Origin of the sequence: Pleionea mediterranea (assembly GCF_003148745.1) — a bacterium.
GTDB classification, from domain to species: domain Bacteria; phylum Pseudomonadota; class Gammaproteobacteria; order Enterobacterales; family Kangiellaceae; genus Pleionea; species Pleionea mediterranea.
Genome location: NZ_QGGU01000004.1, coordinates 57,672 through 115,342, shown reverse-complemented (window position 1 = coordinate 115,342; position 57,671 = coordinate 57,672). Strand labels below are relative to the sequence as shown.

Genomic DNA, 57,671 nt, shown 5'->3' with positions numbered 1-57,671 from the left:
ACTGCTTTGTTTACCGCTGATGGTAGGAAAAAAGATCACATCTTTTAAATCATCACTGATGCCCGGACCATTATCTTCAACATCAATGCGCAACATCAGTCGGTATTGTTTTGGGCCTATGGAATGTTGATGCACCGCTCGTGTTCGAAGAATAATTTGCCCTTGCTGCTCCAGGGCTTCGTGCGCGTTATTCAATAAATTCAACAGCGCCTGATACACCTGCTCCTTCGCAATATTGATATCGGGCAGGCTGGGATCATAATCTCGAATGAGTTTTGTTCTGGAGTCCGACTGCAGCTCAAAAAACTCCATGGCGCGCTCGGTTAGCTGATGAATATTGATTGCCTGACGCTCTTCCACTTTGGCCGGAATTAACATCCTGTCCACCAGATTTTGCAACCTGTCGGCTTCACCCACTATCACATCGGTAAAGCGGCTTAAATCGTCTGGTACTTTACGCGATAGCAGTTGCGCTGCACCGCGCAGACCGCTCAGGGGATTTTTAATCTCATGGGCAAGGTTTCGCACCATCGACAAACTGACTTTGTTTTGATCGAGCAGCTGATACTCTTTACGGATCCCGAGCTGCTCGCGGGCACACATGATTTCAATAAGCACCACCGGTTGATGTTCATATTGCTGATAATTCAGCGAAATATGACAACCCTGCCATTCTTCCTGCACCGTCACCAGGGTAGCGTCTTCCAGTTGCCACTGACCCTTTTGTAAAAAACATTGCTGCAATAAAGACTCGTTTAAATCTCCGGCAATAAGCGATGAAAACAAAGGCTGTTTTTCCAGCCGGCGCATACTCTGAGCCAATAACGCCTCGGCGGCGTCATTCAGCCACAATACCGCCAGAGACTCATCAATAACGATGATGGCGGTTTGTAACAATTGGGTGATGTGATCAGAATTAAAAGGTTTCATTGCACCATTATAGTTCACTTAGCCGTCAAAGCGCACCATAAAAGTGCAATCGAACATTATTTAAAACTTAGTTATTGCCACGATTCGGTCGTTTGGCACTTTGCTTGTGTACATGGAATGTTGAACTGACTGAATCCAGCAGTCGATCGGTACGATCATAAATGTCCACTTTTAATGTATGCGTACCACGAATAACCTCGGTTAAATTAAACTTCGTCGATTTCTGCTTTTTAAATGCAGGTTCGCCATCAAGCGTAACTTTGAAATAATCTGTGCCTCTAAGCTCAGGATCTGTGGAAACTTCCACCTCTACAATTCCATCGTTCGACCAAAGAGCCTGATCATGCTGAGGCGTAACAATGCTGAAGTTTTTGTATTTATATTTTGGTGATCGCCCATCATCCGTCGACTGTTTTTTTGGCTTTAATAATTTAAGGCCAGCGGTTGGGATAGTTGAGTCAACTGACTGTACGTCCCTGATAACCATGGGTTCAGCGTCTTCTCGTGGTGTATCACTAAAGTGGACTTTGCCATTTTTATCGACCCATTTATAGACCGTTTTAGTTTGCTTGGCAGTATTACTTTTTTCATCAGCGCCCTCTTCGGCTGCAGAGATAACAAAAGAAAGAAAGACAGCTAATATCGATAGTAATATTTTCATCATATTGCTCTTTTAGTAATGTACATATTTATTAGAGTAACCAAAAAGCACAAAGTTTACGAAATTTAAGGCGAAAAAAAGCCCGGCAATTAAAACCGGGCTTTTATGAGCAGACTTATCAGCAATATTAAACGCTGTAATACATATCAAACTCGATTGGGTGCGTTGTCATTTGCAGACGCTGCACTTCTTCCATTTTCAGTTTGATGTAAGAGTCGATAAAGTCGTCACTGAATACGCCACCTTCGGTTAAGAAAGCACGGTCTGTATCCAGTGCGTGTAATGCCTCCTGCAATGAAGTCGCAACCGTTGGAATTTCGGCGGCTTCTTCAGCAGGCAAGTCATACAAATCTTTATCCATGGCATCGCCAGGGTGGATTTTGTTTTTAATACCGTCCAGGCCAGCCATCAACATGGCCGCAAAACACAAGTATGGGTTAGCCGTTGGATCACCAAAGCGAATTTCAATACGACGGGCTTTAGCCGATGTTACGTGAGGAATACGAATAGACGCAGAACGGTTACGCGCCGAATACGCCAGCATTACCGGGGCTTCAAAACCTGGTACCAAGCGCTTGTAGCTGTTGGTAGAGGCATTAGCAATGGCGTTAAGCGCTTTTGCATGCTTGATGATACCACCAATATAGAACAAGGCTTCTTCGGATAAACCGCCGTATTTGTTACCGGCAAATACGTTTTCGCCGTTTTTGCTGAACGACTGATGCACGTGCATACCGCTACCATTATCGCCAACCAGTGGTTTAGGCATAAAGGTCGCTGTTTTGCCGTAAGCGTGGGCAACATTGTGAACCACGTATTTGTACTGCTGGATTTCGTCGGCTTTCTTCACCAGTGTATTAAACTGGGTCGCAATTTCGTTTTGACCCGCAGTTGCAACTTCATGATGATGCGCTTCAATAACCTGACCCATCTCTTCCATAATGTTACACATTTGCGAGCGAATATCCTGAGACGAATCAACCGGTGGTACGGGGAAGTAACCGCCTTTTACGCGTGGCCGATGACCGGTATTACCGTCTTCGTAGCCTTTTCCTGAGTTCCAGGCCGCTTCCTCACAATCAATCTTAAAGAATGACCCCTGCATATCGGTATGGAAACGAACATCTTCGAATAAGAAAAACTCTGGCTCTGGACCAAAATAAGCTTCATCACCCAAACCGGTGGATTTTAAGTATTCTTCCGCACGACGGGCGATAGAACGAGGATCACGATCGTAACCCTGCATGGTTGAAGGTTCTAAAATATCACAAGTTAGATTTAAGGTAGCGTCTTCGCAGAAAGGATCCATTACGGCAGTGGAAGCATCGGGCATAAGCACCATGTCGGACTCATTAATACCTTTCCAACCTGCAATAGAAGACCCATCGAACATTTTACCTTCCGTCAGGAACTCTTCATTTACCTGACTCACAGGAATTGAAACGTGTTGCTCTTTACCTTTGGTATCCGTAAAACGTAAATCAACGTATTTAACGTCATTTTCCTTGATCAGGTTAAGGACATTTTCTGCAGACATGTTGGTCTCCGATAATTTCTGAATGAATGTATAAACAAAACTTGCACTGCTAAAAGCAAACCCTGTGCCAATCACTAATTTGGGGATTTATCCGGCGAAAGCCGCCAGAAATGCACTCTAGTATAGAAAATTGGCCTTAAAAAGCGAGTCATTTGCACCAATTGCGATCAGAATGCGCCAATCGTGGATAGCTTATGCACCAAAATAATGCACAGAACCGATTAACCATCGTCAATTAAGCGCCTGCTATGAATTTTCACTCGCACCTTAACAGCACTTGTTCCGATCCACCAAAGGTTTGGTACAATGCGGTCACTTGATTGTTTAACTGATTTTTATGAGGTTGTTATGCCATTAATTAAATACATCGATCATTCCGGTGGCGAATACGAAGCGGATGTGGATGTTGGTAAAACCGTTATGGACGGTGCCATGGACAATATGATCGACGGTATTTTAGCCGAGTGTGGCGGATGCTGTTCCTGCGCGACTTGTCATGTGTATGTGGATGAGAAATTTATTCCCGTTACTGGCACCGCAGACGGAATGGAAAAAGAAATGCTTACCGCCGTAAACGAACCAAAAGACAACAGTCGTTTAAGTTGCCAGATTTTTGTCACCGAAGAAATGGATGGCATGACGGTTCGCATACCCGAATCGCAATACTAAATTGGTTGTATTAGCACAAAGTTCTAGAACATCCGGGCCTTTTCAAGCAGCAACAGGGAAGGCTTAATTCATTCACCACACAACGACAATAGTTAAGGTAGACAATCATGTCATTTGAACTGGCCTGGCACGACTTACTTGGCGCAATAGGTTCACTGATGATCATTGCCGCCTTTTTCTTTTTGCAGGTTGAAAAACTGAAAAGTGATACTCTCAGCTACAGTTTGCTCAATGGTGTTGGCGCTTTGCTGGTGATCGTTTCATTGTTGTACTCATTTAATCTTGCGGCCTTTATCCTGGAAGTGTTCTGGTTGTTTATCAGCTTTATTGGCTTAAAACGGCAATGGCATAAACGCAAGCAATCCTCATCCTGACGGATGGACACTCTTAACTTACATCATTCACCTGACCGCCAACTTTAGAAACCTCATATGACTCAATCGACCTGCGTAATCATTGGAGCCAGTCACGCTGGCGCACATCTGGCCGCCTGTTTAAGGCAACAAAAGTGGGCCGGCAGAATCATTGTGATTGGTGATGATGATCGGCTGCCCTATCATCGTCCGCCTTTATCAAAAGCGTTACTCGCCGGAAAACAGTCCATTGATCAGTTATTGATTCGGCCGGAAAGCTTTTATCAAAAACAAAATATCGAGTTTATGTTGAACCGGAAGGTAGCCCGCATCAACCGCACAGACAAAACCCTGCAGCTGGCCGATGGCGAAACTCTAGCCTACGACAAACTGGCTTTATGCACGGGTGCAAGGGTCAGGCGGCTGGATATTTGCGGCGCCGAATTAAAGGGTGTTCATTATTTACGACATTACCGCGATGTTGAAAACATCAAAACCAACCTCGATGGTCAACGCAATATCGTGATTGTCGGCGGCGGTTACATTGGGCTTGAAACCGCAGCATCGTTGCGTCAACTGGGTCACAAGGTAACGGTTATCGAAGCCGCCTATCGGGTATTACAACGGGTAACCGCACCCGAAGTCTCAACGTTTTTTCAACGGGTGCATCAGGAACAAGGCATTCAGCTGGTGCTCGACAAACAGGTTGCCGAGTTTGTTGCCGCTAAGGATGATCCCACCCGAAGCGATCGGGTACTGTGTACCGATGGCAGCCTTTATCCGGCGGATCTGATCATTGTCGGTATTGGAGTACGACCCAATGTCGAGCTGGCAGAGCAAGCCGGGCTGAAAACCGCAAACGGTATCTGGGTCAACGAATTTGCGCAAACCGAGGATCCGGATATTGTTGCTGCCGGCGACTGCACCAATCATCCCAATGCCTTGTTAAACACCCGGTTGCGACTTGAGTCGGTGCCTAATGCTATGGAGCAGGCTAAATCGGCAGCGGCGAGCATTTGCGAACAGCCGATACAGTACGCGGCGCATCCGTGGTTTTGGTCCGATCAATGTGATATCAAATTACAGATTGCCGGGTTCAACAACGGTTACGACGAAGTGGTTTTACGCGGCGATCCCGGTGTCGGGAGAAGTTTTGTTGCCTGGTATCTTAAGCAGAATAAGCTGATTGCCGCTGACTGCATCAACCGGCCCAAAGAATTTATGATCACCAAGCAGCTTTTGGCAAAACAAATTACGCCAGAGAAACACTTACTGAGTGACGAGTCGGTGGATCCAAAACGTTTTCTGGAAAATTAAACGGACAAACATAGTTTGTCCGTTAGCGGTTTTAACGTATTAAAACTTTTTAGAAGGGACTCATTTAAGCTCAAGCATTCTCAAACTTACTCAATCCCTCCCAAGCATAAGTATTTGGTTTCCAGATACTCTTCAATACCATCGTGTGCGCCTTCGCGGCCAATTCCCGATTCCTTAACGCCACCAAAGGGCGCCATAGGATTTGAAATAACCCCTTCGTTAATGCCGACCATGCCAAATTCCAACGCTTCGGCAACGCGATAACAACGCCCAATATCACGGGAATAAAAATAAGCCGCTAAGCCATAGCGGGTATCATTGGCTATGTCGATGGCCTGCTGCTCGGACTCAAACTTAATCATGGGCGCCACCGGTCCAAAAATCTCCTCTTTCGCGAGTGACATATCGGTGGTGACATTCTTCAGTAACGCGGGTTGATAAAAATTAGAATGTTCATTCGGCGTTTGCGCCTCCGTCAATAACTCCGCGCCCTGTGAAATTGCATCGGTCACCAGTTGATGCACACCCAGCATGGCCTGATGATTGATCATGGGGCCGATGGCGGTATCGTCATCCCAGCCATTTCCGACTTTCAGTTGTTTCACTTTTTTCGCCAGTTTTTCAGCAAACGCATCGTAAATGGAGGCGTGAACCAGTAACCGATTAGCACAGACACAGGTTTGCCCACTGTTGCGGTACTTAGAAGCCAGCGCTCCTGCAACCGCATCATCCAGATCGGCATCATCAAATACAATAAATGGCGCGTTCCCGCCCAGCTCCAGCGACACTTTTTTAACCGTTGATGCGCACTGCTCCAATAATTTTTTTCCCACCGCGGTGGATCCGGTAAAAGAAAACTTGGCGACATCAGGATGACGCGTTAACACTTCGCCCATGGCTTTTGAATCTTTACCCACCACCACATTAAACACACCTTTGGGAATGCCTGCGCGCAAAGCCAACTCAGCCAGCGCTAACGCGGATAATGGCGTTTCGCTTGCTGGTCGCGACACCAGAGTGCAGCCAGCGGCCATTGCCGGTGCTGCTTTTCGGGTGATCATGGAACTGGGAAAATTCCACGGCGTAATCATACCCACCACACCAATGGGCTGTTTAATAACCGCAATGCGTCTGTCATTGGAGGGGGTTGGCAGCGTTTCACCCGCCACCCGTTTCGCTTCTTCGGCATACCATTGAATAAATTTGGCACCATAAATAATTTCACCGGTGGCTTCTTTAATGGTTTTACCCTGCTCCAGAGTCATAATTTTGGCCAGATCATCTTTATGCTCAATCACCTGCTGATACCAGGCCATTAATAAATCCGAACGCTCGATTGCGGTTTTCTTCGCCCATGTTTTTTGCGCCTGTTTGGCAGCACCGATCGCCTGCTCAACCTCCGCTGACGAGTCATTATTCACCTCGGCCACCACATTGTTATCCGCCGGATTGAAAACGGAAAATGTTTGCTTGTTGCTCAGCCACTCATTGTTAATAAACGACTGAGTTTTCATTAACGATGGATCATCAAGTTTTAACATAACAAGGCCTTTTTAGTGTGTTCTATCTATCTTAGGGCTTATGCATACGTAGTCAATGGCAAAACCGGCGGTATTCTATTGCTATATCAGTTCAGATCCGTATCTTACTGATTTATTCCAATCTGATTTTTTCAGTTAATCTTTTGAACGGAGCGCACTCTAATGTATACGGCTTTAATTCGGTGTCTTATTACTATTTCCGCTGCGATGGCATTGATAACCTTTGTGAGCGCCTGCGCCCCATCCAACAAAAGCTCAAATACTCAAGTCCCGAATACCAATAAACCGAAAAGCAGCGATCCATCAAAAAGCCTACAAAGCCAATTGCCCCATTATTTAGAACGCGACATTCGCGACGAAGTATTTTACTTTGTGTTACCGGATCGATTCGACAATGGCGATCCTTCAAACGACCAAGGCTCAAAATCTATTACGATTTCTTCCGGTGGCTTTGATCCTAAAAGCACCGGCCATTATCACGGTGGCGATATTCAAGGTTTAATCAATCGAATCCCTTATTTAAAACAGATGGGAGTAACCGCCATATGGCTCACACCCATCCTAAGAAATCAGGCAGTACAAGGTGACTCTGCTGGTTATCACGGTTACTGGCCGCTCGATTTTACAGAAATTGATCCTCACCTTGGCAACAATCAAACCCTAAAAGAATTTATCGATATTGCTCATCAACACAACATCAAAGTATTTTTTGACATCATTACCAATCATACCGCAGACGTTATTAAATACCGCGAGTGCCACACATCCGATAAACCATTGTTCAGTACCGAAAAACCTTTGTGTGAATATAAGTCACTGAAACAGGTGGCATCTGGTGATCGCTACACGCCATTTATTCCAAAAGGCAATGAAACATTAAAATCACCACACTGGTTAAATAATCCGGATGTTTATCACAATCAGGGCGACAGCACCTGGCAAGGTGAAAACTCACTCTACGGCGATTTTGTAGGGCTCGACGATATAGATACCGATAACCCAAGAGTCGTTAACGGTATGATCAATATTTTTTCGCAACTTATTTCTGAGTTTAAACCCGATGGTTTTCGCATCGATACTGTTAAACATGTCAATGTAGAATTTTGGCAACAGTTTACCCCGGCCATTATTCAGCATGCTCAGGAAATGGGCATTCCTAATTTTTTTGTTTTTGGTGAAGTGTATTCGGGCGATCCAAAAACCTTAAGCTATTACACCACCGTAGGTGATATCCCCTCGGTTCTGGATTTTGCTTTTCAATATAAAGTAAAAGACTTGCTGGTGTATAACAAACGCCCTGAACAATTTTCCAACCTGTTTTCACAAGATCACCTGTATCAGGATCACAACAGTTCAGCCGATACTTTAATGAACTTTATCAGCAACCATGATATTGGTCGCTTTGCCCATTTTTTATCGAAAGAACGGCCAAGCTTATCGGATAAAGAAAAATTACAGCGCGTTATTCTGGCACACGAGTTGATGTTTTTTTCCCGGGGTATTCCGGTCATCTATTACGGTGACGAACAAGGCTTTGTCGGTGACGGTGGTGATCGCGGTGCGCGTGAAGATATGATGCGCTCCATGACGGCCAGTTATAATGACAACGATTTAATTGGCACATCCAACACAACCGCTGATAATAACTTTGACCAGGCGCATCCGCTTTATCAAACGATTCAAAAGCTATCGAATGTTTACCTTAAGCATAAGGTTTTGCGATACGGCCAACAACGTATGATCAAAACGCCACAAGGTTCACCCTTGTTAATATTTAAACGGCACTATAACCATCAAACAGCTTTTATTATTGTTAACACATCGCCCCAACCATTTATGTTTGATAATGAATTAAAGTCACTGAATGCCGAAGCAGCGAACAATATTATTTACGGTGCGTCTTCGACACAGTTAACACCCGACAATCACCTGGAAAAAATCGATGGCTTATCAACCGTTATTATTGCGCTAGAAAAACCATCGAATTAAGGGTACACATTAACGTTACACAATAGAACCTTGTATAGCCTGGCCATAAATTATCAGGCTATACAACCAGCAAACCGAACAAGTTAAATGTATAACCAAGTCATTTATAAACCGCCACTGAATTAGTCTTATTCACATTTGCTGTTTTATTCTTTGCACTTAAACTCAATCTCATCTTTAGATAGATAAAAGTAAACAATGAAGCACAACTCTTTATCTCAAAAATTTGTGAATATTACCGCTATTTAAGTCATCAAACTGTCGCATTTCGTTTGATCATTTTCTGTTCAATTCTTAAGCTATTTTGAGCATCACAGGTGCACCTCGATGCGTTCAACACAAGCTATGTTTGAAACATTGCTTTCAGACAGCTGTTCTCTTTGTGATTATAAAATCGCGAATCTATGCCGTATCTGCGAATAAAAATATAAGGATACACTTATGACTACAAAACCTAAGTTTGCACTTAGCGCTCTCGCTGTTGGGTTATTCAGCACTACCGGCGCTCTGGCTGCAGATAAACAATTTCTTAACGATCAAAACACTCAATTAACGGCGCTATCAAAAAGTGGTGTCGGAATTGTTTCGTCTAACCCGGCCAAATTTATTGGCCTAAGTGACAACAGTTCTTTGACCGTTAAAAAAACTTACCGAAGTGCAGGACAAACAACCACACGTTATCAACAAATGTACAAAGGCATTCCGGTACTGGGTGATGACGTTGTGATCACTCGTAAATCCGACGGCTCTTTTAAGCATGCCCATGGCGCCATGTTAAATGGCATTGCCAATGACATTGCCAGCTTGAAAACTCGCATCACCGCTGACCAGGCCGTGCAAATTGCAAAGGGCCAATCCTTTGCCGCAAGTAAGCGAGCAGAGAGTTACGCGAATGAGTCGTCTCGTCTTGCTATTTGGCAAAACCAATCCGGTAAAGCGGTTCTGGTGTATGAAGTAAGCTATGTTCAACACGGTGACGAACCGACTCGTCCTTACGTTATCATTGATGCCAAAACAGGTAATATCCTGCATCAGTTTGATAATTTACAAACCGCTGATGCCACAGGCCCTGGTGGCAACCAAAAAACGGGGCAGTATCAATACGGCACCGACTTTGGTCCTCTCGATGTTAGCCAGTCTGGCAACACCTGTACCATGAGCAACAGTAATGTGCGAACCATCAACCTGAATCATGGAACCAGTGGTTCAACAGCGTTTAGCTTCACCTGTCCTGAAAACACAGTAAAGCAAATTAACGGTGCTTACTCGCCACTTAATGACGCACACTTCTTTGGTAATGTTGTGTTCAATATGTTCAGCGACTGGTTTAACACTGCTCCTCTGACTTTCCAGTTAAAAATGCGGGTTCATTATTCCAATAATTATGAAAATGCATTTTGGGATGGCAGTGCCATGACTTTTGGTGACGGTAGAAATACGTTTTACCCATTGGTTAGCCTCGATGTTTCTGCGCACGAAGTAAGCCATGGTTTTACCGAGCAAAACTCTGGCCTGATTTACTCGGGTAAATCCGGTGGCTTAAACGAAGCTTTCTCTGATATGTCGGGTGAAGCGGCTGAGTTTTATATGCACGGTACAAACGACTGGCTTGTTGGTGCCGATATCTTTAAAGGCAATGGCGCGCTGCGTTATATGAACAACCCTCCGCAAGATAATCGCTCGATAGATCATCAAAGCGATTACACCTCTGGCATGGATGTTCATTACAGTTCAGGTGTCTACAACAAAGCTTTTTATCTGTTAGCCACAACAGCTGGCTGGGATACCAAAAAAGCGTTTGAAGTGTATGTTCGAGCCAATCAAAATTATTGGACTTCCAGCGTTAACTGGAACCAGGCTGGTAACGGTGTACTGGATGCAACCTGTGATTTAGGTTACAGCATCGATGATGTTCAGGCGTCATTGACAGCGGTTGGTGTCTCTTCCAGCCCAAGCAACTCTGACTGTGACGGTGGTGGCGAACCTCCTGGTGACCTGGTACTTGAAAACGGCGTACCAGAAACCGGATTAGCTGCGAGTCGTGGTGACGATATAATGTACACCATGGATGTGCCTGCCGGTGCAACCGACATCAGCTTTAACATCAGTGGCGGTTCTGGCGATGCCGATCTTTACGTTAAGTTTGGATCAGCACCAACGGATTCCAGTTACGATTGTCGTCCTTACCGCAATGGTAATAACGAAACCTGTACCGGTAGTTCCAGCGGTGGCACCTACTATGTGCGCGTAAAAGCTTACAGCACATTCTCTGGTGTAACCCTTGAAGGCAACTACACCGAAGCAGGTCAGGGCAATCCGCCAATTAATGAGTCCATCGATAATATTGATTTAAATCAGGGTCAATGGTTCTACCACACGGTTGATCTGGCCAGTGGTTACAGCTCACTGGAAGTATCCATAACCGGTGGCAGTGGTGACGCAGATTTGTACGTTCGCCGTGGTTCACAACCGACCACCAGCAACTATGACTGCCGACCTTACCGTTGGGGTAATGAAGAAACCTGTAGCTTCAACTCTCCGGCGTCAGGAACCTGGCACATTGGTGTACGTGGTTATTCCACCAGCGCCAACGTAACCTTAAATATTACCGGCACACCTTAATTGTGCAATCAGAGGGGCTTTCGCCCCTCTTTTCCTTTCTCTTAGCTTTCTCTTTTAAATTTCAGGTGACCTATGAAACAGTTAACATCGACACCCTTTTCATCGATTTCCTTTTCATCGATGCTGATGTTAATTGTCTGCAGTTTTTTGACAATTAATGTCGACAGTAAATCCGGTGACAATATCCGTCTCGATTTAAATAGTAATTTAAACAACAATTTAAGCAGCAATATCAAAAGCGACACCAATAAAAATACTCAGCATTCGCATTCTTTTAAACAGGCACTGAATGACAGTGACAGTCATTCTGATCGCGTCTGGATCACCATTGGTGCTGACGTTGCCGAACAATCAAAACAATCCTTATTAAATCAGCTCGAATTAAATTTTTTACCACAAGACTCTTTGCCGCAGAACTCTTTGCAACAAAAAGTCAAACAGTCCAACGTACGAGTGGCCAGCATCAACAAACACAATATTGATAAACTCAGCCACACCATGCACGAAAAATTTAATCGCTGCGGTGGCTTCTTTTTTCATCAGTCTAAACAACAGGCCATCGACTTTTTAAATTCAACGGGTGATCCGGAATTATTAGCGGTGAATTACACCATTGATAATTCGGCGGGTGTAAACGCTTTGTTTAGTGAATTAAACATCAGTAATCTCGACTCAACGGTGAATACATTAAGCAACTATTACAATCGTTATTACACCAAACAGTCTGGCGTCGATGCATCAAACTGGATCAAACAGCAATGGGAATCCATCAGCAGTGGTCGCAGTGATATTTCGGTGGCTCTTTATAATCACAGTTGGGCACAACCGTCTGTCATTGCCACGGTAACCGGAACAACTAATCCCGATGAAATTATTGTCATTGGTGGCCATCTGGATTCCATTAATCAATCCAATCCAAGCAATGGTAGCGCGCCCGGCGCCGACGATAATGCCTCCGGCATAGCGGTATTAACCGAAACCCTGCGCGCCATGGTTGCCAGTGGTTATAAACCTGCCCGCACCATTAAATTTATGGGGTACGCCGCAGAAGAAGTAGGACTTCGAGGTTCCAATGCAATTGCTCAGGCTCATAAAAACGATGGCAGCGATGTGATCGGTGTTGCGCAATTTGATATGACCGGCAATCAGGGAACTGCCTCGCGAGATATTGTGTTTATGACCGACTACACCAACAGCGCACAAAATAACTTTATGATGCAGCTACTCGATACCTATATGCCAGGGGTTAACTACGGCACCAGCCGCTGCGGTTATGGCTGTTCCGATCATGCGTCTTGGCATAACCAAGGGTTCGCCGCATCCATCCCCTTTGAATCCAATATGAGCGATGCCAATTATCGCATTCATACGGCGAACGATACCGTTTTCGATTCAAGCCACGCCTATAACTTTGTCAAACTGTCATCGGCATTTGTTGCCGAGCTTGGCAAAGGTGGCACCGGTGATAATCCTCCACCACCACCGCCGCCACCAAACGACGATGTACTGGAAAATGGTGTGCCGGTTAATGGCTTAAATGCTTCGCAAGGCAGTGATGTGATCTACACCATGGAGGTTCCATCGGGCGCAACCGACATTAGTTTTGCCATCAGTGGCGGCAGCGGTGATGCGGATCTGTATGTGAAGTTTGGATCAGCCCCCACCGATTCCAGCTACGATTGTCGCCCTTACCGCAATGGCAATAACGAAACCTGTACCGGCAGTTCCAGCGGCGGCACTTACTACATTCGAGTAAAAGCCTATTCCACATTTTCCAATGTCTCGTTGGTTGGCAACTACACCGAAGCCGGCCAGGGCAACCCGCCGATCAATGAAACCGTTAATGATATTTCGGTTAATCAGGGTCAATGGTTTTATCACACCGTTGATCTCGCCAGTGGATACGCTTCACTGGAAGTCTCGATTTCTGGTGGCAGCGGTGATGGCGATCTCTATGTCAGACGTGGCGCACAACCCAGCACCAGCAATTATGACTGTCGTCCCTACAAATGGGGCAACGACGAATCTTGCAGCTTTAATTCACCGGCTGCAGGCACCTGGCACATTGGTGTGAGAGGCTACTCGAACAGTTCTTCCATCACACTGAATATTACAGGAACCCCTTAGCTCACATTCTTCTGGTTGGAATATAGAGCATTTCCTTATTTATAAGGAATTTTCACAGGGAGCCTCGCGCTCCCTTTTTTTGTTACAAGGCTACACACTTGTAAGCAACGGATTTGAAAGAGTGTTAAAACGTGACTCAGGATTTACAGACAGTAAAGCGGAATGAATACGTAATTGACATTGATGGAAGATTGCGCAAGTATCCAATAATTCGTAATATTTTTGGTAACTTATAAACAAATCTTTGAATTTAATTGTGATGTACTGAATGCAATCGACTTTATGTGCCTATGAATAAGAAAAAAGAATTAGATTTTTATTCTTTACCGATACCTGATCAAGAATGGTTTTTACAACAAACATGGTGTGAACATTGTAACGAAGCAGACCTTAGTATGAAAAATCCTGAGTTGTATATAGAAAGTGATGTGAAGAAGATTGCAGGTGTATGCATCGTTTGCAATACCAAGTGCATCTCAACAATAACTACAAATAGTGTAGATGGTTAGCAACGATATAATGACACTTAACAAGTACTGATTCGCTAATTTTTAGCCTGTGCTGAAGGCATTTCATGCGTAAAGGATATAAAGATCGAACATAAAAAAGAAATAGAAAGAATTATTCGAGTTGACCACGCTGGTGAGCTAGGCGCGATCAATATATATAAGTCCCAACTATTGATATCGAAATATCTTTATAAAGATATCGTACCAGAATTAAATGAAATGCTAACTCACGAAAAAGAGCATTTCGAAACATTTGATAACCTACTAAAAAAACGTTCAACTCGTACTTGTTATGCATTATGGTTCTGGGCCTTTGGCGGATTTCTTTTAGGGTTGCTTACTGCCTTAATGGGCCGCAATGCAATATGGGTATGCACTAACGCTATTGAAACAACTGTTTTACACCACCTAACGTGGCAGTTAAGTTATTTGAATGAACACGATAAAGAGGCATATGATGCCGTATACAGTATTAAGTCGGACGAAGAGGCTCATCAGAGCATAGGTGCTACACGTGGTAGCAATACTTTTATGTATAAACCAATTTTTTTTATTGTTAAAACCTCAACCAAAGTAGCAATTTGGTTATCGACCAAACTTTAGCAATTAAGAAAGCCTCAGATATTGACGTTCCTGAACTTCAGCTTATAGACGAAATGTACTGTTAGGTATAACTCTTAAATAAAAGTGATTAGATAAAGTTAGATGAATTCAAATATTCACCACTTTAAACTTCACTACATTCATTAAGGTTAAATTAAATGTTTGCCGTAATTTTTAGAGCCACTTTAAATACAAATATTAGCGAGCAATCTTATAACGATTACACAAGCACTGCTCAACGACTTCGGAAAAAAGCATTAGCCGACTACAATTGTGTGGACTTTACTTCAACCTTTGAAGACGGCCAAGAAATAGCCATATCCTATTGGCATACGGAAAGCGATATTCTCGCGTGGAAGCAAGACGACGATCATCGTATTGCACAGCAACAAGGCGTGGAAAGCTGGTACAGTGATTATCAGATAGAAGTTGTTGAAGTGGTGCGTCGTTATAGTAAAAAATAACCACAAGACATTAGTGACGTATAAATTTCTCATTTACAGCCTGATATCAAATTGGTACTGTCTCGAAAGGAACAATATCTCGATTGTTCCATAAAAAGATCCTTCTCGATCTTACAACAAACTAAAAAAAAGGAATAAATAATGAAATCTATAGGAATTTATCTAGTAATTGCCGGTATTGGATCAATTTTATTAAATCAGTTTGGGTATGAATTCAAACTATTAATGTGGATTGATAACTGGGGCGAAACCATTGGTTGGTTAATTCGAGGTAGTGCGATTGTTGTTGGTGCAGGTTTATTTTTTATCGGCAATAAACAAGCTTCAACAGAATCACAACCTGCAGAGTCTTAAAATTTAATAATCACCCTGCAAGTAATTCATAGTATTTTTTTGGGTTCTTGCAGGCTTTAAAAATAAGTTGTGCTCTATAAAAGGCGTACATTTATGTTAAAAAATATATTAGCCGTTGTTTTGGCGCTTGTACTTGGTGGCTCAGTGAATATGGGGCTGATAATGGTTAGCGGCAGTATAATCCCGCCACCGGAAGGAATTGATCCCACCAACATGGAAAGCTTAAAAGCCTCCATGCATTTATATGAAGCGAAGCATTTTATTTTTCCTTTTTTAGCTCATGCCTTAGGTACACTGGTGGGCGCTTTTATTGCAGCAAAAGTGGCAAGCTCGCGTAAAATGACACTCGCAATGGTTATCGGTGGATTTTTTATGTTGGGCGGTATTACCAATGCTTTTTTACTGCCTGCACCAATCTGGTTTATAGCCCTCGATATTGTGCTGGCTTATCTGCCAATGGCCTGGCTGGGTGGCAAACTGGGCACTAAGTAATCGCCATAGCATTCACTGGCCGGATATATTGGGCAAGCGTTTTTTTGAAATAGATTTTTTTATGGAAAGTATTTTTTGTGGGAATGAATGTCTTCTAGAAAAAGATCTTTTGGCAAAGTACTCTTCTTAAAAAGTCCGTTTTAATAATTAAGTTAAACTTTATTGAAAAACGGGCTTTTGCTGCATGATTACTTGTTCTTAACTATTTTTCAAATGTTCTCTTGTTAATAAGTATTATCGATTTTCTAAATATTATCTGGATAAATTATGACAAAATGGTTTATTACAGCACTGGTTTTATTATTAATCATCAGTAATGCCTTTTGGCTGCTGCTGATGATCGACACATCGGTCACCAAAACATATCAGCAACAATCGCAGTTTGAATTTAATCAAACGTTAAAAAGTTACCGTCAGCTTTGTCATCAGCTTATTGCTGGGCAGCAAAAATCGCAAGTGTTAAACCTTCTCACAAATATAGACAAAGACGCCAAACCTTTTGAAAAAGAAGGCTTCGTTCATTCAGACTGGCTATCAATTAAAATCGTCGATAACAAAGCCACCCATTGTAGTGACTCAGTTGAACGTCTAGACTTATCTAACAACCTGTGAACAATCTAATGATCTATAAGCAAGCTAACAACCTAGGTACGAACTATGAACCATTCGGTTTACTCACTTTATAAAATTCATGCCAAGTTATGATCCAGTTACCTTTTAGAGTTATTCCTTATAAAACCTGCAAGCGTTGCAAAAAAGTCCATCGACAATCGTTAGACGAATGCCCTCACTGTAGCCACATCACCTCCGAACATGAACTGCAACAATTCAAACAACACAACAAACAAAAGTTACAAGCGAATGTTACTCTGGGTCTGTTCTTTTTAGTTATTGCAGCCTTAATAACAATGGCGCTGGCAATGGCGTTGTTATAACACCAGGGCCTCATTTAGAGGTTTTAACTGTTCTGTACTTATCTGTTCAACAATCACTTCTCTCAGACAATATTTTATGTCAGAAATATTTTTTTACATATATCGCGGCATAAGTCTGCAACTTTTTATACTTTAAAACGTCTTAGTAAACAGATGCCAATGACGGCGTCTTCCCGCCACACCCTCCTTCGTAGCGGGAATTGGGTTCGGTTTCCCCAAGCTGAACTCGTATTGCCTCCATCGTGCTAGCGCTGGAGGCTTTCTTTTTTTTATAACGTGTTTTTATGAACGACTGCTTTGCGCTTGTGCCTCGGTATTTCTAAGCAGCCGTCGATTGCTCGCCTGAACAAACAATACCGCCACTATGATTAAGATAGGAATGACCGACAAGAGCAATAGTCCCTGCCATTGATACTGCATTAATGCCCAGCCAGAACTTAACGCAGCGACGGCCTGGGTGCCAAAAATTAGAAAGTCATTAAACGCCTGTACTTTAAACTTTTCGTTCGGTTGATATGTTTTTGGCAGCAAGGCTGTGCCAGAGACAAACAGAAAATTCCAACCAATGCCAAGCAAGATAAGTGCGGCCCAAAACGCAGAAAAACTTTGTCCCGAAAATGCGATGATTAAACACAGAGCAAAGGCAACTAATCCTGCGACCATCATTTTTAAATAGCCAAATCGTTCAATTAAAAACCCGGATATCAACGAAGGCAAATACATGGCGGCCACATGCGACTGAATCACCCATTTGGTATCCGTAAGACTGTGACCAAAATGATTGTGCATACTCAGTGGTGTTGCAGTCATTATAAATGACATCACGCCATAACCCACTGCCGCCGCTAACACGGCAATAATCAGAGTGGGTTGTTTAAATAAGTTGGTAAGGCTTCGTCCGGGTCGATCATCCGTCGGCTGCACCAAGGTTCGGTTGGGCGTAAACAGCAACAAACAAAAACCCAGTGAGTAGACAACGGCCAATAGTAAAAAGGATCCCATATAATCGTATTCGAACAGATTTTTACCAAGCAGTGACAGTTCCGGCCCTAAAATAGCGGCAACAATGCCGCCGAGTAATATGGTGGAAGCCGCTCTAGGAATGGCATCGGTGGCCACCATTTCCATCGCCGCAAAACGATATTGCTGAACCGCCGCAGCACCAGCCCCCACACCAAGCGAGGCCAGGCAGAACACCAAAAAGCTGTTGATCACCATGGCATAAGCCGCCAGCAATGCAGAACAGATGCCCACTATTGCGTAGAGCAGAAAGATTGTTTTACGGCCGTATCGGCTCATTAAAAAGGAGGCGGGTAAAGTATTTAGCGCTAGCCCGACAATAGCCAGAGCAATGGGCAATGTCGCCAGCGATGCCGAGGGTGCAATATCACTGCCGATAATGCCTGCGATTAAAACCAGCATTGATGTGCCGGACAACATTAATGAATAGCAGGCGGTGTATAACCAGACGTAAGGCGATAATTTATGTGGCAAAAAAGCTATCCTGAATGATTAGTCTATTTTCTGAGTGCTTAAGAATAACACGGGATTTTAGGGCATGTTTATCTTTTGCGATTTGCGCTTTCCCTTTATAACCACTCTAATTAAACTTCGCTTAACATCAGCTTGTTAGAACTCATTGCTTTTAACCGCCTATATGCTTGATCATTAAACGCCACCACTGTTATAACTAAAGCCTTGGCCTGGATAGCCTGAACTTTGATTAACCTGACCTCGGAAAGGTGATTTTGAATAAAGTTGAGCTTGGATTGAATTACTCTTGGATTAAATTGATCTTGAATTAAATCCAAGCTGGGTAAACGGATATCAGACTAAACTGATCTCTGGTAAAATAAACATCATCAAGGAATGAACTCAAACGCCACTCGCGTGAAAAGGACGCCACTTATTTATGCCTATTGCCAAATCTTTGTTTCGCTTCGCTACTTTAGGCGCCACGGCTTTTTTGCTGGCCATGCTATTTATGGGTGGTCCGGATATCAGCGAAAGCCGACTGTTAAACGAGCTTTGGCAAACCGGTCATTTCTTTTTGTTTGCATTATTAATTATTTCAATAACGCAGCTGCCAGTGTTTAAGCAGGCATCATTTTTGGCATTATTATGTTGGAGTCTGGTGTTCAGCGTTGTTTTGGGCGGACTGACGGAAGTCATTCAACTGCTGATTGGCCGAGACTTTGAAATGATGGATATTGCCAATGACGCATTGGGCGGTATAACAGGCGCCATTATTGTTCAGCTGTTCAGACAATCCCGCTACTGGCATAAACTGGTTCTTACATTACCTTCAATTCTACTCGCATTTGTAGGCACTCAAAATTTCTGGTTAACGGTAATTGATGAAAGTCATATGAAAAAGTCGTTTCCTGTACTTGCCGACTTTTCGCACCAGACAGAGCTGACTCGTTGGCATTATCAATCGGCTTTACTCAGTCTTTATCGGGCAGAAGATAAAGCCGGTAATACAGGGGCAAACGGCCCTGAAGCCTATCGACATAAAAGCCAGCAACTTAAAGCGCTGTTCCAACCATCGAAGTCCCCAACAATCACCTTGAAAGAATTAATACCGGACTGGCGTAACGCCCGTTTTTTTCAATTTAGTGTGTATAATACGACAAGCACTTCGCTTCAACTGACTGTTAAAGTCAGTGACAAACTGCATGCAAAAAATTATTACGCATTTAATGATCGATACAATAAAACCTTAACACTACAACCCGGCTGGAATCATCACAGTATCGATTTAAACGAAATTAAAACATCACCGGCCACCCGCGCCATGCAGATGGATAACATAGACAGTGTCAGCTGGTATTTGCATCAACCCAAAAGCCCGGTTTTACTTTATTTTGATGATATAAAACTTTCAAACTGATTAATTATTTCAATGTCAGATTAGTGCTGCTTAAGTTTTGGCAGTAACTGTTCCAAATCATCAATAATAATATTGCTTTTGCCATCACTGGACATAACCGCGTAACAGCTTTGTTTTTCTGGGTATTTTTGCGCCATTGCATCAGGCAGCGATGCATCGTTGGGAATAAAATAGACTGCGTGCATGCCAGGGTGTTCATGCGCTCTTTGCTGCCACTGAATAGCATCCGTATGATGACCACGAATTACAATATGTTGGCGATGGTCCCTCATTAATAACGCAGATAACATGGACGCATGACCCAGCGGTGTTTGGTGCATAGCGTCTGCAGCCGACTGCAAAATACTGTTGGCCATATGGCTGTAGTCGGTATTTTCGGTTAACTGACCAAACGCCTGCAATACTTTTACTGCAATGGCATTACCATTCGGTAGTGCATCGTCGGCAAAGGACACCATATCAACCGGGCAATCGTTTTCATTTGAAAAACGAAACGCATTACGCTCGGTATCATAAAATTCATCTACCATTTTTTCGATTAACTGTTCGAGCCAATCAAAACGCTCACTGCTCCACTGTGATTTTAATGACTCTAATATCGCATCCGCCAGATAAGCGTAATCATCCAGAAAACCTGACTGGTAAGCAAAGCCATCTTTATAACAACTCATTAACGACTGATTTAACCAAAGATTGTTATGGATAAAGTCGAGCGTAGTTGACGCCTGTTCGATCATGGCTTCATCATTTAACAGTTGCCCGGCTTGATACATGGCCGTAACGGTTAAGGCATTCCAGGCGGTTAATATTTTTTCATCGCGCAATGGTTTACTGCGCTGACTTCGATGCGCCAGTAGTTTTTGTTTTATCGGCTCTATTTGCCACTGGATCTGTTTTAACGGTAAGTCTAATTTTTTAGCCAAAGACTCATCGCTGTACCACTGATGCAAATGCCATTGGTTATTTAGATTGGGCGCCTGATGCAAGCCAAACGCCACTTCGGCAATGTGCCATTCTTGTTCGGCTAATAATGACTTCACTTCCTGTTTATCAAATAAATAGTAAGCGCCTTCTTGTTCCTTGGTATCCGCATCAAGCGTGGCACAGTAGCCACCTGAATCATGCTTCATTTCATCATTAAGCCATTGATGGATACGACGACAAACATAAGCCACCGATCCTTCTTTATTGAACCGGGCCAGCTGGGCGTAAAAACTCATCAACAATGCGTTGTCGTACAGCATTTTTTCAAAGTGCGGCACGCCCCAATAGTCGTCTACGCAATAACGAAAAAATCCGCCGGCCAGATGATCAAACAAACCGACTTTTGACATGGATTGCGACGCCAACATAATCGCCTGATAAAGTTGTTCACTTTCCGCAGGACGCTTATGAATAACCGAATTAAGCAATAACGTTAAAATGGTCGCTTGAGGAAATTTTGGCGCACCTTGTAAACCGCCCCACTGTTTATCACAGTATTTGAGGTATTGTTGTAAAAATCGGTTCACCAATTCTGCTTCGCAATGACTTTGTTGTGTTTGATTTAATTTCAGTAAATACTGCTTCACCTGATTTGTCATTTGCTGAACATCGTCAGCTTTGTTTTGAAAAATGTCCTGAATAGAAACCAGCACTTGCTGAAAACTGGTTTGCTGCGATCCTGATATTTTGGAAGTGTCTGTTTTGGAAAAATCAGTTTTAGAGACGTTTTCTTCAGTGGCTTTTTCGTCAGGCGATTTTTCATCAGGAAAGTAAGTTCCGGCAAAAAACGGCATTAAACTGTTGGGTTCTAAAAACACATTCAGTGGCCAGCCGCCCGGCGCCTGATTCAATGCCTGATGCGTCTGCTGATATAACTTATCCAGATCGGGACGCTCTTCCCGATCCAGTTTTATTGCGACAAAATGATGGTTAATAAACTCTGCAATTTGTGGATTGCTAAATGATTCTCGCGCCATGCGATGACACCAGTGACACGCAGAATAACCAATCGACAACAAGATGGGTTTGTTTTGCTGTCTGGCAAAATTAACAGTATCACTGTTCCAGCTTTGCCAGTGAACAGGTTGCTCGGCGTGTTGCCGTAAATAAGGACTGTGACTGGAAATTAGATTATTTTGTTGAAAAAATGACACGCCTGCCTCATTTGTGTACATTGTTAACGTCATCAATCCATCACTATACACGGATAAAACTGCGATTTGAAAACACTGCTGGAATTTTTAACGCCCTTTGACTGGATAGCGCTTGGCTGGTTTACTTTGTGCTGGTTGGGCTACGCAATTTTTTCTCATCGACAGGCCAAACAGGTCCCCACCATTGCCACCTCATTAAGTGATGTGCGCGGCATCTGGATGCATCGGGTACTCGCCAGAGAAGTACGCATTGGTGATGTTACTGCGCTTGGCATACTACAGCGAAACGTAACCTTTTTTGCCTCCACCACCATGTTCATTCTTGCGGGTTTATTAACGGTTCTGGGCGCAACCGATCAAGTAATCGATCTGACCAACAGCTTACCTTTTATTGCCGAAAACACCCGTGCCAGCTTCGAGTTTAAATTGCTGGTACTGGTGTTTGCCTTTGTCTATGCATTCTTTCGATTTTCATGGAGTGTCCGGCAATATAATTTTGCCATTGTGATGTTAGGCGCGGCGCCGGAGCCGGATGCTCCGCAAGATGTACAGGAATTGTTTGTGGTGAACGCCAATCAAATATTAACCCGTGCCAATGATTCCTTCGCGCACGGGCTAAGAGCTTACTCGTTTGCGATGGCGATCTTAAGCTGGTTTATCCACCCGGTGCTGTTTATGATTGCGTCCAGTTGGGTAGTGGCCGTGTTATATCGTCGAGAGTTCCGCTCTTACACACTCAAAGCATTAAAATCCGCCGGTAAACTGCCTCACTAAAACATGTTTCAACGCTTTAGTCTTGCGGGCCACTGGAGCGTTCACAGCACACCTGGTTGCGTCCTTTCTGTTTTGCCCGATACAGCGCCTTATCAGCTTTATTAAACACATCCGTTGCCGTATCGGTTCCTTCAAATTCTGCGACACCAAACGACAGGGTTACATCGAGTTTGTCACCATTATCCAGATGAACTTTTTCATTCTTGATTAATAACCGAAGTTTATTGATGGCTTTGGTTGCATCGGCCAGCTGTGTCTCCGGCATTAAAACTATAAATTCTTCTCCGCCGTAACGGGCGATAAAATCGGACTCGCGAATACCATGCTCTAACACTTCGGCAACATGTTTAAGCACGCGATCACCTGCCGAATGCCCGTATTGATCATTTACTTTTTTAAAGTAATCGATATCGGCTACGGCTAACGACAGTGGACTGCGGTATCGACGCCAGCGAGTGTACTCCTGCGTTAAACGTTCATTATAGGCATAACGATTGGGTAGCTGTGTTAAAGGATCGTTGTAGGCTCTAAAGCGTTGCTCTTTTAAATTATTCTTCAGGCGGCTGGCTTCATCTTCCGTTGCCTGAAGTTGTTCTTTAATAATCGCTAGTTCGCTCATGGAAGTTTTTACACGATTATTTTGTGAATCACGAAACCGTCCGACACTGTCAAAAATATGCTCAAAACTTAATAATAGCTTTTGCTTAAGATTGCCAAGACCCGGTGCCTCATTCACTTCCTGTTTGATATCGATAATGGTTTTTGCCAGCTCATCGTTAAGCTGCTTGGTATCGGCTAATAATCCATCGTTTCCAAGAGAGGCTTTATTAAGGTAAGAAGCAACATTGAGTAACCGTTTATTCAGTTGCTGTAAAAAACTTTCAAATTGCGCATGTTCCTGATTTGCCGCTTCCAGTAACACCGAGGCAATTTGTTCAATCAGGGGCGTTAGCTGCTCATAGCGTTGCAATGATTTTAACTGCTGTTTTATCGACTGTGTCGCTTTACGATAAATATCAATATTGCCCAGCTGCTCAACAAAATTATTCAACGCGTCTAAAATACTGTCCGGTATTTGATTCGACCAGGCCTTAGACTTATCATCGCTTTCCTGTTTTGTCTCTCGGCTCTGCTTTGAATCAGCACTCTCATCGTTTTTCTTTTTATTACGACTGAAAGGGTTCCAGCTACTTGTTGAAGAACTGTCTTTTTCCGCCAGCTCAGTAATCACCTGTTTCAGTTCGGCAACCACTTCATCAACCGAAGCATTTGACCGAGCGCGTATTTTTTTCAGTCGCTTGTTCAGTTTTTTATCGACGTTCTGCTTTAATAATTCATCCACCAGTAAAGACAGTGCCGACAGCGAATCGGATACCGAATCATGCTGACTCATTTCAACCGATTCTTCGAGCTCGCGTAAATAATTGGTAATGCTGTCCACGTCGTATTTTAGATCATCGACGCTTGCCTGCTTTTTTAACGACTGACGTAAATGCTTAAGATGCTCATCAAGCTGACGATCGACGCCCATACCACTGTAGCTGACGTGATTTAAAAATCGTCTGAGTTGTTCTGTTTCTTCGGATAATGCTGTCGTAGATTGATCGTTAGACATAAGCGTTACAGTGAGTAAGTGGTTAAGTTTTGTGGGCAATGGCGTGAACGAATACGCTTTGCCAGCGAGGCCGGTAAGGTAATTTCCATGGCAATGGGCAGATGATCGGATATCACCGTGGGCAACACGTCTACCTGTTCCACCTGCAAGCTATTACTGACCAAAATCTGATCCAGTGATCGCTTGGGATTCCAGCTAGGATAAGTTGGCTGATACTCATTGACCATGTGGGTTGCCAGTCCCTGTTTATCGAGTTGTTCCACCAGCCAGTGGGGTTCGCAATTCATATCGCCCATAATGACAAAGTTTTGATGATCAGAAAGACTGTCTGCAATATAGCGCAATTGTTTCATTTGTGCTTTTTTACTCAAGGATAAATGCACCACCATCACCACCAGCGAGTCTTCGCCGCCACCAAAATTCACCTGCAATGCGCCACGCCCGGGGATAAGCCCCGGCAAGGTATGATCCACCACCATTTCAGCCGGCATTTTCGACAGTAAGCCATTGGCGTGAGCTGCGATATTCGCCAGATTGCGATTCTTCTGCACATGCCAGTGCCCAAAGTCTGCGCGTTTGGCTAAAAACTCCACCTGATTGATAAAATTACTGCGCAAGCTGCCAGCGTCCACCTCTTGCAAGGCCACCACATCATAGTCTTTGATGAGCTTGGCAATACGGGTCAAATTAAGATGTCGCCCCGAATGAGGCAACACATGACGCCAGCTTTTTCGCAAATAATCCGAATAACGCGCGGTATCGATCCCCACCTGAATATTAAAGCTGAGTACCTTTAAACGTAAGTTTTCGTCGTTATCCGTTAGCTGCGTTGTGGCCGGTTGTTTTAGCATGGTTTATGGTGTTGTCTGATCCAGAAATTGAATGATTTGCAGCAACCGCTGGCTTGTTTTCGCCTGATTGGCATCGATAATATAGCGCCCTTTAAAAATAATAGTCGGCACAGAGGAAATAGGTAGTTGTTTTAGCCGGTTTTGTAATGTCTTTAACCGTTTTGGTAACTCACTGTCATACACGGCTGTTTCGATGGCGTCGCTGTCTAACTCGATAGTAGAGTCGGACTCGTTGGCGCTGGTTAACTCAGCCTCGGTTGCCGTATCATCCGTGCCGGACGACGTCTGACTCAACAATCGAACAAACGCCTTATGATCCTGCACTGCAAGCGACTGATTGTCTTTGCTCATTGCCATAACTCGCTGAAACAATTGTTGTTGCTGTGACGGCGTAAATTCCAACTGCTCCGCCATCAGCGCAAGCTTGGCTGCTGGTCGCCAGGCTTCACGATAAATCGCTGGCCACAAGGTGACATTTAAGCCCTGCTCAATCAACGCCTGATAAACCTCGGCAGATGAGGCCGACTGATACCAGAACACCAGTATCAATTCTGGCAAGTCGCTTTGCGGTTCAGCCAGTAAGCTATAGTCTGTCGATTCGACAAATCGTTGGCTAACGTCTGTTGCCGGTTCACTGGCCTTCAGCAGGCCAGAAACACCGAGAGACATCCCCATCAACCATACGATGAAGGTTTTTCTATTCATTATGCATCCGTTAACGTCTTTTTCAGTTTATTAATAATTGGTTCAGTCACTACTGCAGATCCATTATCACTGCGCTGAATCTTGAACATCAGATTCTATCAACAGGCTCGAGCGTCCGAGAAACAGATCTGAACAATAAGCCCGAGAAGCATGCCCTATCAATGGACAAGCCAAACCAGACATCATTCCATGTCATCACACAGTTTAGGCGATCCGGCGAAGAAAGTCTGTGGTTGAGGTATCAGGGAGTGGTATAAGTTGCCATGTTTTGAATCGGGTATTGGATAAACCGGTTATTGATTGTCGAAAAAATTCTTCCAGCAAATACACACGGCCACAAAAAAGGCGACCCTGAGGCCGCCTTTCAAACTAACTTGGCAATAGACTGATCGATTAATGCAGACCAACCATATAGTAAGCCAGTGCTTCCATTTGCTCATCCGACAATTTTGCGGCGATATCGCGCATCATGCGGTTGGCATCATTGGCACGTGTGCCATCGCGGAACGCTTTAAGTTGCTCAATGGTGTACTGAGGGCTTTGGCCGCCCAGTGCAGCAAAAGCTGCCGAATCAAGACCACGTCCTTTAGGACCATGACAGGCTGCGCAAGCAGGAATGCCAGTGGCTTTGTCGCCCGCGCGGTATAAACGCTCGCCTTGTTCGATGTATTTTGCCGGAACTGCGGCAAACTGTGGCTCAAGGCTGGCGTAGAAAGCCGCAATATTGGCCATATCTTCATCACTTAAATTGGCCACCTGACCCGCCATAACGGCATTGTCGCGCTCGCCCGATTTAAAATCGTGCAGTTGTTTTTCAGCGTAGTTGGCACGCTGACCAGATAATTTAGGGTAGTTAGGAGCCAGCGGTGTGTTGCCATCGGCACCATGACAAGCGGCACAAGCGGTGGCGGCTTGCTGCCCTTTAACGGCATCGCCCTCTGCTGTAGCGGTGGAGGCTAACCCCAAAATAGCGAATAATACTGCAAATTTTTTCATTGTTTATCCTTTATCCAGCGGAATTGCTCATAATGTACTTTCAGCTCAAGGGATTAAGAAAGTACTATCGTGCTTATGCGCCGTGATACACTTGCGCCAAATTGATGAAAGTGGCTGAATTATAGGGAAACTCCCCGAAAAAAGCCATATGTAAGCGAATTGGAAATCATGAAAGCTTACATTTTTTACCCACTCACAGGAGTTTTCAGGTGTCGGAGTCGAAAAACCAAACCAATGAGCAACTAGCTCGTCATAATCCATTCCGCCAGGCAACTTATTTAAAGGGTGCTGCCGAGCTGGTTCAACTGCCCGCCGATGTGGGAATAGAGGTTGCTTTTGCCGGTCGATCAAACGCCGGTAAGTCGAGCGCTTTAAATGTGATCTGCGACCAGAAATCTCTTGCCCGTACCAGTAAAACCCCGGGCCGGACACAGCTGATCAATTTATTCACGCTGGACGATCAGCGCCGCTTAATCGATTTACCCGGTTACGGTTTTGCCAAAGTCTCGCTCGAAATCAAAGAGCGCTGGCAGGCAACCTTAAGCCAGTACCTGCAACATCGCGAATGCTTAAAGGGCCTTATTGTCCTTATGGATATTCGCCATCCGCTAAAAGATGTCGATCAACAGATGATCCAATGGGCCGCCGATGTGGGTTTGCCGACTCATGTTCTGCTTAACAAAGCCGACAAACTGAAACAGGGTGCCGCCAAAAATACGCTGTTAAAGGTCAAAAAGCAGCTAAAAGAAATGCACCCAGACTTTACGGCACAAAACTTCTCGGCACTAAAACGCACCGGCATGGATACGCTGATGCATCGCTTATTGAGTTGGTTTGAATATCAGTAACGCAATTTGTTTAAAATAAGCGCATAATAAACACAGCTGCTGCTTTTTTGAGCAGCGGCTGAAAAGTAACCTATTAATACCTATTGAATAAACATAACGCATTGCGAAAGCAAAAGGAGGCATTATGGAATTTAAAAAACGCTACGTCATTAATCATGCGGCACCAGCCAAACATCGTAACGTAATTGTTTTAATGGACGGCACCTGGAACGATGAGTCTGGTAAAGACGGCAATGATATTGTCACCAACATCGTAAAATTTTATCGCATTCTGCAACCCGACAGTGAGCATCAAATCAGCCGATATTTTAGGGGTGTGGGGAACGACGAAGACAATGGTGTGCTGGGGCGATTAACCCAGGGTGCTTTTGGGTCAGGCGAAAGAAACATTCGCGAGCATGCCTACGCCACTGTGTGCAAAGAATACCAGCCCGGCGATCGCCTGTTTATTTTAGGTTTCAGTCGCGGCGCCGCAACGGCGCGAATGCTCGCTTCCGATTTGCACAAAAAAGGCATTCCGGATGCTATTACCATTGAAACCAAATCCCATATGAATCGCAGCACCCGCAATATCGAGCAGCGTTTTCGTCGCTACGCCAGTGAGGGCGAGCAACACCCGGTCAAAAATATCTTTTTGGGTGTTTGGGATACCGTGTATGCGTTTGGCATACCGGTAAAACTACTCGGCATTCCTTTTGGTAAATACAATTTATTTCAGGATCAGTTTGTGTCGCCCAATGTGGACAAAGCGGTTCATTGTGTGGCGGTTGATGAAACGCGCGATCCCTTTAAGCCGGTTTTGATGAATCACGACAGTGAACGCATTCACGAAGTTTGGTTTTCTGGCGTTCACTCCGATGTTGGCGGAGGTTACAAAGAGGATTTTCTTGGCAGGCTGACGCTTAATTATATGATGAAGCAAATCGATCTTTATTGCACCGATAAGAATATTCCCCATATTAACTTTCAAAGTGATCGGCGGGCGATATACACCGATACCTCAACACAAAAAGTGGTGTTTCACTTTCATGGCCTTGGCTGGAAAAAAAGCATTCGATCCATCCATGTGCAAAAAGACAATGAGCCGAATCATCAACTGCCGCCTTTGATCCATAAATCAGTTATTGACCATCACAAAAACAGCGACACCTTTAGCCTAAGCATTAAAAAGCGCTGGTTTAAAGACGATATCACTCGACTCAATCGCGTGGTGTATAATCCACCCAATATTAAGTCGCTGAAACGAAAGTTTACTGTGGTTGAATAATTTTTTAGTTGGCTAGTTTTTTAAAGGTTGGCAGCACTCATGATTGCATGTGACATACACGACCGTTTTGAAGCCATTTGTGTTTACCACTGCAAGGTTTGTATAATTTTAGTCAGTGGTAAACAACTAACCGGCACGGCGGACACCATTACCGGTAATAAAAAAGCTGAATATTTAGTTGTTAAAAAAGACGATGGATCTGAAAGTGTTGATCTGACTACTATTAAGAAAGTTGATATTTTGGATCAACCATCAAGGATAAAAAACTTTAGTGTTCAGCATGGAGAAGATATTTAAAACGCTAATATCTGGATAAGTATAAATACAAACTTACCATTTATGAATTTAATTGTGATTTACTGAATATAATTAGCTGTTGATTTTTATTGGAGTCTTAATGAAGTTTTTCTTACTTGTATTGTTTACCGGTCTGTTAGTCGCATGTGAAAAAAGTGATAAAGATAAAAGAGAAGAAAGTCGTATTTACCATTCATGCGTAGAAAGAGGAGTTGAATATTTTAAAGAAATTGGTTCTTGGCCGACATTAAAATCACCACCGAATAAGGGTCGGCATGCTATTGAAGTTGCCCAAGAAAGATGTAAACGTCAACCTAAAACGGCATTTTGACTTTATGAAATTAAAATTAACAATGAGATGTTGCAGGACTTGAACAGTTAACTGCAATCGCTAACCAAAGCCAAAAGATAAAGCGTTTTGTCTATTTGCTGCCAAACAGACCTTTAAGTATAAAGCCCACTAAGCCAACAACGGCAGCCAGCGAAGTGGTAATCAACGCTATTACTACTTCTTTCGGTACTTCCATTCTGTACCACGTGAAATAGCAAATATAGTAAGTTAGATAAACAAAGATCAGGGTCACAAATCCTTCCATAAATCTAAACGTTCGTTCGGCTAGCTTCTTTTTAAGCTTTGTATCATTTCTAGAGTCTTCGTTTTTTGCTTTTAGACCATCTATCTCTGCTTTAAGTTTACCAATTTCAAGTTCCTGGACATCATCTGAAAGCTCTTGCTCATTATTAGTATCGTTCGGGTCTTCTTGAATGGAGTTGGTGTCTAACGAGATCACAGGATTGTGGCCTTTCCTGTTTCTTTAATAGTTAAATAATGCTCTTTTATTACGCTATTTGGGATAATAGCGTTAAACGTTTCCCGTCCTTTTCTGTCATACCAGACTTTCCACCAAGGGCTGCCTTCCTTATGCGTTATATTCCTTAAAGTCCACCCATTAAACTTGGCAAAGTTGTCATACGCACCTCTTATGCTATCAATCTCATCACTAGAAAAACCCAGCTGAGGACTGCCCTCTGTTTGTGTATCAATAGCTGTGTTAAGGTATTGCTTAAACGCATAATAAACCTTAGGTATCACAGGCCCGTGCTTCCACGCACTCACCTCTTCATCTAATAGAGGTTTATCATGGTACGCCAGATGTAACCCGTGGGCGATGTAAACCAATTTTTGTAATTGCATGTTTGTCAGGGATTTGCCATCTTTATTGGCCAATTTTAGTAGTTCCCTGGCAACATCAACTGAGTTGGCCATTTTTTCCTCCTACAAAACCCAATAACACTCTGAACTTTGAGGTTTCTATCAAAATATAGTCTAAAAGTCTAGTAAGACATAATTATTGGTTGTTAAGCAACCGACTTTCCGCCGCTTTACGACTTCAAGCCGACTCGTAATGACATATAGGTAAAGCGGCTGTATATAAATAAAGTCGCCTGACAAATAAAAAAGATTCGAGCCAAAACTTTAAAAACTGCCTTTCCTTTAATGTCGCAAATAGCCGATAGTCCAACTGTCACTTTAAAATGAAATTAAACAGCTTACTCTTATTTCATCAATCCAAAACAAATTAAAAAAGCCAACTAAGACAACATCGCCCTAAGCGCATCCATATTTTTACGTCCTTTTTCCTGTCGCTCTTCTTCCGTTTGTGGCATTTGTTGTTCTTCCCACATTAAATCTTCTTGTGGCATTTCAAATAAAAAGCGGCTTGGTTCTGTATCAACTACTTCGCCGTAGCGTTTGCGCTGCCGTGCGTAAGACATGGTTAAGGTTTTTTGGGCTCGTGTAATGCCCACATAGGCTAACCGACGTTCTTCTTCAATATTATCTTCTTCAATACTGGAACGATGGGGCAGTAATTCTTCTTCCATACCTACAAGGTACACATGATTAAACTCGAGACCTTTTGACGCGTGCAGTGTCATTAATTGCACTTCATTGGCTTCGGCTTCTTCTTCATTTCGATCAAGCATTTCACGTAGCATTAATTTATTAATAGCTCGAGCTAATGGGTTATCGTCATTGTCTTCTTCTGCGTTGGTGTACTCTCGCTCAATCCATTCCAACAATTGTTGAACATTACTCCAACGATACTCCGCTGCTTTTGTGCTACTTGAGTTGTCGTATAAAAATCCATGATAACCAATGTAACCTAACAGCTCATGGATCACCGCCATGGCATCGCCGCGTTTGACGTTATCTTCGGTGCGAGCAATTAATTTGGAAAATCGTTCTATTGCGGCATACCCTTTGGCATGCAGCTCTTCTTTAAGCCCCAGCTCAAAACAGGCATCGTACAAACTGATATGACGCTTTTGCGCATACAACCCAAGCTTTTCTAACGTGGTTGGGCCAATTTCACGGCGCGGCACATTAACGATACGCAAGAACGCATTGTCGTCATCCGGATTCACCAGAATGCGCATGTAGGCCATAATATCTTTTATTTCTGTGCGTGAGAAAAAAGAGGTGCTGCCACTGACTTTATAGGGGATCTGTTTTTCAATCAGCGCCTTTTCCATAAACCGCGACTGATGATTGCCGCGATACAAAATGGCGTAATCAGAATACGCGGTAGCGCTGCGCAGTTTGTGCGCCAGTAATTCATTGGCAATGCGCTCCGCTTCATTGATGTCATCATCGGTAGCCAGTATTTTTATTTCGTCGCCGTAAATTTTATCGGACCATAATGACTTTTCAAACACATGGGGGTTGTTCGATATCACTTCATTCGCGGCTTTTAAAATACGACCGTAAGAGCGATAATTTTGCTCCAACTTTACCACCCGTAAATTAGGGTAGTCGTCTTGCAACAGAGCCAAGTTTTCTGGTTGTGCGCCACGCCAGGAATAAATCGACTGGTCATCGTCGCCCACCACGGTAAACAAACCGTAACGCCCACAAATTAATTTCACCAGTTCGTACTGACAGGTGTTGGTGTCCTGATACTCATCCACCAGTAAATAACGAATTTTATTCTGCCATTTTTCAAGAATGTCGGGATTGGCACGAAACAGCTCTACCGGATAACGGATCAGGTCATCAAAATCCACCGCATTGTAGGCACGCATACTGCGATCATATGCTTCGTATAATTTCGCCGCCGCCAGATCGTCTTGATTGGTAGCTTCATTAATTATTTGCTGCGGGCTTTTTAAGTCGTTTTTCCAGTTGGAAATTTTTTGCTGAAATGCGATCAGTTCCGATTTATCGGCGTCGGCGTTTTTATTGCACAAATCACGGATCAGCGTCAGCGTGTCCTGATCATCAAAAATTGTAAAGTTACTTTTAAAATTCAGCGCCTTATGCTCTTTACGAATAATATTAAGGCCCAAATTATGAAAGGTCGACACTATTAAGCCCCGGCTGTTTCGGCCACCGAGTAATGAACTGACCCTGGCTTTCATTTCGCGCGCGGCTTTATTGGTAAAAGTAACGGCAGCAATTTGCGAAGCCTTATAGCCGCACTGGGTGATCAGATGAACTATTTTGGTGGTGATCACACTGGTTTTGCCACTGCCTGCGCCAGCCAGCACCAATAAAGGATGCTCTACGGTGTTCACCGCTTCTTGCTGTTTTGGGTTTAACTGATGCGCCACCGGCAACTACTCTTTAATGAATCAAATGAAAGGCTAACTGAACTACCTGTTAAGTCAGGCACACAGTGCAAATAAGGCTATTAACAATTTATGGTGCGAACAAACAAAAGCTCCGAAAAACCGGAGCTTTACTGTAAACGAATTGTAAATGACATGGCGTCGATTGCCAATTGAAACGCTCAGATAACGTTTCGAATAATATGGGTAACTAGCGCTGTAACGGCCCTTCCCAATAATTTTTAAGTAATAATTTATCCGGGTTTAAGGTTACGCCTCCCACACGACAGCGCCAACCGTCTTGTGGCTGTAACGATTCTTTAAACACACTCACCTGAATTTTGGGTAGCCAGGATGCTAACTGTAAATTGTATTTTCCTGGTGTGCCCGGAAAAGGGCGATTCTGAATGGTGTCCTTCATACTACACTCCTTCGTTGTTTCCTTGCATGATGCAGTCATGAGTTTTCCCCTTAGACTGCGCACTTCGTACGGGATCACAGATTATGGTTGTATTGCTCCATCTTATGATTGAGCCATTATTTCATTAATCGCTCAAAAATCGGCTCTGTGTTATTACTGTCCCGTTCCTCTATTGTAATACTGCAAATTGAGATTTCCAGTAAGCAATAGTCATATCAATGCCTGTTTTAAGGCGCCGATATTATATCTCACTTATTGTGACAATTTAAAAACATAATGAACTATTTAACAAAAAATGTGCACTTTTCACACTTGTTGCATCATTCGCTCAATTTTTCGATAGCCGATCGCCTCGGCCACATGACTCTGGGCCACCTGTTCGGCTTCCGCCAAATCGGCAATGGTGCGTGATACCCTGAGGATCCGATGATACGCCCGCGCCGATAACCCCAGCTTCTCCATCACATCCAGTACAAACTGCTTTGCCGTCGGCTCAATGTGTAAGCCCTTTTCCAGTTCCGCCGCCTGTAACTCGCCGTTTAATTTGCCCTGACGGTCACGTTGCCGTTGATGGGCCTGATCCACCCGCTTTCGGACTTGATCCGTGGTTTCCACATTTGGATCGACTTTGGCAACAAACTCCTGTTTCGTCATTAGCGGTACTTCCACATGCAGATCGATCCTGTCGAGAAACGGCCCCGACAACTTCAATAGATAGCGACGTATCTGATCCGGTGTGCAACGGCACTGCCCACGACTGTTACCAAAATGACCGCAAGGGCACGGATTCATGGCCGCAATAAGCTGAAACCTGGCCGGATATTCTGCCTGTCGCGCCGCCCGCGAGATGGTCACATTGCCCGACTCTAGCGGCTCACGTAAAACTTCCAGTACTTTGCGATCAAACTCTGACAGAAACCAAAATATATGAGAAAATCTAAGGTGTAGATCAGTAAGTTACATGATCTATGCTCAAATTAAATAAGAATAGTAACCACATACAATAAGAATACACGAACAATAACCATAATAACCGAGAGTGTACGCATGCCTACTAGAATAATTAAGCCTACCTTTACCAGTCTCACTGGATCCCACTCGAGTAGAAAAGTTGATCGCCAAATCCAATGGGAGTCATCTCTAGAGCGAGATTTAATCTATCTCCTTGAGTTTGACCGAGCCGTAATCCACTATGAAGAGCAACCAGTAAGAATTTGTTTTGGCCGAAACCGAACCTACCACCCCGATTTCGAAGTCCATCTACGGGAAGACTCACTAATTATTCCTAAACTGAAAAAAGGGGAATACCTGATTGAAGTCAAGTATTTGTATGATCTACGCAAAAAATTTGAAAAATATCGGCCTAAATTTAAAGCGGCAATAGGCCACTGCAAAACCAACCATAGTACTTTTAAGATACTAACAGATGACCAAATTCGCTCTACTTTCCTCGATAACATTAAAAAAATCGACTATTTCATGAGAGAAGAATCGTTTAATGAGCTAGAAATCCGCGATGTGATTTCTGAGACCTTGGGTAAATTAGTGGTGACCAACCTAAAAACCCTACCTAAAGCATGTTTTAAAAGCTCAGACAACCAACTGGCTGCAATACCTGTAATTTGGCGAATGATCGGAACTCATTCAATCGGCATAGACTTGAACTCTCCAATTACACCGAGTTCAGAAATTTGGACTGTGGAGTAGTGTCATGACGTCATTAAAACTAAAAGTTAACGAGCTGGTGAGCTATAAAGGTAGGAATTTCCGTATTAGGTTAGTTTATGACTACGAGCGATTACTACTGGTCCACGATAAGACAGGAGAATCAGAGAAAGTTAGCGTTCATGATGTTGGCCCGCCAACAGGTAAAAATAAACAACCATTTAACCATCTGGTCAGACCAACAGAAGACCTGTCTGAGCATGAGCTCAAGATTGCTAATCAGCGCTTTTTGGTAATTGAACCGCTCATTTACGGAGAAAAACTACGAACAACCGAGCAGGTGATAAATGCAGCTCATAAACACAATGTCAGTGTGGCAACTCTTTATCGTTGGATCGCTCAATATGAAAGCACACTCCAAATTGCATCATTGGCGCCCTCGAAAAGATCAGACCAAGGAAAAGGAAGAATCCAGGAGGAAAAGGAAAAACTTATAGAGGAAGTCATCGAAGTTCACTATCTGAAAGACCAAAGAAAGAGCATAAAGGCAACATACAGAGAGCTTGAGCAACTTTGTCGAGCCAATGGTTTGACCCCGCCTGGTTATCAAACTCTTAGACGGCGGATAAACGGTATCCCTAAAGATGTCCAAACCGAGCGTCGATATGACAAGATGGAGCGTGATCACATATTTTCACCAATATTGAAAGGTTACGAAGAAGCTACCTTTCCACTTTCGGTTGTTCAAATTGATCATACGCCTGTCGATATAATTCTCGTTAGTGAAAAAGAGCGCGAATCTGTTGGTCGCGCATGGCTAACTGTTGCGATCTGTGTATATAGTCGAATGGTATGCGGCTATTACCTAGCCTATGAACAACCAAGTATTTTCAGTGTAGGACAATGTTTATTTAACTCTCTTGTCCCCAAAGTCCAATTTCTCGCAAAACGTGAAGTCAAAGGAGACTGGCCAATTTGGGGGAAAATGAAGATCTTACACTCAGATAATGCAAAGGAATTTCGTAGTACAAACTTACAAAAAGTTCTACATAACTACAATATAAACGCTCATTTTCGAGCTAAGAGCAACCCTAATTGGGGAGCCCACATAGAACGCTTACTTGGTACTTTTAATAAAAGAATTCAGGAGCTACCAGGCACGACTTTCTCGGATACTAAGTCTCGAGGTCGTTACAAAGCCGAGAATAAAGCAGTTTTTTCATTAGATGAGCTAGATAGATGGCTTTGCGAATTCATTGTTAATGAATATCACGTAAATAAACACTCTAAACTCGGAATGTCACCCCTCGAAAAACTTAGTCGCGGAATTACAGGAACTGATGACGCGTTTGGATCTGGACTGCCAGAAAAGATACTCGATGAGAATAGACTCTATATTGATTTATTACCGACCTACAAACGTGCCGTTAATAAATACGGGATTACTATCGACTACCTTGATTACAATAGCCCTCATTTAGCTAAGTGGATTAGCATTAAAAATCCAAAGTCTGAAGATGGTACAGGAAAGTACATCGTTAAAGTCGATCCTCAAGATGTACGTAGAATCTTCTTCTTAGATCCAGACTTATCTGACTACTTAGAAGTTCAATGCAACTTAAATGTAGGCGGTCCTCTGTCAGCATGGGAATTAAAGACTATTACCAATAAGCTCAAGGCTGAATCAGATCAAAAAATTGATGCAAATCGTATTTTTGAAGCAAGAGAGCGTATGAGGGAGATTGAAGAAGAAGCAAAGGCTAAAACGATGAAACAACGTCGGTTTAAAGAACGCAAGAAGCAAGCAAAAAAATCAATAACTAATACCCCTAACTCTAACAAAGAAGGAGTTGACCTCAGTATATTTGATGAAGACATACAAGCATTTGACGATATAGGAGACTAATCATGACCGCGACAATAAATACAAAAAATGAGCGGATTAGAGAAATTCAAGAAGCGACTTGGATTGGCTATACCCAAGCAAACCAAATCCTAGATAATCTAGAAGACTTACTAGAACACCCCAAAGTTCACCGTATGCCAAACGCTCTAATCATCGGTGAAACAAACAATGGTAAATCAACCATTGTAAACCGGTTTATAAAACGTCATCCGGCGATCTTTGATGAGAGAGAAGACTTTGTCGAATTACCGATACTCTCTATAGAAATGCCACCAGAAGCCAATCAAGATAGTATATATATTTCAATACTCCATGAGCTTCAATCACCGTATTCTTATTATTCAAAAAAAGAGCAAAAAGCTTCTCAGGTAATTGGGGTAATGAAAAACTATGGTATTAAAATGCTAATTATCGATGAGTTCAATAACTTGTTAGATAATACGTTATTAAAACAAGCTCAAGTTCTAAACACAATAAAATACTTAGGTAATCAACTCCAAATACCAATTGTTGCAGTTGGGACGAAAGAAGCACATCGCGCAATTTTATCTAGCTCTCAATTAGCTAACCGCTTTGATCCACATGTATTACCTAAGTGGACTCTGTCAACTGACTACCTAAGACTTCTCAAGAGTTTTGAAGAAGCACTAAATCTAGATAGTCAGTCAAATTTAGCTAGCAAAGAAATGGCTATACAAATACTTAACATGTCCGAAGGCTGGATAGGAGAGATTTCAATGCTACTGAAAAAAGCTGCAATAGTAGCAGCCAAAAAAGGTAGCAATATAGTTACGCTCGATATATTAAAGAAACTACAATGGAAATCCCCAACAGAGAGACGGCGCGTATAAGAGCTCACTTTAACCCAAGACCCTATAGTGATGAACTCCTATCGAGTTATATCGCTAGGGTCTCACGGTTTTTCGGAGTGACTTTTTATACATACTGTAAGTTAGTCCTTGAGTTTGGGAGGTGTAAGTCACAGGATATTGATAGGAGCTTACCACTTTTAACTTTGGACAAACTTCAAAGGGAATGTGGCTATAAGCCTCCTGAGCTATTAACTCAAAGCTTTTCAAATTTATGGTCAATACCTGAGTACTCGTTTCGTGAGCCTAGCATTCTTTCGACTCAAATTAGAGGAGGCTTGCCTCATAATTACGCCTTTCAGTATTGTCCACTATGTTTGGAGGAAGATGTCTATTTTAGAAATTATTGGAGACTAGCATTCTTACCAGTATGTATTAAACACAATATCCTACTATTCGACCGCTGCCCCCATTGTCAAAAGCCCATATCAATACAGACTATTGATCCTTTCATAAAAAATATTGGTTACTGTGCCTTTTGTTGGAAGAATTTGCGATCTTACTCGTATCTCCATAAAACCGAACCAGTTCCCTTAGCTATAGCGCTTTTAGGCAGCATAAAAAATGGCTGGTTTCACTACGAAGGGATAAGTACAGATCTTTCTCTGTTCATGGATGGATTTTGGATATTAACAAGAGCTTTCTACTCAACAAGAAAAAATTACATTAAGCGATTAAGAAGAATTCAAGAATATTACTTACTTCCCAAGATGAAGCTATCGAAAAGTAGTGCTTTTAACCAGTTTAAAAATGACAGTGTTCTTAATCGATATCATATTTTGTGCGCAATTGATAAGATGCTTATTGACTGGCCGTGCCAATTTATTAGCTTTTGTAATGCTACAAAAGTCACACCTTCAACTATAGTTTCAAACAACAAAACACCTCCATATTGGCTTTATAGCGTGCTACGAAGAGAGCTTAATCGAGACTGGTACAAATGCAATATTACTGAATTTAAGGCATGCATCGATTACCTAAGATCAAATAAATATGAAATTACAAAAGAAAATATCACCAAACACTTAGGTGTTGATATATCAAAAAAGTTTAATAAGGCTGAATCTCAAATATTAAGACAATATGGATACACTGGTCACCTGACGCCTAGCTAATTTTCAAGTAGTGATATTACGGCTTCGACTTTTGACTTGGGAGTGTTTGCTAAGACATAATCTAGTCTTTTCTTTATATTATCAGGCTCAGCAGCTCTAATCATGGGATCACCATTCCCGGTAATTAACCAATGAATGTTTGGGCTTTTGCGGTTTGCAATGATATTCGCCAACCTTACCAATCTTTCTGGATCAGGAAACGCCTTTCTTTGGTAAATTCTATAAACAACTGAATCATTCGAATACCCGAGCTCTTGAGCAAGCCTAGTGTGACTCAACTTGAGAAAGTTATCATTTAACTTAATTAAACGATCACACATTTCTTCTCTTAATGATATGTCCTTTTTAACCCTGGGCATTTTTCACACAATTAATTTGATATTATCATTTATTATGTTATAATATATATGAGGAAAGGGGAAGGTTTCAAGTTATAATTTAATAAAAAAGAGGCTTTATGAAGATTTCAAAACATAACAACTTAATAAAACTGGCCCCTCCTAAAAAGTCAGAAGTATTTAAGTCCTACTGGAAATTTGCCCAAAAGCGCCAAGATGCGTTTTACTCAAAGTTAAGTGGAGAAAACCATCCTCTTACTGATGACCCTATTATACGAGAGTACAAGTTTACAAACTGCTTTCGAGCATCAGATAGAGTAAGTCAGTACCTGATTAAAAATGTCATTTATTCAAAAGAATGGTCTTTAAGGGATACCGTATTTCGTATCTTACTATTCAAAATATTTAATAAAATTGAAACTTGGGAACTACTTGAACGAGAAATAGGCGAGCTCTCATACTCTAATTTTAATCTAGCTCTGTGTGACCAGATATTAGAAAAAGCAAGAGCGTCTAAAGCAGCTATTTACAGTGCTGCTTACATTATGCCCTCTGGTTCACAAAAGAAATATGGCAAGATAAAGAAACACCAATTTCATTTAAAGTTACTAAAGACTTTAATAGACTCAGGTTTTCATGAAACTATCGCTCAGTCTAACTCTTTGGAAGAGCTATATAAAAAATTATTATCAGTCGAGTCATTAGGGAAGTTCTTGGCATTTCAGTTTACAATCGATTTAAATTATAGTTCTTGGTTTAACTTTTCAGAAAACGACTTCGTTGTTGCAGGTCCGGGAGCACTGGATGGTATAAAGAAATGTTTTGTCGATCCTGGTGGTTATTCTGCTGAAGGCATCATTAAGTATATGACTGATAACCAAGATAAATTTTTCGAACAATTTGGCTTTAAATTTCGAGATTTATGGGGACGAAAATTGCACCTTATAGACTGCCAAAACCTATTTTGCGAAGTCGATAAGTACGCTAGGGTCGCGCATCCAGACATCCCTGGTGTCAGCGGACGAACGAGAATAAAACAGGTATATAAACCAAACACTAATCATTTTGATGTTTGGTACCCACCTAAATGGGGAGTAAACAATAATATTCTTGCTTCCCAGGCTCAAGCTTTTGGAGTGTGATCGTACGTTTATCAGCATCACCGACTATTGAGCCGCATTTAGCCTTATTGATTTCTCGAAATACTCGAAATGCGGATAATATGCAATGCTCCCACTCCCAAGGCTCTAAGTCTTGGGCCTCATACCCTTTGATATAACTCTGAATTCTTTTTATTAGTTCTAGCGATACACGCTCTGAATCTTTTAGTAAGTCATCTCGACCATAATCATATATAGCGCTAACAATTGCTTCTTCAATAATTGCAGCTCTTGCGCCATCTTCTATTTCATCTGTCTTTGGATCACTTTTTCGTTTTAACTTTAACATTCGACGAAATACAGGGGACCACCCCAAGGTTGCAGCATTTGCTATATGGAAGACATCATGAAATTTATAGCCGTCGGGTTCATGAGCATTATCTGTTAGCCGATCACCAATTATTACACCATTTGTAGAAACTAGTACTGTACTATCATCGACTGGAATAAAGTCAATCTGAAACTTCCTAGGTAACTGCTCGTAGTTAGGGAATTTTTTATCAAATTGATATGCAGGAATGTCTTTATGTTTGATCCAGTAACCAAGAACCTTTGTGACATTCTCAGAAGCTATATTATCAATCGACAGTTCATTTAATATTGCTATTTTACAAACTAACGTGATTATCCGCTCTATTTTGTCCGTTAAATGTGTTTTGGTTTTATTCTCAATTGAGTACTGTAGTTCGTCTTTCGCATTTACAAGTGAATTTACTAATTTTGATATTTTATAGATTAAATCAAACTCTTTTTCTTCTGTAGCGTCTTGCATTGGCCATTGTTTCAGCTTAAAACCTATGCGCTCCCCTAATATACACGAGTACCATAACAGGTCTCCCAGCTCTTCTTTTAAGTCAGTCTTAAATGAAGTATAGACATCCCCATCTCGTACTTGCTTCTTATAGGCTGTTGCTAGTGAACCTAATTCACCAAGCAAAGCTGAAAGCGCAAAATCCGTTGCCTTAGAGTGACTCCACTTTATTTTATTTGCTTTATTTATCTCGTGTAGATACTCAGTCAAATTCATTACTATCTTCCATCGTCTTAATTTTTTCGCAAAATTTTCTAGTTGAACCTTCTGGATCAAACTTCGCATACGTTGAGTGGATCACAAGATTCCCCGCTTCCCAACCTGACTCTAGACATAGAGCAGCGAGCAGACGACATAACCCATAAAGGTTACCGAGTGCTTTTGTTACGTAGTAATGTGAGCGGTATAGAGCCGTCAAATTCAAAGTGTTATTATGAGCATCAATTTTAAAGCTGAGGTGACTAAGGCAAGGAAAGCCCATTGTGAGAGAGTCATTGCGATTGATTGAAATTGCATCACCATAGTCAATACAAACTTCGTAGCATAATCGATTGTAATTTGAATTTGTGCGATGTTCAGTCAGCCGCTCAACCAGTTTTAAAAGAGGGTAACACTCTTCACTATTAGCTTTTTTACCTCTAAGTATGCGTTCTGCGTAAGTACCACTTTTGTTAGAGTTTATGGTGGACAAGTAATTATCATAGTCTTCCAAGTACCTATCTGTCATATATTGAATATTTCCGGGACGGTAGTATTTATTAGGAAATATAGTATCTGCGACAGTTTCTATTGGATAAATCCCTCTAGTATTGACTATCTCTCTCGAATACCATTCACGTATACTTTCCGATAGTTCATCAGTCGCATAGATATCCGTTAACTCCAAAAGAATATTTAGATCTTCTTTATGAGGTGTATTGATTAAATGCCTAATTGCTTTCATCCAAACTAATTCTTTTGTATTCGCGCGAAAAATATCCATTATCTACTCCCCAGTATTTAGTAAAGCAAGGCCAGTAGGCGTTCATTATAAAAAGCTTCAGTAACAAGAGCACACCCTTGTACACCCCACTTTACTCCCCAACTGTTCTTGATCTTAATATATTGATTATTATCAGAATCCTCATAAACACCGACTGCTGTAACAGCATGATTAGCGATTTTTTCAGGACATGTGTTATCGATTACATTATTAGCAGGAGGTTTAAAAAACAGAGTGTTCAATACAAAACCTAGAACAATAGGACCTCTTTTAATGAGTAGCTCGACAGCTTCATCAAATGACAATTTGTTATTGATAGTCAAATTAGAGCGATATAGCTTCGAATTCCGAGAAACTGCAGGGTAATTAGTAATCTGTAAACCGTAATGGCATATGCTTTCTTGGACTTGACCTGGTTGTGCAATCACATTTTTAATTGCAGACGTACCTATTCCACTTTGAATATGGATTTTATAGTCATAAGCTAATGCTGCAATGATAAATTCAACCGACAAAGGGTCTTGTAAATCATTATTAAATTGATTTATATCAGAAGCTGCAAACGCTAAACATGTCGGTCGATCATATTGATCTCGCGGAATAGAAAGCTTTTGGATGTGATCTGTAACTATTTTAATGTTATTCACTGCAACACCACTATACTTTCGATAAACCTATTCCACGTCCTGAAAAATCTAGCGAGACTGAAAACTCTTTTTTAATGTCGTTTTCCCAAGGTCTTTTCAATCGGAGATATACAGAAACTTCACCAGACCCAGAGAGCAAGAGTCGGCGTTTTACAACGCCTCCTAGGTTTTCTGTTTCACTAAACTTTCGACTATCTTCTAATAGCTTAAGATTTAAAATAGCGTCCATACCTTGCCATAAATATCCAGATGCTGCAGGTTCAGGCAGTTCCAGAATAACAAAGTCATTACTCTCAAGCTTAATATGACTATTATTATCTGATTCATTCAAACAGATAATATCAAGGTCAAATTTCTCTACATGTCTTTCCCAGCTACCTAATAACTCCTGCTTGCATTCTTTTCTTGGGAAAGCTTTAACATCAGGATATGTATTAAGATCGATAAACTTATAATTCAATAGTGCAATTGCGGCCGCCTCGTAGCTAACTCCAGCTCTCGAACTAATCTTATAAACGTTGACTGGATTTTTAAGATCTACTTTCCCCAGTCTCAAGCCTCTACATATATTCAAAAGAAGCTTTTTTGGCAGTAAAAATTCTCCTGCAAATGCTTCAGCTTCTAGTTCTTGCAGCGGAATATCATCGCTATGTTTAGTCGACCGACCTATTACAGCTTCGTCATCAGCACTCAAATTGTGTTGTAGATAGTAGTGACCTAATTCGTGCGCAGCGGTATAACGCTGAATACTAAGTCTTCTCTCTGTAGTTATGATTATTCCAGGTGCTTCTCCTGGAATATAGGCTCCAAGCAACCCTTTCAGGGGTCGAAAGATCATAGGCAATTCGAGATGTTCTACTGCTGAACTGATATCAATGCGTTTCTCATTGCTTCTTAAACGAGATTGGGTGTCTAGTTGATAATGAAGTTCCTTTGCAGCCTGGATCCCTTTAAGTATCGCTTTGTCACGCTTACTTCTCATTTTTTTGCCTATTGCGTAACTTTAAAAATTCAGCGAATTCTAACAATTCATTCAAATCATCTGGATCAAGATTATCTAGCTTTCTTGCAAGCAGACGTAAATCGTCATCTGTTTCATTGTCTGGCTTAGGGTCAACATCAAAAAAATACGCTACAGGCCTCATATATAATCGAGACAACTCGACTAACTGCTCGAGCTCAAGGCTATATCTACCAGCTTCAATCTCTGTAACGTCTTCAACGGATAAGTCTAAAGATTCGGCAGCAGACTCCCCCGAGATATTTAAGTACTCTCGCGCTTTCTTTAGTTTATTCCCAAGTTTAATTGGGTTGTAACTTTGATTAGCCATATCTAACTCTCAAACTGGAGTTCTAGCTGCACGAAAAGTAAGTCGATAGCCTCGTCGACTGACTCATAGCCACCTTTCTGAATCCACTCTTCCTTAAGCTTCAGACCAGTAACTTCTTCAATTTTCGGTGATAGTGCACACATAGACTTTGAATCCACTGCATTCGAGTTAAAAAGCTTACTAACAGCAGGGTCGTCAAATCGCTCCTCAAGCTCTTCTGTTTCAGCTTCGAGTATTTCGGTAAGCTCGTTTCGAAGGCCTTCCTTACATTCATTGAATTTTTCTTTTGATATCATTTAATATCCCCGGTGGCAGCTATAGAATTTTCAAAGTCTTTTCATCCTAGTTCATAGGGGCTTTAAGTCTCACAACAGATAATATAAATAAATCATCGTAGTGCTGGGTTACTTGAATATCCATTTTTTTGTAATTTATAAAACCCTGTAAAACATTATCGTAAGTAGACGCCATTTTTAAAGTAATATGCTTTAGTTTTAAAGCATCAAATTCTGTAACTTGACAAACCGCTTTGTAAATAGCTTCCTTAGCTGAGAAGGCCAGATTAGACGCCTGGTTGCGAGAAACACCTAATCTACAGTAATTTCCAATTTCTACTTTATTTGTATAAAAATCCCAAGTATCTGAATCTAAATGTTGAAATACTTCAAGATCAATACCAAAGCTTTCTGCACCGTAGCACTTCTTTGTACCGACTACTGCAATGTTGAATTTGTGTGATATTGAGCCAGTATATCCTTCGGGCCACGTAGGCCGGCCTTTAGCATCTTTAACAGAGACATATTGCCCTTTATAACCATTCGCTGCAAGCGTACTTTGTGCTAGATGTCGAGCGGCAACATAATTCAGTGCCTCTGCAGGTTGGTAGCGAGTCGCTTGCTCTAAAATACAAGGGTCTATTTGCTCTTTAGCATTTATATCAGTAATGATACCCGACTGAATTTGAATTCCATTATCGAAATAACAAGACCAATTAGTAGCTATTTTTAGTTTTTTGGTTAACTTCAACCCCAACGAACTGATTGAGTCATTCCTCATTGTTTCTACATTGCTCCAAACATATCTAAAACCAATATTCCAAATTCCACAACTGTTATTACCATAAATGATCTTTTAGTTTTAAAAAAATATAATCAGCCTTATCCTTGGGTTCGTCATTTAGCTTGTATTCAAAAAAATAACAAAAATAACTCTTCCCGTACTTATATTTTGCATACCTTTTATATGAACGACTATGTTTGGAGTACAGTTTAAGATTCTCAATTATTACTCCGTCAATAAATTGCGAAGTATATGCCTCGAATAGCAGTCCAATTTCTGGACGAGTTTTAAACCCTTTAGTATCCTTGATGCTAACATAGCAAAATTTTTTACTGTAGCGCTCAATAATAAAAATGGCGACGGGACGTTTAAGTATTTGGTTTAAATGCTGTTTGTAACGAAGTAAGTCTGAGTTAGTTTGAAAAACTAATTTTACTGATTTATCGATCATCGAATCTGGAAGCACTGTATATCTGGAGTCTGAAGGATGTCTAATATCATTCATGAAATGGTATTTGATGTTTAACTTTTTCTTATTATTTTTAAGTTCATTCATGCACTGATGAATATCAAATGCATGTTCAATTGTCTCAAACCGAACATGGCCTGTTCGTTTGTTTGGATACCCATCGCCACTGGCTGTAGTAAGACGATCTACATCTTCATCATTTTTTTTAAACCTGGGCCTTTCAACACTTTCAACTTCGGTGTTTTCCTTTGAATAGCTGATTTTTACATTTGGTATAGGACTCTGAAACTCTTCCCCATGATAAATCGAAGACTCTAAATCACTACTTGGGCTTTCACTCCCTCCAAAAACAGGAGGATTGTTTGGATCGTACTTTTGCCTCCCAGGTTTTACACCTTTTCTATAGTCAGTAAATTGTCTTCCCTTTCTAGGGCCAGGCCTTATTTGGTCCAGCTCCAATTTCTGATATGGTAAAGCTAAACTGGTCGATTTGATATGAGTAATAATTAAGTAGTTTTTAATTTTGATAGTTTCAACCACACATGGAAAATCGGACTCTAATGGCCAAGTTACTCTGATCGGCTGAGCTCGCTTCGTCTTTGTAGCAAATATATTAGGGTGAAGTTTATTAAAACTATTTTTTATAGAATCTTGAAAAACAATAAATGCGACAGCATTAGCATATCGACTAAGACGAACACCCTCACGTAGTTTTAGTTTTGCTGTTCCGTTGCTTAACCACGTTTTTCCAGGATCGTACAGTACTTCGTTGGCCTTTCTACCACTTAGACCTAGCTGTAAGATCTTTGAATATTGCCCAAAAAAGAAACTTAAGACTTCAACACAGGGTATAAGAACGTTCTTGGTCTCACCATCTATTTCAGCATTTAGCTGAAAAAACAGGGTAAAACGCGTTGATTCTCCACTTTTATCTTCCATGTTACTTTTACGTCTTATTTGTGGAGCAACTTGATCTTCCAGCCTTAATATTCTTAAAGATTTCGTTTCAGATTTATTGCTTAGTCGAGCCCCATTCCTCCAAAATGAATGAATTTTAGCGTGTTTAATAATTGAAATCGGAGCTTTTACAATTTCACGTCGTGCTATAGAGCCGTCATTTGATCGATTTTTCATAATGATTTCAATGAAATGCTCAGAAGCCTGATTAGGATCTAGCCCAATACAACCAAAACCATCTACTTGCCATACATCACCTTTAGTTGGACAAATATCGAATTCAATATCAACATCACTATTTTTCGAGCTTGAACCCATAAATTTATAGACTTTTCCTATTTTCGAACCATTAACAGAGTTTTGCCATCGTTCAGAAAGTTGAGTTTAATGACTGACTAATTCACCTGTCACTTAGACTGAAGATCGCTTGATCAATGTAAGAACTTGAGTATGAGTGTATGCCAAAGTCGACAAAAACTTAACGAGTAAATAACGAATAAATTACGAAGTTGACTGCTATGCGTACATTATTTGAACAAATCTAAAAGCCACAACGATTCATTGTAGTTTTAATGTAGAAATACTAATCACTATCTATCTGAATCACTTAATTGCCAGAACTTGGAACTGCTAACGGCCAGCCGGCAATTAAAGTTAGTCGAATAATCACCTTCATAAGCCGATAATAGAAAGCCATTGTTTTCAAGATCTTCGTTGAGTTGATCGAAATTCTTGAAATGACCAGTTATTCTCGTTAGTTTTTTCTTATTTGGCATCGCATTAAAGCTGATATCTCGGTTTTCTAACCGTTCAACGAACTTATGCCAGTACATATGCTCTTGATTAACTTTTTGAAATACTAAGAACTGTGGAAGTTCAATATTTATACATATTTTCTCTTCATTGGTACGAACAGTATAAAACTCGATTGTTATTGGTTTGTCCATTTCGTCTGGCGAATAAACTGGCATTACTTGTAGATAGTCTTGCTGAAGATACAACGATAGATATGGCAAATCAGGTACTTGAAGATTGCAACTCATTACTCATCCGTAAAAATGGTTAAGGCAAATAAGAAATATCGATACTCAAGAAAGTAGCGTCACCAATCATAGTTTCAATATAGCTCAACTAACATAAAGATAAATACGATCAACAGCAATAAATTTAGAAAAGCGACTTGGTTTTGAGCAAATCACATGATTTCTATCCTTGAATATCTATAGTCCACTCGAATTTTTTGGAAAAAATTAACCGCCCTACATGATTAATGCAGCGCAGCAATTAATAATTTTTCGCTTATTAAAAGCTCTATCTGGTTTCTACGCTACTTATACAAGCTCTGTGATGAGAGCTGAAATCTAAGTCCTTCTTTTTTCGAGCCAAAGCATAGAGGCTATATAGAATACTCACAACATCTTGAACCCACATTATATTGACGACAAAAAATAGTTAATATATACATTATTTTCTTTTAAAACAAAGACTTGCAAACCCCCTCTAAAGTTGCAATATTATTCGCTACTAGTTCAACTGAGAGTTAACTGTGAGTCTTCCTACCTTAATCGTGAGCGACATTCATCTTGAGTTCGGCAAGTTCAGGCTTAAAGACTTGCCCCAGGTTGAGCTTGCGGTATTGGCCGGCGACATCGGCATTGGAAAAGGTGCCAGATTTTTGATTGAACAGTTCACTAATCGAGGTATCGATGTCATTTATATCACCGGAAACCATGAGTTTTACGGTCGTGAAATGAACGAGCTTTGTGAGCAATGGCGCAAGATAGCAAGTGAAAACTCACATCTGCATTTTCTTGATAAAAGCTCGGCAACGGTAAAAGGCCGACGGATTCATGGCACCACATTATGGACTGATTTCAATAATCAAGATCCAGAATTGATGGATTACGCAGTTGTAGAGATGAATGATTACAAGAAAATCAATTTAAGTAATGTTGAAGTTGCTTACAAGCATGCTAAACAGCGACGACAAATAACTCCGGACGATATTTTAAAGCTTCATTACTCACATGTTGATTATCTAAAGACGAACGTCAAGCCAGGCGATGTAGTTGTGACTCATCATGCGCCATCACACCGCTCAATACCGTATGCAAATTCGTGGGAAGATCTTGGGTTGTACTCTTCGAACCTAGAATGGTTAATTGAAGAAACAAAGCCATCGCTTTGGATTCACGGACATGTTCATTCATCTCTTGACTATCGTATTGGTGACACGCGGATTATTTGCAATCCTCGCGGCTACATTGGTCACTATGTGAATAGTCGATTTGATGACAAACTAATCATTGAGATCAATAAATGAGATTAACAATATATGTGTGTATTAAGTAAGGATTTTATTAAATTTGGTAGCTATTAGGTCACTTATGCAATGAATGAAAACAAATTAAGAGCTGATGAAACTAAGTCGCTTGCGGTCAAAGTGTTTGGCAGCAAGGACAAGGCCGACGCTTGGTTGAAAAAGAAGCGTGAGATCTTCGGCGGTAAATCGGGTCTGGAGTCGATTTCAAGTGATGCTGGTGCTGAGCTGGTAAAAGAGACGCTATTGAAATTAGATAGCGGCTATTACTGAATCTTTAGGGCCAAATAACGATATGTCACGAGAGTATCGGCAAAGCTATGTTCATCAGGCTATTTGAAAGCAGTTATTATGCTCGGCTTGATCTCAAAACCCAGATTTAGAGAATTTGCTTGACCCTGATCCATCACAGATCCAGCTTTATCAAGAAGGACTTAATAGTGAATAGCAAGGATCCATCGTTATAAGTGAAGAATCCGCCAAACGAGTTGAACGACTATTCTTTTAGCCAGTATGCTCAACCACATTTGGAACCTCATTCCAAAGTATAAGAATACTATCACCATTGACATCATTTCTATGCCAGTTACAAAAGTATGTATTCCTTAAATCATTGTCAGGATCTACTTCGTAAGTAGTAGTGTTTACAAACTCTCTACCATCGCTGGCCCAAGAGTGTAAATTATTAAGCGTGTCATTCATTCCACTAAATTCAATTTGATTGCTACCTCTAAGATAAAAACCACACTTCTTAATATCGAAAAATTTTATCTTTGCTTCTAACATCCACAATCCTTTTTTATTTTCTACCTCAGGTGTCTAAAGTCAGCTAACGTTTAGAGTCAACTTGAAATATTAGACACGGGCGTACAACTGTCACAATATTGGTTAACTGGAGGCTAGTAAGGTACTAGCTGGGTAGATTATTATCTAGCCAGTCATTTACATCTTTTGGCCCAAAGCCAGAGTATGGCTTTTTAAGATTTATCACATACAATGTATCAGAATCATCAATATAGTGCCTCAATGCGTCGAATACTTCACTTGCACTCGCATTTGTTTTAATCGCATAAGAAGATTCTGAAAGACATGCCCATGATGAAAAGTCCTTTATTTTTTTAAGCAATTCAAGGTGCTTTTGCCCTGGTTTGTTAAGATCATATGTTACGAGTAAAACAGCCATAATAATTCCCCTTAAGCTAATGCTTTCGCGAGCGCAAACAATTAAAGTACAAAGTTAAATTAATAACTTCATTTCTTATATTGCAAAGCAACAATGTAAAATGCGGAAGTTCTAGCTCTATTTATATTTAAATTTTAAAAGCGAAATAATGAAAGGAAGCATAATGATATTTTCAATAGAACAAACTAGGAATGAGTGAAAAAATTATGAGAAAGCCAATTTAGATTAAATATCAACCAATCACATTATTAATAATGTGCAAAGAAAATAAGAATTCACACAAATCAGCTTTTATTTTATAGTTAAATATATCTAATTTGAGATTTGCTGTTGCGTTTATGACTCTAGTTGCAGGGAAAGTAGGAGTATATAGCAAGCACTTTTCACATTTATCTTATTGAATATAAAGGGATTTCATAGGCATCCTCGTGGGGTTCTTAAAACATCACAGACTACAGTAGAACACTATCATGAGCATAGAACTTAATAATAAATTAAAATACAAAGTGGGAAGCTTCACAATAGATGTCAGGTCGTCGATTGTAATTTCCCCTGATGGCAAGACTCATGAGCTCACATCAAAAGTACTAAAAACACTTTTAGCGTTTCTGAAACACCCTGGCGAATATCTTACTAATGACCAGATTTCAGACTTAGTTTACTCAGATGTATCCATAACTGATGGCACAATTGTTTATAACGTCCGTCAACTGAGAAAAGTATTCGGAGATAAAGATAAAACTATTTTTGAAAACCGGAACAAAGTTGGCTATCGGTTAACTCTACCGGTATCAATCGATTCATCTACTCCCAAAAAGCCAAAATCGGTAAATTCAAGTGTAATTTGGGCGGGAATCGGGACACTAATTGTTTTAGTGACTCTATACACTTTCCTGAAACCTGCTCGAGTCAATAATACCCCTCTATACGATCATGCTTCCACAGAGCCACTCACGTACTATAAAGGACAAGAGTATTTTCCGAGCCTATCTGACAATAAAGAATGGATGATATTTAGCTATAGAGAAAATAGTTCTAACTGGTCACTATATATTCGTCAAATGTCTTCTGGTGATGTAACACCTCTATTAAATGACCCAAATTTTTCCTATAAACATGGCTCAGTTAAAAAAGACGGAAAACACATCTTATTCACTCGGCTTAGTGATGGTCGATGTGAATTAATGGAGGGACGCTTTGAGCCTTCTTCAGTATCAGTAACAGACATTGTGGTCATTAAAAGTTGTCATGTCTCAGCCGAGGGAGCCAGAATTATCGAAGGCATTCATGAGCAACAATACATTTATTCTAATAGCCCAGCTATTGATCAGCCTTTTTCGCTATTTAGTTACTCAAATCTAACAGGCCTTTCAGAACGCATAACAGCCCCACCTATTACAGGCAGGGGAGACTATTTTATGAGTGTTTCTCCAGATAAGACCAAATTGGCAATTCTACGGAACACACAAAGGTATAAAGTCGAAGTTCGTATATTAGACTTAGGAACCCGGGATAATACTTTGGTTGACACAGTTGAAACGACTATTTTTACTGTTAACTGGAGCAAAGATGGCAAAAAGCTCTACTTTAAAGACAACTCCAATCAGATTGTTCAACTGGATCTTATAACCAAACAACGAACACCCGTAAAAAGCCCTACCACCCCAGTATATGCTCCCATCCTCATCGATGAAGACAATTCTCGCTTTGCCGTAATTTCCGGTAGTTTGATAGATCGAGATATAACTTCACATAACCTTGAAACAAAAGAGGAAAAGATTCTTGTAGATAGTTCTTTTTCTGATTCGGTACCGGTTTATTCCCAGAAAACCCAGCATATTGCGTGGGTATCGAATAAAACAGGCGTATTTCAAGTATGGCTGCGAGCACCTGGAGAAGAACCTCATCTAGTCACGAAATTGCAGAAAAATGGACGTTTTACGTCACTTGACTTTAGCACTGACGGCCTAAAATTAGGAGGAACGTTTGATGGCCGCTGGTTTGTATACAGTTTACTAGAGGATAGTATTCATTGGGGAGCCAATGAAAATCGCTACTTCCTGAATTTCAATTGGGCAAGTAACTCTAGTTCGGCCTATATCTTAGGTACGACAAATAATGAATCCATTATTAACCTACTGAATGTTGAAGATGGCTCCATGTCCCCGGTAGAAAAGTATCCAAATGCTCAATTAATAAAACAATCTCCCAATGGACGCTGGATTTTTGCTTGGTTTAAGCATTCTCATAAGTTTGTTCGTTATGACTTAGAGTCAGATTCAGAGCTACTAATCAATCAATCGAACCAAATGGCGGACTCGAATCACTGGTATATAACAAATACCGCCATATTTTGGGTAGAAAATAAAGCCGATGGCCCACCATATCTATATTCGTTAAAACATAACGACACAAAACCGGCTCTTGTACACTCAAGCCCCTTAGGCGGCTACATTTCTTACAATGAACAGGACAATACAATAATCTTCACTAAAGCCATTAGAGGAAACACTGAATTGATCAAATTGTAGACGACCAATAATATTCTCATTGATTTTTAGTCAGTTCCTCGGTTCTTTCACGCCAGCTTTCTCTAATTTATCCCCCGAATCAATATTTCTAAACGAGTTTTTAGGGGGATATATGGACTTTTTCAGTTGGATCATAATGTGGTTTTCTATGGAAATAAGCCCAACAAAAGTTGAGCAAACCGAGGTTACAAAGACTTCCTACCCAGTAGAGGCCATTTCTTGCAAGCCTTATCCGGAGTGTGAAATAGAAGAGTACGAACAACAGGGCAACCAACCATAAGGCGGTAAACATGAACAACTATATAATTAATAAAAAATCTCAACCTACTGGTGAACACGAGGTTCACAATGAAGATATTTGCAATCACTTGCCGAATCTCAAAAATCGTTTAGCTCTTGGTCAATTCTTTGATTGCCAACAAGCTGTAGACTATGCAGAGAAGCAATATCCAGGGCGTTCAATTGATGGCTGTATACACTGCAGTCCGGCTTGCCATACTCGATAATCTCCAATATTAAAGACTAGGAGGAAAAGTTATGAAATTCATGCTCATAATCGCAACACTCATTTTTTCGTCACTAGCCACTACACCGGTTTTTTCTAAGGATACTTTAAGTGACAAGGAAGTCATTGATATTTTGATTAAAAAGTCCATACGTGCATACTCTGGAAACTGCCCTTGCCCCTTTAATGTTGACCGTGCTGGAAGAAGATGTGGTAAACGTAGCGCATGGAGTAAACCCGGTGGAGCCACTCCTCTTTGTTATGAAAGCGATGTTTCTAAACAAATGATAAAAAATTATCGAAAAATACACGGACTGGACAGTGGAGATAGTTAAGATAAATAGAGAGTTTATTTTCTTAGGAAATTCAGTATAAGCCGAAGCCTTTCAACTTTTAAGGAGAAGATAATGCGGGGTCTAATAGCTTTTATTTTTCTAGTTTTATTTACTTTTTACTCCTTAGTAGTGGCGCTGGTTCAAATTGCGCCCCCTGCTGGTCGAAGGTGATCATTTCTGCCGGTAATCATTGCTCACTCCGCTGGTGAAATTGAACACACAAAACTAATAATAAAAAGCCCAAACATTACTGAATGGGCTTGAAATATCTAGCTTAAATTCTGCGGTCATGCGGACAGGACACCTAGTTCAGAATAAAGTATAAGTAAACCAAGCTTTTCTTTAATCCGAAAATAAAGCCCAGTAAAGGGCTTTGGGTTACAAAATAATTATTCTGTGCAGTTTTTTTCTAACCATTTATTCATAGGCAATTTATCCTTTGAAATGGATGTTATGTATAGCTGCCTTGACTCTGTAAATCGTTTAATAATTATTCCCCCATAAGCTGCGTCTATTCCAGCCATTGGGTCTGTTGCCATATTGCTTAACGACATGCATTCGACCACCTTTCTCGCCAATGGATTAAACACATCACCTAAAATTGAGTTAAAGTCTTCTTTCTTTCTCACAACAGAAGCTTTAGGCTTTGAACCAGCTTCTTTTCTCTCGTGTATTATTACCAAAGGAAAATACATCAACTCTTCCAATGCCCCAGTGTTATCCGCAGCAAGAGAAGTTTTAAGTTTAATTAGAAATGTATTCAGTTCACTTGGTGTTGTGTAACCTGAGCATGAATATTTCCCACCGTGTACATCTGAATCATTTTCTAAATCAAATTGTTTTTGAGTCTCTGTTACATTTTTTAAACCAATTGCCTTCCATTCTCTATCAAGACAATGGTTTGATGGTTGCTCAGAATTAGCTGAACAACCTGTAATGTAGGAAATCATCAATAAAGTTAAAAATCTCATAATCTAGGGGTTCTTATATTTAATATTACCACGGAACAAGGTTCTTCTATCTGCACTTCTTGGAACTAAACCCGGAAGACTAACTTTTTGACCAGTGATCGGATTTGTTGCCTTAGTATACTTTAAGTTATTAGAGATAGCTTCATAATCCCCTGCTGCAATTGCATTGTTTAGTCCTGGGCTGTTCGTAGAATTTAGAGTGGTAGCTCCAACATTAAATGCAAGGTCTGTCATAGCATCAAATTCATTCTGAGAAAGTGGCAAGCTACCTGCTAGGTTTTGGACAGTTTGCTCCGCGCTCGCTACATCACTAACAAAATCTGAATCTGCTGTTTGCTGCGTAATTGTCGAACCAATAACCATACTATTATCTTTATGACCATAACCAGAAGTAGGGTTACCTGCCCCATCATCATGTACATCTAATCGCCCGCTAGGGTTTTCTTTGTTCTTAATGTGGTTAGCACCTTGTTGGCTAAGCTTTAAATTAGATGTATTTTGACACTGATCTCTAGCACCAGCTTTTGGATCTGATGAACACATTCCTGTAGGGTCTATATATCTGTACGGATTATTATTCGCATAGGTATATCGATTAAACGAATGAACATCACGGAATCCGATGGGATCATTCGAATAAAACCGCCCAATCACTGGATCATAATACCGAGCCTGCATATAAATAAGGTTATTTGAAGATAGAGGTGAGTCATCATAAATATGCCCCGAATAACTCAACCCACTTTGTTCCCCTTCAATACTGCTCCCATATGGACGATAATGCTGGCTTGATTTACTTTCTATAAAAAATCCATCTTTTGCAATTAATTTATTCTTTATATAAATATAACTTATTCTCGTACTACCAAATGGTAAGTCCCTGTAAATAAGCTGACCAGATTGACTATACATACTATAACAAACACCACACTCATTAACACGCCGGCCATTTCCATCATATGCAAATGAATATGTATCATCTGATCTAACTAATTTATCCGATAAGTCGTACTCAAAACTCATATGGCCATTGTTTAGTACATTACCACGCTCATCGTATCCACCTCTAAAGTCATAAGCTTTGGATTCAGTACCTGTACTGTATACTTGTAAGAGCCTATTTTTATTATAGTCATACTGATAGTCTAGGACTCTATTTTTGCTAGAATAATATGTTATATTTCCTAATCCATCATAACGTATTTGGCTACTTCCGATCTTTTGATTTCCATTGGTACTAATTAACCTATCAAGTCCATCATAAGCCATATTACTCAAAGAATATCCAGGATCTTTATGATCTGCTATCGAAATAATATTTGAGTTATTGTCGTAACTATACTCATAATCTAAAGCAACAGTTGTAAGATCGAAGTCCTTTATTCTTTTAGGTAATCTTCGACTGTTCAATGTTGTTTTATGAGAAAGACCATTACCATAATTGAAGCTATCAACCATTCCACTTGGATAATACTTTATATCCTTTGCATAATAAAAACTATCTGACGCTCTTTTGATACTAGTGGGCCCTCCAAATCCATTTAATTCGTATTGAACAGCTATACCATTAGGAAAAACAAGACCTCTTTTATGTCCTGAGTCGCTATATAAATAATCTAACCTAAACTCTTGATCATCAAAGCTAAGTGTTTCTTCTTCCAATACTCCTAAACTATTGTATAGATAGTCTGTAACTACATTTCCAGATGTTAACTTTTCAACAAGTCCAGATGGCTTACGCTCATGTATAATATCTGGAGCTTTTCCCCAATAATACTTCTTCCAAATACTACCTAAGTTATCATAAATAAAGTGAGGATCAGTTCCTGCAGAACCAGATGTTTTACAAGCTGTGCCGGCATAAACACCTTTAAATTGATATACCACCTCTCCTATTGCGTTTAACACATAAGCTGTATCACCAACATCGTTTCGTTTTATTAAACAAAGTCTTTGTTGGTTATCGTAATATCTATTTTCTGTTTGTGATACTAATGACCCTTGTCCCTTACCGGGTCCTGATTGTGTTATTGAAGTTACATTACCAAACAAATTGACATCAAATTCTGTTTTCACATTTTCAGGCGAATCAATTATTATTTCCTGATTGTATTCAGAATTACCGTACGCGTTATATGTTATTTCAGTAGTATTGCTTTCAGCATCTGTAATACTGACTCTATTTTTACTTAAGTAGGATTTACTTATGCTACCGCCTTCTGTTTCACCAGAAATCACCAATCTCTTTAAAGCATCATATTCGTGGTAAACACCTGAAGTTTCATTATTTAATAGAGACCAATAGGACTCAAATACTTTATTTCCGGCAGCGTTATAAGAAAAATTTATATACTTTGTATTATTGCTAATTAAATCTCTTTTTTCTTTTATGATTAATCGACCATAAGAGTCATATGTATTCACTTCTTCGTTGACAATTGTATTTGATATACACCTATAGTAAACATCACATGATTTAATTGATACAGTTGGCCGTCCTTCTAAATCAAAAGACCAATCAAGTCTATAATCCAACCAACTATCAGGAGTAATAATGGACTCTAACCTATTTCCTGAACCATAACGATACTTTGTCTTGTGGCCATCTAAGTTTGTTTCTTCTGTTATAAGACCAAAGTCATTAACTATCCGACTTTCAGTGATTTTCCCTATAGACGAATATCGTTCAGGATAACTTATAGTTTGCGCTTTCCCTCTTTTATAGTTTAATAGGTCTTTAAAACGATAAGCGCTCGTCTCACCGCCATTAGAACTTCTCAGTCTTGCATTATACTCTTTACTTTTAACATTTCCGTCAGAATGATACTCTTTAAACCTTACTTGCCATTCTCCAAACTGTTTATATTCATATGGAACTTTTAGTGACTGATACAAACCTGTATTAGAAAAATCATGATAAATAACTTCTGACATAGTTGTGTAATTTGCATCATTATCACTTATCGATACTTCTTCAATTAAACCCAATATCCAAAGTGC

Annotated in this window: 58 protein-coding genes (2 of these 58 cut by a window edge); 29 read left to right on the top strand and 29 right to left on the bottom strand. The window is 41.0% G+C overall.

Translation table 11 applies throughout. The features are described from left to right. The 3 genes from glnL to glnA all read right to left on the bottom strand — a co-directional run. On the bottom strand, nucleotides 1-948 hold the 5' portion of the coding sequence (glnL, locus tag C8D97_RS06105; RefSeq protein ID WP_210204871.1) for a nitrogen regulation protein NR(II). 129 nt of this gene lie to the left of the window's left edge; 948 of the gene's 1,077 nt are visible here — the first part of the coding sequence; its start codon is at nucleotides 946-948; its stop codon lies beyond the left edge, outside the window. Between the two features lie 49 nt (nucleotides 949-997). Next, the gene (locus C8D97_RS06100; RefSeq protein WP_109762869.1) at nucleotides 998-1,594 is read right to left on the bottom strand and encodes a DUF4124 domain-containing protein; all 597 of its coding nucleotides are present in this window, start codon (nucleotides 1,592-1,594) and stop codon (nucleotides 998-1,000) included. A gap of 124 nt (nucleotides 1,595-1,718) precedes the next feature. Further along, entirely contained in the window at nucleotides 1,719-3,128 is a 1,410-nt protein-coding gene (gene glnA, locus C8D97_RS06095) for a glutamate--ammonia ligase (protein WP_109762868.1), read from the bottom strand. A gap of 348 nt (nucleotides 3,129-3,476) precedes the next feature. Between glnA and C8D97_RS06090 the strand changes: the two genes are divergently transcribed. The 3 genes from C8D97_RS06090 (at nucleotide 3,477) to C8D97_RS06080 (ending at nucleotide 5,467) form a co-directional block, all read left to right on the top strand. Continuing rightward, nucleotides 3,477-3,797, top strand: coding sequence for a 2Fe-2S iron-sulfur cluster-binding protein (locus C8D97_RS06090; RefSeq protein ID WP_109763077.1), 321 nt, complete (start codon nucleotides 3,477-3,479; stop codon nucleotides 3,795-3,797). A gap of 107 nt (nucleotides 3,798-3,904) precedes the next feature. Beyond that, nucleotides 3,905-4,171: a CBU_0592 family membrane protein gene (locus C8D97_RS06085; protein ID WP_109762867.1), complete on the top strand. Its 267-nt coding sequence runs from the start codon at nucleotides 3,905-3,907 to the stop codon at nucleotides 4,169-4,171. 57 nt (nucleotides 4,172-4,228) lie between these two features. Then, a complete protein-coding gene (locus C8D97_RS06080) occupies nucleotides 4,229-5,467 on the top strand; it encodes an NAD(P)/FAD-dependent oxidoreductase (protein ID WP_109762866.1) in 1,239 nt (412 codons plus the stop codon). Nucleotides 5,468-5,553: 86 nt separating this feature from the next. Here the strand turns inward: C8D97_RS06080 and C8D97_RS06075 are convergent, their stop codons facing one another. Then, nucleotides 5,554-7,008, bottom strand: coding sequence for an NAD-dependent succinate-semialdehyde dehydrogenase (locus C8D97_RS06075; RefSeq protein WP_109762865.1), 1,455 nt, complete (start codon nucleotides 7,006-7,008; stop codon nucleotides 5,554-5,556). A 162-nt stretch (nucleotides 7,009-7,170) separates the two neighbouring features. Here C8D97_RS06075 and C8D97_RS06070 point away from each other — a divergent pair, with 162 nt between their 5' ends. The 9 genes from C8D97_RS06070 (at nucleotide 7,171) to C8D97_RS18005 (ending at nucleotide 17,103) form a co-directional block, all read left to right on the top strand. After that, on the top strand, nucleotides 7,171-8,997 hold the full coding sequence (locus C8D97_RS06070) for an alpha-amylase family glycosyl hydrolase (protein WP_210204870.1): 1,827 nt from the start codon (nucleotides 7,171-7,173) through the stop codon (nucleotides 8,995-8,997). Between the two features lie 441 nt (nucleotides 8,998-9,438). Further along, complete coding sequence (locus C8D97_RS06065; RefSeq protein ID WP_109762864.1) at nucleotides 9,439-11,619, top strand: M4 family metallopeptidase; 2,181 nt, start codon at nucleotides 9,439-9,441, stop codon at nucleotides 11,617-11,619. A 72-nt stretch (nucleotides 11,620-11,691) separates the two neighbouring features. After that, nucleotides 11,692-13,746 (top strand): M20/M25/M40 family metallo-hydrolase, encoded by a 2,055-nt coding sequence (locus C8D97_RS18435; protein ID WP_245411404.1) that lies wholly within the window; start codon nucleotides 11,692-11,694, stop codon nucleotides 13,744-13,746. Nucleotides 13,747-14,315: 569 nt separating this feature from the next. After that, a complete protein-coding gene (locus C8D97_RS06055; protein WP_109762863.1) occupies nucleotides 14,316-14,858 on the top strand; it encodes a demethoxyubiquinone hydroxylase family protein in 543 nt (180 codons plus the stop codon). 158 nt (nucleotides 14,859-15,016) lie between these two features. Further along, entirely contained in the window at nucleotides 15,017-15,322 is a 306-nt protein-coding gene (locus C8D97_RS06050) for an antibiotic biosynthesis monooxygenase family protein (RefSeq protein ID WP_109762862.1), read from the top strand. 141 nt (nucleotides 15,323-15,463) lie between these two features. Continuing rightward, on the top strand, nucleotides 15,464-15,676 hold the full coding sequence (locus tag C8D97_RS06045; protein ID WP_109762861.1) for a hypothetical protein: 213 nt from the start codon (nucleotides 15,464-15,466) through the stop codon (nucleotides 15,674-15,676). A 93-nt stretch (nucleotides 15,677-15,769) separates the two neighbouring features. Then, entirely contained in the window at nucleotides 15,770-16,168 is a 399-nt protein-coding gene (locus C8D97_RS06040; protein WP_109762860.1) for a hypothetical protein, read from the top strand. A gap of 267 nt (nucleotides 16,169-16,435) precedes the next feature. Beyond that, nucleotides 16,436-16,780, top strand: coding sequence for a hypothetical protein (locus tag C8D97_RS06035; protein ID WP_109762859.1), 345 nt, complete (start codon nucleotides 16,436-16,438; stop codon nucleotides 16,778-16,780). Between the two features lie 89 nt (nucleotides 16,781-16,869). Next, nucleotides 16,870-17,103 (top strand): hypothetical protein, encoded by a 234-nt coding sequence (locus C8D97_RS18005; RefSeq protein WP_146196089.1) that lies wholly within the window; start codon nucleotides 16,870-16,872, stop codon nucleotides 17,101-17,103. A gap of 282 nt (nucleotides 17,104-17,385) precedes the next feature. Here the strand turns inward: C8D97_RS18005 and C8D97_RS06030 are convergent, their stop codons facing one another. After that, the gene (locus tag C8D97_RS06030) at nucleotides 17,386-18,597 is read right to left on the bottom strand and encodes an MFS transporter (protein ID WP_109762858.1); all 1,212 of its coding nucleotides are present in this window, start codon (nucleotides 18,595-18,597) and stop codon (nucleotides 17,386-17,388) included. 418 nt (nucleotides 18,598-19,015) lie between these two features. On the opposite strand from C8D97_RS06030, the gene C8D97_RS06020 reads away from it, so the two are divergent. Then, the gene (locus C8D97_RS06020) at nucleotides 19,016-19,996 is read left to right on the top strand and encodes a VanZ family protein (protein ID WP_109762856.1); all 981 of its coding nucleotides are present in this window, start codon (nucleotides 19,016-19,018) and stop codon (nucleotides 19,994-19,996) included. Between the two features lie 20 nt (nucleotides 19,997-20,016). On the opposite strand, the gene C8D97_RS06015 is transcribed toward C8D97_RS06020, so the two are convergent. Next, nucleotides 20,017-22,155: a thioredoxin domain-containing protein gene (locus C8D97_RS06015; protein ID WP_210204869.1), complete on the bottom strand. Its 2,139-nt coding sequence runs from the start codon at nucleotides 22,153-22,155 to the stop codon at nucleotides 20,017-20,019. Between the two features lie 45 nt (nucleotides 22,156-22,200). Between C8D97_RS06015 and C8D97_RS06010 the strand changes: the two genes are divergently transcribed. Continuing rightward, entirely contained in the window at nucleotides 22,201-22,908 is a 708-nt protein-coding gene (locus tag C8D97_RS06010) for a DUF599 domain-containing protein (protein WP_245411403.1), read from the top strand. Nucleotides 22,909-22,924: 16 nt separating this feature from the next. Here the strand turns inward: C8D97_RS06010 and C8D97_RS06005 are convergent, their stop codons facing one another. From C8D97_RS06005 to C8D97_RS05990, 4 genes are all read right to left on the bottom strand, one after another. Continuing rightward, on the bottom strand, nucleotides 22,925-24,523 hold the full coding sequence (locus C8D97_RS06005; protein ID WP_109762854.1) for a GGDEF domain-containing protein: 1,599 nt from the start codon (nucleotides 24,521-24,523) through the stop codon (nucleotides 22,925-22,927). 5 nt (nucleotides 24,524-24,528) lie between these two features. Beyond that, nucleotides 24,529-25,374, bottom strand: coding sequence for an endonuclease/exonuclease/phosphatase family protein (locus C8D97_RS06000; protein WP_109762853.1), 846 nt, complete (start codon nucleotides 25,372-25,374; stop codon nucleotides 24,529-24,531). A 3-nt stretch (nucleotides 25,375-25,377) separates the two neighbouring features. Continuing rightward, complete coding sequence (locus C8D97_RS05995; RefSeq protein WP_146196088.1) at nucleotides 25,378-26,079, bottom strand: hypothetical protein; 702 nt, start codon at nucleotides 26,077-26,079, stop codon at nucleotides 25,378-25,380. A 393-nt stretch (nucleotides 26,080-26,472) separates the two neighbouring features. Further along, nucleotides 26,473-27,075, bottom strand: coding sequence for a c-type cytochrome (locus C8D97_RS05990; RefSeq protein WP_109762851.1), 603 nt, complete (start codon nucleotides 27,073-27,075; stop codon nucleotides 26,473-26,475). A 209-nt stretch (nucleotides 27,076-27,284) separates the two neighbouring features. Between C8D97_RS05990 and yihA the strand changes: the two genes are divergently transcribed. The 4 genes from yihA to C8D97_RS05970 all read left to right on the top strand — a co-directional run bounded on the left by yihA (nucleotide 27,285) and on the right by C8D97_RS05970 (nucleotide 29,818). Next, on the top strand, nucleotides 27,285-27,923 hold the full coding sequence (yihA, locus tag C8D97_RS05985; RefSeq protein ID WP_109762850.1) for a ribosome biogenesis GTP-binding protein YihA/YsxC: 639 nt from the start codon (nucleotides 27,285-27,287) through the stop codon (nucleotides 27,921-27,923). Between the two features lie 124 nt (nucleotides 27,924-28,047). After that, on the top strand, nucleotides 28,048-29,190 hold the full coding sequence (locus C8D97_RS05980) for a phospholipase effector Tle1 domain-containing protein (RefSeq protein WP_109762849.1): 1,143 nt from the start codon (nucleotides 28,048-28,050) through the stop codon (nucleotides 29,188-29,190). A 39-nt stretch (nucleotides 29,191-29,229) separates the two neighbouring features. Then, nucleotides 29,230-29,487 (top strand): Rho-binding antiterminator, encoded by a 258-nt coding sequence (locus C8D97_RS05975; RefSeq protein ID WP_109762848.1) that lies wholly within the window; start codon nucleotides 29,230-29,232, stop codon nucleotides 29,485-29,487. A gap of 100 nt (nucleotides 29,488-29,587) precedes the next feature. Then, a complete protein-coding gene (locus C8D97_RS05970; RefSeq protein ID WP_109762847.1) occupies nucleotides 29,588-29,818 on the top strand; it encodes a hypothetical protein in 231 nt (76 codons plus the stop codon). Between the two features lie 91 nt (nucleotides 29,819-29,909). Here the strand turns inward: C8D97_RS05970 and C8D97_RS05965 are convergent, their stop codons facing one another. The 5 genes from C8D97_RS05965 to C8D97_RS05945 form a co-directional block, all read right to left on the bottom strand. Then, a complete protein-coding gene (locus C8D97_RS05965) occupies nucleotides 29,910-30,278 on the bottom strand; it encodes a hypothetical protein (RefSeq protein WP_109762846.1) in 369 nt (122 codons plus the stop codon). Continuing rightward, nucleotides 30,275-30,754 carry a Panacea domain-containing protein gene (locus C8D97_RS05960; protein ID WP_109762845.1) on the bottom strand — a complete coding sequence of 160 codons (480 nt, stop codon included), beginning with the start codon at nucleotides 30,752-30,754 and terminating at the stop codon, nucleotides 30,275-30,277. Before C8D97_RS05960 ends, C8D97_RS05965 begins: the two co-directional genes overlap by 4 nt. A gap of 326 nt (nucleotides 30,755-31,080) precedes the next feature. Next, nucleotides 31,081-33,099, bottom strand: coding sequence for a DNA helicase Rep (rep, locus tag C8D97_RS05955; RefSeq protein WP_170115159.1), 2,019 nt, complete (start codon nucleotides 33,097-33,099; stop codon nucleotides 31,081-31,083). Nucleotides 33,100-33,307: 208 nt separating this feature from the next. Then, entirely contained in the window at nucleotides 33,308-33,517 is a 210-nt protein-coding gene (locus tag C8D97_RS05950) for a hypothetical protein (protein ID WP_109762843.1), read from the bottom strand. Nucleotides 33,518-33,823: 306 nt separating this feature from the next. Further along, nucleotides 33,824-34,432 carry an ATP-binding protein gene (locus C8D97_RS05945; RefSeq protein WP_210204879.1) on the bottom strand — a complete coding sequence of 203 codons (609 nt, stop codon included), beginning with the start codon at nucleotides 34,430-34,432 and terminating at the stop codon, nucleotides 33,824-33,826. 132 nt (nucleotides 34,433-34,564) lie between these two features. Here C8D97_RS05945 and C8D97_RS05940 point away from each other — a divergent pair, with 132 nt between their 5' ends. The 4 genes from C8D97_RS05940 to C8D97_RS18585 are packed head-to-tail and all read left to right on the top strand — an operon-like array spanning nucleotide 34,565 to nucleotide 39,072. Beyond that, nucleotides 34,565-35,224 (top strand): TnsA endonuclease N-terminal domain-containing protein, encoded by a 660-nt coding sequence (locus tag C8D97_RS05940; RefSeq protein ID WP_109762841.1) that lies wholly within the window; start codon nucleotides 34,565-34,567, stop codon nucleotides 35,222-35,224. Nucleotides 35,225-35,228: 4 nt separating this feature from the next. Then, on the top strand, nucleotides 35,229-37,088 hold the full coding sequence (locus C8D97_RS05935) for a Mu transposase C-terminal domain-containing protein (protein WP_109762840.1): 1,860 nt from the start codon (nucleotides 35,229-35,231) through the stop codon (nucleotides 37,086-37,088). A gap of 2 nt (nucleotides 37,089-37,090) precedes the next feature. Next, nucleotides 37,091-37,939 carry a TniB family NTP-binding protein gene (locus C8D97_RS05930; RefSeq protein WP_245411402.1) on the top strand — a complete coding sequence of 283 codons (849 nt, stop codon included), beginning with the start codon at nucleotides 37,091-37,093 and terminating at the stop codon, nucleotides 37,937-37,939. Further along, nucleotides 37,906-39,072, top strand: coding sequence for a TniQ family protein (locus tag C8D97_RS18585; protein WP_109762838.1), 1,167 nt, complete (start codon nucleotides 37,906-37,908; stop codon nucleotides 39,070-39,072). The genes C8D97_RS05930 and C8D97_RS18585 overlap by 34 nt, the downstream gene beginning before the upstream one ends. Here the strand turns inward: C8D97_RS18585 and C8D97_RS05920 are convergent. Beyond that, nucleotides 39,069-39,392 (bottom strand): hypothetical protein, encoded by a 324-nt coding sequence (locus tag C8D97_RS05920; protein ID WP_109762837.1) that lies wholly within the window; start codon nucleotides 39,390-39,392, stop codon nucleotides 39,069-39,071. The two genes, C8D97_RS18585 and C8D97_RS05920, sit on opposite strands and share 4 nt — an antisense overlap. 137 nt (nucleotides 39,393-39,529) lie before the next feature. On the opposite strand from C8D97_RS05920, the gene C8D97_RS05915 reads away from it, so the two are divergent. Further along, entirely contained in the window at nucleotides 39,530-40,552 is a 1,023-nt protein-coding gene (locus C8D97_RS05915; protein ID WP_109762836.1) for a nucleotide kinase domain-containing protein, read from the top strand. Here C8D97_RS05915 and C8D97_RS05910 read toward each other — a convergent pair. From C8D97_RS05910 to C8D97_RS05870, 9 genes are all read right to left on the bottom strand, one after another. After that, entirely contained in the window at nucleotides 40,494-41,597 is a 1,104-nt protein-coding gene (locus C8D97_RS05910; RefSeq protein WP_109762835.1) for a hypothetical protein, read from the bottom strand. The genes C8D97_RS05915 and C8D97_RS05910 overlap by 59 nt on opposite strands. Next, nucleotides 41,584-42,363: a thymidylate synthase family protein gene (locus tag C8D97_RS05905; protein WP_109762834.1), complete on the bottom strand. Its 780-nt coding sequence runs from the start codon at nucleotides 42,361-42,363 to the stop codon at nucleotides 41,584-41,586. Before C8D97_RS05905 ends, C8D97_RS05910 begins: the two co-directional genes overlap by 14 nt. A gap of 17 nt (nucleotides 42,364-42,380) precedes the next feature. Beyond that, complete coding sequence (locus C8D97_RS05900) at nucleotides 42,381-43,010, bottom strand: C1 family peptidase (protein WP_109762833.1); 630 nt, start codon at nucleotides 43,008-43,010, stop codon at nucleotides 42,381-42,383. Between the two features lie 10 nt (nucleotides 43,011-43,020). After that, nucleotides 43,021-43,992, bottom strand: coding sequence for an ImmA/IrrE family metallo-endopeptidase (locus C8D97_RS05895; RefSeq protein ID WP_109762832.1), 972 nt, complete (start codon nucleotides 43,990-43,992; stop codon nucleotides 43,021-43,023). Beyond that, entirely contained in the window at nucleotides 43,982-44,341 is a 360-nt protein-coding gene (locus tag C8D97_RS05890; RefSeq protein ID WP_109762831.1) for a helix-turn-helix transcriptional regulator, read from the bottom strand. Before C8D97_RS05890 ends, C8D97_RS05895 begins: the two co-directional genes overlap by 11 nt. Nucleotides 44,342-44,343: 2 nt before the next feature. Further along, the gene (locus C8D97_RS05885; RefSeq protein ID WP_109762830.1) at nucleotides 44,344-44,637 is read right to left on the bottom strand and encodes a hypothetical protein; all 294 of its coding nucleotides are present in this window, start codon (nucleotides 44,635-44,637) and stop codon (nucleotides 44,344-44,346) included. A 46-nt stretch (nucleotides 44,638-44,683) separates the two neighbouring features. Beyond that, on the bottom strand, nucleotides 44,684-45,367 hold the full coding sequence (locus tag C8D97_RS05880) for a hypothetical protein (RefSeq protein WP_146196087.1): 684 nt from the start codon (nucleotides 45,365-45,367) through the stop codon (nucleotides 44,684-44,686). A gap of 88 nt (nucleotides 45,368-45,455) precedes the next feature. After that, nucleotides 45,456-47,144, bottom strand: coding sequence for a hypothetical protein (locus C8D97_RS05875; RefSeq protein ID WP_109762828.1), 1,689 nt, complete (start codon nucleotides 47,142-47,144; stop codon nucleotides 45,456-45,458). Nucleotides 47,145-47,416: 272 nt separating this feature from the next. Next, complete coding sequence (locus tag C8D97_RS05870) at nucleotides 47,417-47,869, bottom strand: hypothetical protein (protein WP_109762827.1); 453 nt, start codon at nucleotides 47,867-47,869, stop codon at nucleotides 47,417-47,419. A 503-nt stretch (nucleotides 47,870-48,372) separates the two neighbouring features. Here C8D97_RS05870 and C8D97_RS05865 point away from each other — a divergent pair. After that, nucleotides 48,373-49,149, top strand: a complete 777-nt coding sequence (locus C8D97_RS05865; RefSeq protein WP_109762826.1) for a metallophosphoesterase — start codon at nucleotides 48,373-48,375, stop codon at nucleotides 49,147-49,149. Nucleotides 49,150-49,218: 69 nt separating this feature from the next. Further along, on the top strand, nucleotides 49,219-49,419 hold the full coding sequence (locus tag C8D97_RS05860; protein ID WP_109762825.1) for an MbcA/ParS/Xre antitoxin family protein: 201 nt from the start codon (nucleotides 49,219-49,221) through the stop codon (nucleotides 49,417-49,419). A 231-nt stretch (nucleotides 49,420-49,650) separates the two neighbouring features. Here the strand turns inward: C8D97_RS05860 and C8D97_RS05855 are convergent, their stop codons facing one another. Both C8D97_RS05855 and C8D97_RS05850 read right to left on the bottom strand, forming a co-directional pair. Then, the gene (locus C8D97_RS05855) at nucleotides 49,651-49,932 is read right to left on the bottom strand and encodes a hypothetical protein (protein WP_109762824.1); all 282 of its coding nucleotides are present in this window, start codon (nucleotides 49,930-49,932) and stop codon (nucleotides 49,651-49,653) included. Between the two features lie 124 nt (nucleotides 49,933-50,056). After that, nucleotides 50,057-50,329, bottom strand: a complete 273-nt coding sequence (locus tag C8D97_RS05850; protein ID WP_109762823.1) for a hypothetical protein — start codon at nucleotides 50,327-50,329, stop codon at nucleotides 50,057-50,059. A gap of 470 nt (nucleotides 50,330-50,799) precedes the next feature. On the opposite strand from C8D97_RS05850, the gene C8D97_RS05845 reads away from it, so the two are divergent. The 4 genes from C8D97_RS05845 to C8D97_RS05835 all read left to right on the top strand — a co-directional run bounded on the left by C8D97_RS05845 (nucleotide 50,800) and on the right by C8D97_RS05835 (nucleotide 53,700). Next, on the top strand, nucleotides 50,800-52,860 hold the full coding sequence (locus tag C8D97_RS05845; RefSeq protein ID WP_109762822.1) for a winged helix-turn-helix domain-containing protein: 2,061 nt from the start codon (nucleotides 50,800-50,802) through the stop codon (nucleotides 52,858-52,860). A 112-nt stretch (nucleotides 52,861-52,972) separates the two neighbouring features. Further along, complete coding sequence (locus C8D97_RS18120) at nucleotides 52,973-53,140, top strand: hypothetical protein (protein WP_170115158.1); 168 nt, start codon at nucleotides 52,973-52,975, stop codon at nucleotides 53,138-53,140. A 10-nt stretch (nucleotides 53,141-53,150) separates the two neighbouring features. After that, nucleotides 53,151-53,366 carry a hypothetical protein gene (locus tag C8D97_RS05840; RefSeq protein WP_109762821.1) on the top strand — a complete coding sequence of 72 codons (216 nt, stop codon included), beginning with the start codon at nucleotides 53,151-53,153 and terminating at the stop codon, nucleotides 53,364-53,366. Nucleotides 53,367-53,397: 31 nt separating this feature from the next. After that, a complete protein-coding gene (locus C8D97_RS05835) occupies nucleotides 53,398-53,700 on the top strand; it encodes a hypothetical protein (protein WP_210204868.1) in 303 nt (100 codons plus the stop codon). A 389-nt stretch (nucleotides 53,701-54,089) separates the two neighbouring features. Here the strand turns inward: C8D97_RS05835 and C8D97_RS05830 are convergent, their stop codons facing one another. Beyond that, a complete protein-coding gene (locus C8D97_RS05830) occupies nucleotides 54,090-54,671 on the bottom strand; it encodes a hypothetical protein (protein WP_109762820.1) in 582 nt (193 codons plus the stop codon). Between the two features lie 3 nt (nucleotides 54,672-54,674). Continuing rightward, on the bottom strand, nucleotides 54,675-57,671 hold the 3' portion of the coding sequence (locus C8D97_RS05825) for a glycoside hydrolase family protein (protein WP_109762819.1). It continues 1,863 nt past the right edge of the window; the window shows 2,997 of its 4,860 coding nt (coding positions 1,864-4,860); its start codon lies beyond the right edge, outside the window; the stop codon is at nucleotides 54,675-54,677.

Bases quoted from the DNA above. Each gene is read 5' to 3' on its own strand.
- C8D97_RS06100 (WP_109762869.1), bottom strand. From the start codon at position 1,594: ATGATGAAAATATTACTATCGATATTAGCTGTCTTTCTTTCTTTTGTT.
- glnA (WP_109762868.1), bottom strand. From the start codon at position 3,128: ATGTCTGCAGAAAATGTCCTTAACCTGATCAAGGAAAATGACGTTAAA.
- C8D97_RS06090 (WP_109763077.1), top strand. From the start codon at position 3,477: ATGCCATTAATTAAATACATCGATCATTCCGGTGGCGAATACGAAGCG.
- C8D97_RS06085 (WP_109762867.1), top strand. From the start codon at position 3,905: ATGTCATTTGAACTGGCCTGGCACGACTTACTTGGCGCAATAGGTTCA.
- C8D97_RS06080 (WP_109762866.1), top strand. From the start codon at position 4,229: ATGACTCAATCGACCTGCGTAATCATTGGAGCCAGTCACGCTGGCGCA.
- C8D97_RS06075 (WP_109762865.1), bottom strand. From the start codon at position 7,008: ATGTTAAAACTTGATGATCCATCGTTAATGAAAACTCAGTCGTTTATT.
- C8D97_RS06070 (WP_210204870.1), top strand. From the start codon at position 7,171: ATGTATACGGCTTTAATTCGGTGTCTTATTACTATTTCCGCTGCGATG.
- C8D97_RS06065 (WP_109762864.1), top strand. From the start codon at position 9,439: ATGACTACAAAACCTAAGTTTGCACTTAGCGCTCTCGCTGTTGGGTTA.
- C8D97_RS18435 (WP_245411404.1), top strand. From the start codon at position 11,692: ATGAAACAGTTAACATCGACACCCTTTTCATCGATTTCCTTTTCATCG.
- C8D97_RS06050 (WP_109762862.1), top strand. From the start codon at position 15,017: ATGTTTGCCGTAATTTTTAGAGCCACTTTAAATACAAATATTAGCGAG.
- C8D97_RS06045 (WP_109762861.1), top strand. From the start codon at position 15,464: ATGAAATCTATAGGAATTTATCTAGTAATTGCCGGTATTGGATCAATT.
- C8D97_RS06040 (WP_109762860.1), top strand. From the start codon at position 15,770: ATGTTAAAAAATATATTAGCCGTTGTTTTGGCGCTTGTACTTGGTGGC.
- C8D97_RS06035 (WP_109762859.1), top strand. From the start codon at position 16,436: ATGACAAAATGGTTTATTACAGCACTGGTTTTATTATTAATCATCAGT.
- C8D97_RS18005 (WP_146196089.1), top strand. From the start codon at position 16,870: ATGATCCAGTTACCTTTTAGAGTTATTCCTTATAAAACCTGCAAGCGT.
- C8D97_RS06020 (WP_109762856.1), top strand. From the start codon at position 19,016: ATGCCTATTGCCAAATCTTTGTTTCGCTTCGCTACTTTAGGCGCCACG.
- C8D97_RS06015 (WP_210204869.1), bottom strand. From the start codon at position 22,155: ATGTACACAAATGAGGCAGGCGTGTCATTTTTTCAACAAAATAATCTA.
- C8D97_RS06005 (WP_109762854.1), bottom strand. From the start codon at position 24,523: ATGTCTAACGATCAATCTACGACAGCATTATCCGAAGAAACAGAACAA.
- C8D97_RS06000 (WP_109762853.1), bottom strand. From the start codon at position 25,374: ATGCTAAAACAACCGGCCACAACGCAGCTAACGGATAACGACGAAAAC.
- C8D97_RS05995 (WP_146196088.1), bottom strand. From the start codon at position 26,079: ATGAATAGAAAAACCTTCATCGTATGGTTGATGGGGATGTCTCTCGGT.
- C8D97_RS05990 (WP_109762851.1), bottom strand. From the start codon at position 27,075: ATGAAAAAATTTGCAGTATTATTCGCTATTTTGGGGTTAGCCTCCACC.
- C8D97_RS05980 (WP_109762849.1), top strand. From the start codon at position 28,048: ATGGAATTTAAAAAACGCTACGTCATTAATCATGCGGCACCAGCCAAA.
- C8D97_RS05975 (WP_109762848.1), top strand. From the start codon at position 29,230: ATGATTGCATGTGACATACACGACCGTTTTGAAGCCATTTGTGTTTAC.
- C8D97_RS05970 (WP_109762847.1), top strand. From the start codon at position 29,588: ATGAAGTTTTTCTTACTTGTATTGTTTACCGGTCTGTTAGTCGCATGT.
- C8D97_RS05960 (WP_109762845.1), bottom strand. From the start codon at position 30,754: ATGGCCAACTCAGTTGATGTTGCCAGGGAACTACTAAAATTGGCCAAT.
- C8D97_RS05950 (WP_109762843.1), bottom strand. From the start codon at position 33,517: ATGAAGGACACCATTCAGAATCGCCCTTTTCCGGGCACACCAGGAAAA.
- C8D97_RS05940 (WP_109762841.1), top strand. From the start codon at position 34,565: ATGCCTACTAGAATAATTAAGCCTACCTTTACCAGTCTCACTGGATCC.
- C8D97_RS05935 (WP_109762840.1), top strand. From the start codon at position 35,229: ATGACGTCATTAAAACTAAAAGTTAACGAGCTGGTGAGCTATAAAGGT.
- C8D97_RS05930 (WP_245411402.1), top strand. From the start codon at position 37,091: ATGACCGCGACAATAAATACAAAAAATGAGCGGATTAGAGAAATTCAA.
- C8D97_RS18585 (WP_109762838.1), top strand. From the start codon at position 37,906: ATGGAAATCCCCAACAGAGAGACGGCGCGTATAAGAGCTCACTTTAAC.
- C8D97_RS05920 (WP_109762837.1), bottom strand. From the start codon at position 39,392: ATGTGTGATCGTTTAATTAAGTTAAATGATAACTTTCTCAAGTTGAGT.
- C8D97_RS05915 (WP_109762836.1), top strand. From the start codon at position 39,530: ATGAAGATTTCAAAACATAACAACTTAATAAAACTGGCCCCTCCTAAA.
- C8D97_RS05910 (WP_109762835.1), bottom strand. From the start codon at position 41,597: ATGAATTTGACTGAGTATCTACACGAGATAAATAAAGCAAATAAAATA.
- C8D97_RS05905 (WP_109762834.1), bottom strand. From the start codon at position 42,363: ATGGATATTTTTCGCGCGAATACAAAAGAATTAGTTTGGATGAAAGCA.
- C8D97_RS05895 (WP_109762832.1), bottom strand. From the start codon at position 43,992: ATGAGAAGTAAGCGTGACAAAGCGATACTTAAAGGGATCCAGGCTGCA.
- C8D97_RS05890 (WP_109762831.1), bottom strand. From the start codon at position 44,341: ATGGCTAATCAAAGTTACAACCCAATTAAACTTGGGAATAAACTAAAG.
- C8D97_RS05885 (WP_109762830.1), bottom strand. From the start codon at position 44,637: ATGATATCAAAAGAAAAATTCAATGAATGTAAGGAAGGCCTTCGAAAC.
- C8D97_RS05875 (WP_109762828.1), bottom strand. From the start codon at position 47,144: ATGGGTTCAAGCTCGAAAAATAGTGATGTTGATATTGAATTCGATATT.
- C8D97_RS05870 (WP_109762827.1), bottom strand. From the start codon at position 47,869: ATGAGTTGCAATCTTCAAGTACCTGATTTGCCATATCTATCGTTGTAT.
- C8D97_RS05860 (WP_109762825.1), top strand. From the start codon at position 49,219: ATGAATGAAAACAAATTAAGAGCTGATGAAACTAAGTCGCTTGCGGTC.
- C8D97_RS05855 (WP_109762824.1), bottom strand. From the start codon at position 49,932: ATGTTAGAAGCAAAGATAAAATTTTTCGATATTAAGAAGTGTGGTTTT.
- C8D97_RS05850 (WP_109762823.1), bottom strand. From the start codon at position 50,329: ATGGCTGTTTTACTCGTAACATATGATCTTAACAAACCAGGGCAAAAG.
- C8D97_RS05845 (WP_109762822.1), top strand. From the start codon at position 50,800: ATGAGCATAGAACTTAATAATAAATTAAAATACAAAGTGGGAAGCTTC.
- C8D97_RS18120 (WP_170115158.1), top strand. From the start codon at position 52,973: ATGGACTTTTTCAGTTGGATCATAATGTGGTTTTCTATGGAAATAAGC.
- C8D97_RS05840 (WP_109762821.1), top strand. From the start codon at position 53,151: ATGAACAACTATATAATTAATAAAAAATCTCAACCTACTGGTGAACAC.
- C8D97_RS05835 (WP_210204868.1), top strand. From the start codon at position 53,398: ATGAAATTCATGCTCATAATCGCAACACTCATTTTTTCGTCACTAGCC.
- C8D97_RS05830 (WP_109762820.1), bottom strand. From the start codon at position 54,671: ATGAGATTTTTAACTTTATTGATGATTTCCTACATTACAGGTTGTTCA.